Consider the following 57,671-nt stretch of genomic DNA (forward strand, 5'->3'; position numbering starts at 1 on the left):
CGGCCGTTCCCGCGGCGGACGATCCGCCGGTGATCGCCGACCTGGCCGCCTTGGCCAGCGCCAGGCCACCGCCCAGCAGCGCCGCCGCGCCGGACTTCGCCGCCACGCCGCCGGTGGGCGCGCTCGGCTGCGGCAACAGCGTCGTGGCCGCCTCACTCAGCGGGAGCACCTTCGTCGCCGTGGCGGGCAGGGCCGGAACCCGGCCCGCCGCCACGTCTTCGAGCGCCTTGCGCGCCTGGGCCATGGTCGGGCGCTGCTCGGCCGAGGCGGTCAGCAACCACATCAGCACCGGCCCGAGCGCACCCGCCTGCTTCGGTTCCGGCACCACTCCCCTGGCGACGGCGTGTAGTACCGCCAGCGGGTTGTCACCCTCGCCGAACGGCGGGGCGCCCTCGACGGCGGCGTAGAGGGTCGAGCCCAGCGCGAAGACGTCGGCGGCGGGTTTCGGGTCGTCGCCGCGGGCGATCTCGGGCGCCAGATAGGCGGGCGTGCCCGCCAGGAAACCCGTGGCGGTGACGGTGACATCGCCGGTGGCGTGCGAGATCCCGAAGTCGGTGAGCTTGACGGTGCCGTCGTCGCCGACGAGCAGGTTGGCCGGCTTCACATCGCGGTGCATGATCCCGGCGTCGTGCGCCGCCGACAGCGCGGCGGCGGCCTGGGCGCCGATCCCGGCCACCTCGAGCGGCGGCAGCGTCGCCCCGCCCGCCAGCTTCGCCGCGAGGCTGGGCGCGTTCATGTACTCCATGACCAGCCACGGCTGGCCGTCTTCCTCGGCGACGTCGAAGACGGTGATGGCGTTCGGATGGTGCAGGCGGGCGGCGATGCGACCCTCGCGCATGGCGCGCAGCTTCGCTTCCAGCGCTTGCGAACCGGTGAGCCCCGGCGCGAGCAGCAGTTGCTTCACCGCGACGGTGCGACGCAGCCGGACATCGGTGGCGCGCCACACGACTCCCATCGCGCCGGTGCCGATCGGGTCGGTGAGTCGATAACGCCCCGCGATCAACCGATCCGATGTCATAACGTGTGCCCCTCCTGCAATACCGCCGAGTCGTCCAGCCCTCCGCGCCACAGCGGGATGAAACTTCCGAAAATCCTACGTGCTGAACTGCTTTGCCCTCGTCCTCGCGGGCCCTGGTCCATGGACTCCCGGCCGCTTCGTGATCAGACTCACAACCGGCACAACAGCATCGGACCGGCCCCGCGGGGACCGGTCCGATCTGCCGTCGCCTGCCAGTGTCTCAGGCGTTGAAGTATTTCGCCTCCGGATGCAGCAGCACGAACGCGTCGGTCGACTGTTCCGGGTGCAGCTGCAGTTCCTCCGACAGCGTCACCCCGACCCGGCCCGCGTCGAGCAGATCGACCAGCTTGGCCCGGTCCTCGAGCTCCGGGCAGGCGCCGTAGCCGAAGGAGTACCGCGCACCGCGGTAGCCGAGCTTGAAGTAGTCCTGGATGTCGGCGGGATCGTCGTCGGCGACCGACTGGCCCTCCAGCGTCAGTTCCTCGCGCACCCGGCGATGCCAGTACTCGGCCAGCGCCTCGGTGAGCTGCACGCCGATTCCGTGCACCTCGAGGTAGTCGCGGTAGTTGTCGGCCGCGAACAGCGCGTTGGCGAAGTCGGCGATCGGCTGGCCCATGGTGACCAGCTGGAACGGCAGCACGTCGACCTGGCCGGTCTCGCGCGCCCGCTCCCGCGAGCGGATGAAGTCGGCGATGCACAGGAACCGGTCGCGCTGCTGGCGCGGGAAGGTGAACCGGTACCGCTCGGGCGCGTCGGCGTCGGGCTCGGTGAGCACGATGACGTCGTCACCCTCCGACACCGCCGGGAAGTAGCCGTAGACCACCGCGGCGTGCTGCAGCACACCCTCGGTCGCGAGGCGGTCGAGCCAGGCCCGCAGCCGCGGGCGGCCCTCGCTCTCCACCAGCTCCTCGTAGGACGGACCGTCACCGCTGCGCTGACCGCGCAGACCCCACTGCCCCAGGAACAGCGCCCGCTCGTCGAGCAGGCCCGAATACTCCTGCAGCGGCAGCCCCTTCACCACGCGTGTGCCCCAGAACGGCGGGGTCGGCACGGGCAGATCGGCGGCCACGTCGGAGCGCTCGGGCACCTCGATCGGCACCTCGGCGGCCTTGCGCTCGGCGGCGATCCGCTTGGACCGCTCGTGGCGGGCCTTGCGCTCGGCGGCCTTCTCCTTGGCGGCGATCGCCTCGGGGCTGTCGGGATCGAGGCCACCACCGCGCTTGACGGTCATGATCTCGTCCATCAGGCGCAGGCCCTCGAACGCGTCGCGGGCGTAGTGCACGTCGCCCTCGTAGACGGCGGTGAGGTCGTTCTCCACGTAGGCGCGAGTCAGCGCGGCGCCGCCGAGCAGCACCGGGAACTGTTCGGCGACACCCTTGGCGTTGAGTTCCTCGAGGTTCTCCTTCATCACCACGGTCGACTTCACCAGCAGCCCGGACATGCCGATCACGTCGGCCTTCTTGTCCTGCGCGGCGTCGAGGATGGTGGCGATCGGCTGCTTGATGCCGAGGTTGACCACCTCGTAGCCGTTGTTGGACAGGATGATGTCGACCAGGTTCTTGCCGATGTCGTGCACGTCGCCCTTCACGGTGGCGAGCACGATCCGGCCCTTGCCGGAGTCGTCGGTGGCCTCCATGTGCGGTTCCAGGTGCGCCACCGCGGTCTTCATCACCTCGGCCGACTGGAGCACGAACGGCAGCTGCATCTGGCCGGAGCCGAACAGCTCGCCGACCGTCTTCATGCCCGAGAGCAGGGTCTCGTTGATGATCTGCAGCGGCGGCACGGTCTGCATCGCCTCGTCGAGGTCGACGTCGAGACCGTTGCGCTCGCCGTCGACGATGCGCCGCTCGAGCCGGTCGAACAGCGGCAGCGCGGCCAGTTCCTCGGCCCGGGAGGCCTTCGACGACGCGGTCGAGACGCCCTCGAACAGTGCCATCAGCTTCTGCAGCGGGTCGTAGTCCTCGCCGCGGCGGTCGTAGATCAGGTCGAGGGCGGTCTGGCGCTGCTCGTCCGGGATCCGGCTCATCGGCAGGATCTTGGAGGCGTGCACGATCGCCGAATCCAGTCCGGCTTCGACACATTCGTGCATGAACACCGAGTTCAGCACCTGCCGGGCGGCCGGGTTCAGGCCGAAGGAGATATTGGACAGGCCGAGGGTGGTCTGCACCTGGGGGTGCCTGCGCTTGAGCTCACGGATCGCCTCGATGGTCTCGAGGCCGTCCTTGCGCGACTCCTCCTGGCCGGTGCCGAGGGTGAAGGTCAGGGTGTCGACGATGATGTCGGACTCCAGCAGACCCCAGTTGGTCGTGATGTCGGAGATCAACCGCTCGGCGATCGCCACCTTGGTCTCGGCGGTGCGGGCCTGGCCCTCCTCGTCGATGGTCAGCGCGACCACGGCGGCACCGTGCTCGGAGACCAGCCGCATGATCTGCTGGAAGCGCGAATCCGGGCCGGCGCCGTCCTCGTAGTTCACCGAGTTCACCGCGCAGCGGCCACCCAGGTGCTCGAGACCGGCCTGCAGCACCGGCGGTTCGGTGGAGTCGAGCATGATCGGCAGGGTCGAGGACGTGGCCAGGCGCGAAGCGAGCTCGTTCATGTCCTTGGTGCCGTCGCGGCCGACGTAGTCGACGCACAGGTCGAGCATGTGCGCGCCGTCGCGGGTCTGGTCCTTGGCGATCTCGAGGCAGCGCTGCCAATCCTCGGCCAGCATCGCGTCCCGGAAGGCCTTGGAGCCGTTGGCATTCGTGCGCTCACCGATCATCAGGATCGAGGCGTCCTGCTCGAACGGGACCGCGGTGTACATGCTCGACACGGCAGGCTCGTGGGCGGGCGTGCGGCGCGCCTCGATCGGCGGCAGCGTGGTCTCGACCGCGCGCACCGCCTCGGCGACCTGGCGGATGTGCTCGGGGGTGGTGCCACAGCAGCCACCCACCAGCGAGAGCCCGAACTCGGAGACGAAGCCGCTCATCGCGACCGCCAGCTCCTCCGGGGTCAGCGGGTACTCCGCGCCGTTCGCGCCGAGCACCGGCAGACCCGCGTTCGGCATCACCGAGACGGGTATCTGCGCGTGTCGCGACAGGTGGCGCAGGTGCTCGCTCATCTCGTCGGGGCCGGTCGCGCAGTTCAGGCCGATCATGTCGATGCCGAGCGGTTCGAGCGCGGTCAGCGCGGCGCCGATCTCGCTGCCGACCAGCATGGTGCCGGTGGTCTCCACGGTGACGTGGGTGATGATCGGGATCCGGCGGCCCGCGGCCGCCATGGCCCGCCTGCTGCCGGTGATCGCGGCCTTGACCTGCAGCAGGTCCTGGCAGGTCTCGATGAGGATGGCGTCGGCGCCGCCGTCGAGCATACCCAGGGCGGCCTCGGTGTAGGCGTCGCGCAGCGAGACGAACGGCGCGTGCCCCAGCGTCGGCAGCTTGGTGCCCGGTCCCATCGAGCCCAGCACATAGCGCGGGGTGCCGTCGGCGGACGGGCCCATCTCGTCGGCGACCTCACGGGCCAGCCGGGTGCCGCGCTCGGACAGATCGCGGATCCGGTCGGCGATGTCGTAGTCGGCCAGGTTGGGCAGGTTGCAGCCGAAGGTGTTGGTCTCCACCGCATCCGCGCCGGCTTCGAAGTACGCGCGGTGGATCGCGCGCAGCACGTCGGGGCGGGTGTCGTTGAGGATCTCGTTGCATCCTTCGAGGCCACGGAAATCGTCGAGCGACAGATCCGCGGCCTGCAACATCGTGCCCATCGCACCGTCGCCGATGACGACACGCCGTCGGAGCGTATCGAGGAGCGTGGTATCGAACCCGGTGGGCAAGGACGCAGACATGATTCAAGACTAATGGGCGGCCCCGACGCATAAGACCACTGCGGGTGATTCGAGTGGCGCCGGACACAGCCCGCACGGGAAACACGCAACAGCGCCGGTCACCGCAAAACAATTCGCCGAAGACACTAGGCTGACCGGGTGGATGCCAGTGAAACCCCCGAGACGGAACTGCCGACGTTGCGCAATCCCGTGCTGGTCGCGGCCTTCGAGGGCTGGAACGACGCCGGTGACGCCGCCAGTGGCGCGGTCGAACATCTGGAGTTGATCTGGGACGCCGAGCCGCTCGCCGAACTCGATTCCGAGGACTACTACGACTACCAGGTGAACCGCCCGACGGTGCGCCAGGTGGACGGGGTGACCAGGGAGATCCAGTGGCCCTCGACCATGTTGTCGGTGTGCTCGCCCCCCGGGAGCGATCGCGATGTCGTCCTGCTGCGCGGGATCGAACCCAACATGCGCTGGCGCAGCTTCTGCAACGACCTGCTCGAGTTCATCGAGCAGCTCGGTGTGGAGACGGTCGTCATCCTCGGCGCGTTGCTCGCCGACACGCCGCACACACGTCCGGTGCCGGTGACCGGCTCGGCCTACAGCCCCGAGGCCGCCGAGCGGTTCGCCCTGGAGCAGACCCGCTACGAGGGCCCGACCGGGATCACCGGGGTGCTGCAGGACATGTGTGTCAAGGCCGGGGTGCCTGCGGTGTCGTTCTGGGCGGCGGTGCCGCACTACGTGTCGCAGCCGCCGAACCCGAAGGCCACCATCGCGCTGCTGCACCGGGTCGAGGACGTCCTCGACATCGAGGTTCCGCTCGGTGAGCTGCCCACACAGGCCGAGGAGTGGGAGGCCGCGGTCAACGAGATGACCGTCGGCGACGAGGAGATCAACGAGTACGTGCGCTCGCTCGAGGAGCGTGGCGACGCGGCGCTCGACCTCAACGAGACGATGGCCAAGATCGACGGTGACGCCATCGCCGCGGAGTTCGAGAAGTACCTGCGCAGGCGCGGTCCGGGCAGTTTCGGGCTCTGACCCGCGTTCACCGGGAATTCGCCACGCGACCACCTCCCGGATATCGACGGCACGCCCCCTAGACTTTTTCGCGTGCCGAACCACCCGATCGTCGCTCATCTCCGGGGATTCGACGACCGGATCGCGGTGCTGCACCGGCACCCGACCGTGCCCGCCGACACCCTGTGCCGCGTCACCTATGCCCAGCTCGCCGACCGCGTCGCGGAGTTCTCGGCACGGCTGGGCCCGGCGCGCCGACTCGTCGCGCTGACCGCGGCCAACGACATCGACTCCCTCGTCGCCTACCTGGGCGCGCTCGACGCGGGCTGCGTGGTGCTGCTGACCGGCGAGCTCTCCGGTGAACTCGCCGCAACCTACGATCCCGACGTCGTCGTCGAGGGCGGACGGATCGTCGCCGAGCGCGCGGACCCGGCGCACGAGCTGCACCCGGAGCTCGCCCTGCTGTTGAGCACGTCCGGCTCGACCGGCTCGCCGAAGCTGGTCCGGCTCTCGGCCGCGAACCTGCTCGCCAACGCCGACTCGATCGCCCGCTATCTCGAGATCGGGCCGCACGATCGCGCGGCGACCACGCTGCCACTGTTCTACTGCTACGGCCTGTCGGTGGTGCACAGCCATCTGCTGCGCGGGGCGAGCCTGCTGCTCACCGACCGGTCGGTGAGCGATCCCGAGTTCTGGGACGAGTTCCGCGCGCACCGGGCGACGTCGTTCGCCGCGGTCCCCTACACCGTGGACCTGCTGGACCGGGTCGGCTTCGCCGAGATGTCACTGCCCGATCTGCGGTACGTGACGCAGGCGGGTGGCCGGCTCGAGCCCGCGCGGGTGCGGGCCTACGCGCGGCTCGGCGCGGCGGCGGGCTGGCGATTCTTCGTGATGTACGGCCAGACCGAGGCGACGGCCCGGATGGCGTATCTGCCACCGGAACTCGCGACCGAGCACCCGGACTGCATCGGGATACCCGTACCCGGTGGACATTTCACGCTCGAACCGGTCGACGACGGCGCCGCCGAGGAACTGGTGTACCACGGTGCCAACGTGATGCTCGGCTACGCGACCCGCCCCGCCGATCTCGCGCTGGGCCGCACCGTCGCGGCGCTGCGCACCGGTGACCTCGCCCGGCGCACCGCCGACGGCCTGTACCAGGTGATCGGCAGGCGCAGCCGCTTCGCGAAGCTGTTCGGGCTGCGCATCGATCTGGGCCGGATCGAATCCGAGCTCGCCGCCGCCGGTTTCGGCGCGGCCTGCACCGACGACGGCGCCCGGCTGATCGCCGCGGTGACCGGGACGGGCCGGGGTGATCCCGCCGCGCTGATCGCGCGGGCGTCGGGTCTGCCCGCGGCGGCGGTGACCGTGACGATCGTCGACGAGCTGCCCCGGCTGGCCACCGGCAAGATCGACTACCCGGCGATCCGCGCGCAGGCGCCCGCCGAGCCCGAGACCGGCGCCGATGTGCGCGCCATCTACGCCGACGCGCTGGCCCTGCCGGTCGAGAAGATCTCGCGTGCACACAGCTTCGTGGAGCTGGGCGGTGATTCGCTCAGTTACGTCACCACCGCGGCCCGGCTGGAACGGGTCATCGGCAAGCTGCCCGCCGACTGGCCGCAGCTCTCGATCGACCGGTTGGAGCGAGCACCGCGCGGCCGGGGCGGTGTCGGGCGAGCCCTGGACACCGCGACGGCGCTGCGCGCCATCGGCATCGTGCTCGTGCTCGGCTCGCACATCCAGCTGTTCGAGATCTGGGGTGCGGCGCACGTGCTGCTGGCGGTGGCCGGATACAACTTCGCGCGGTTCGCGGTGAGTGCGGCTCCCCCGGCCCAGCGTCTCCGGCAGACCGCGCGGTCGGTGGCGATGATCGCGGTGCCGACGGCGCTGTGGGTGTTGATCACGATGGTGTTGCAGCCCGGCTATTACAGCTGGCAGAATGTGGTGCTGCTCAACAAGATCCTCGGCCCGCGCAACGACACGGCGGGGCATCTGTGGTTCCTGGAGGTGCTGGTCTACTGCACGGTCGTCGCCGCGCTGCTGCTGCGGATCCCGTGGCTGGACCGCTGGGAGCGGCGGGGGCCGTTCTGGTTCGCCCTGGCTCTGCTCGGGCTCGCCCTGGTGGTGCGCTGGCATGCGTTCGGGCTCTATCCCGAGCGCGATATCCCGTTGTCACCGCTGGCCTGTTGGTACTTCGTTCTCGGCTGGGCCGGAGCGAAGGCGACGGCAGTCTGGCAGCGGCTGATCGTCAGCGCCGTGCTGCTGGCAAGTGTGCCGGGGTATTTCGGCGTCACCGATCGGGAACGCCTGGTGATGGCGGGCATCCTGCTGCTGGTCTGGCTGCCCGCGCTGCGCGTGCCCGCCGTCCTCGCCGTGGTGGCGGTGGCGGTGGCCGACAGCTCGTTGTTCGCGTACCTGCTGCACTGGCAGGTGTACCCGGCGTTCGGCGACCATCGACTGCTCGCATTGTTCGCCTCGCTCGCGGCCGGTGCGGCCGCTACCAGGATGGTGGTTCTGTGCCGGCGGAACTGGCCACGGCTAGCGCTCCAGGGTCAGTACCTGGGCGGCCGCCTCGTGCGCCAGCTTCGCGATCAGCAGGTCACGCGGGATCGTCTGGCCGGCAAGGTGATCGAGTGACGGCACCACCACGTGGTGGGCGTCGGCCCGCTTCAATTCCTGAGTGAGTTCGGCGAACGCCGCACCGTCACCCGCGGTCGATTCATGGAACGTCGCGGCGAAGCACATCCCCGCGGTGCGCGCGAGGCTGCGTAGCGCATCCTCCAATTGGTCGCTCCGGCCTTCGGCCAGGTCGTCCCGCAAGTATCCATAGATCAACGCTTCCACCCGAACCTCCGTTGGATTGGGATCGCTGTTCTGTTGTCGGATCCCCCCGCGCCACGCCGTGCGCCGCGCGGGGGTACTGCGTTGCCCTGCAAGCTCTCCTGCAAAGCGGGTGTCCGCCGGGGTCGGCGACGAGCACCTACTTACAGCATGCGTATTCGCGGCCCCGCGCAGCAGATGTCAAGCCGATGACATCTACATGCCCTATTCGGGACGCCGAACGTTAACTGGTGGGATACTACCGCCGTGACCGCAACTGATGATCGACCCGTCTGGGCTGTTCGGATGCGTTCGGAACGTGACGCGAGGGGATGGTCGCAAGCCGATGCCGTCCGCGCGATGCGTGCCAAGTCCTCCCACAACCTGCCGACGGACAGTACCCTGCTGCGCAACTGGCGGCGCTGGGAGTCCGGGGAATCGCGCCCCGACGAGTTCTACGCGCCGATCATCGCGGCCGCGTTCGACACCGTCCCCGCCGCGTTCTTCCCCAAGTCCCGGCCCAACCGCGATGACGAGCTGTTATCGGCGACCGGTATGGACACGCTCGAGTTCATCGGCAGACTCCGGATGTCCGACGTCAACAGCGCCACCCTGGACGCGGTGCGGATCACCGCCGAACGGCTGTGCTGCGAGTACGCCTACGCCGACCCGCACGAGCTGCACGCCGAGGGCACCGCGTGGCTGCGCCGGATCACCTCGCTGCTCGACGGCAGGCTCACCCTGAGCCAGCATCGGGAGATCCTCGTGCTGGCGGGCTGGGTGGCGTTGCTGGTCGGTTGCGTCGATTACGACCTCGGACACCGGGCCGGCGCCGAGGCCACCCGGCGGGCCGCGGATTCGCTGGGCCGCGAGGCGGGCAACGTCGAGATCTCGGCGTGGGCCGCCGAGATGTCGGCCTGGTTCGCGCTCACCCAGGGCAATTTCCGGGGCGCGATCGACGTCTCGGAGAAGGCCATGCCGGGCACCGCCTCGATGGGTGTCGGGGTGCAGCTGGCCGCCCAACGGGCCAAGGGCTGGGCCCGCCTCGGTGATCGCCGGGCGGTGCAGACCGCGCTCGACGAGGGCAGGGCGATCCTGTCGCGGATGGGTCATCCGGCCGATCTGCACAACCACTTCGTCGTCGACGCGACCAAGTTCGACTTCTACGCGATGGACTGCTGCCGGGTCGCGGGCCAGGACCGGCTGGCCGAACGCTACGCCCAGCAGGTGATCAGCGATTCGACCAGGCCCGACGGTTCGGTCCGCAACCCGATGCGGGTCTCGGAGGCCCGGCTGACGCTGGCCGTGGTCGCCGTGCGCGACCGCGATCTCGAGCGCGCGGTCGAGGAGGGCGTCGCGGCGTTCACGGCGGGTCGCCGCTCGCTGCCGTCGCTGGCCTGGATCGCCGGCGAGGCGGCCAGGGAGATCATCGAACGCTATCCGGGAGATCCGCGCACCCGGTCGTTCCTCGAGCAGCTGCGCTCGCTCAACGTCGGGTGAGCGGGGCTTACCAGACGGCGGGGGCACGCCGATCCGGGGCGGGTCCCCCGGGGCGCGCGGCGGCCACCACTAATCTGTCTACGGTGACCGACCTCGCCGACGGCCTGCCCAGCGCCGTACCCGCCCTGTGGGACGAGCGGCTGCGGTTGTTCTCGTTCGCGACCGCGGAGAAGCGCGCCGACTACCTGCGGGTGCTGCGCGCCTTCGACAGTGCCCGCGCCGCCTACGTGGTGCTGCTGCACGCCGACGACGTCGCCGAGTGGATCGCCAGAGCCGAGACCGGCGGGCAGGCCGGGCCCGCGGGCGTGCCGCTGCCCGCGGTCGAGATCGGTCCGCTGCTCGAGCAGCTGCACCGCTGGGGCGTGCTGGAGCGCAGCTACGACGGCACCCGCGCGGCCACTCTGGCCGAGTACCGCAACCGGCACTACGTCTACCAGTTCGCGCAGGCGGGCTTCCAGGCGTACCGGGCGGTGGCCGGCGTGCTGACGGCCCGGATGGACGACGCGTCGCTGTCACGCCTGGTGCTGCCCGAACTGCTCACCGACCTGCGTACCCTGGCCGCGGCCAATCGCGACGGCGACGCCGAGCGGGTCTACACCACGCTGCGCAGGCTCGACGCCGCGCTCACCGACATGGCCGCGCGCGCGGCGCACTTCTACCTGTCGCTGGGCGATCTGGTGCGCACGACCGAGATCACCCCGGAATCCTTTCTCGCGCACAAGGACGCGCTGCTGGCGCACATGCGCGAGTTCAGCATGGACCTGGCCCGGTTCGCCCCCCGGCTGGCGGCCGCGATCGGCGAGGTGGAGGCCACCGGCGTCGAGCAGCTGATCGGCCGCGCGGCGAGCTGCGACGAGCGGGTGCTGCTGAGCCCGGCCGAACGCGAGGCCGACTGGCGCTCGCGCTGGGACGGCCTGCGCACCTGGTTCGTGGCGGCGGGCGGCGGCGAGGCGAACGAGTCGTGTGAGGCCGACCGGCTGCGCGAGGCGACGATGAGCGCGATCGCCGCGGTGCTGTCGCTGCTGCGCCGGGTCACCGAGACCCGCCGCGGCGGGGTCAGCCGGGAATCGGCGCTGCGGCATCTGGCCGCCTGGTTCGTCGACACCCCCACCACGGGCAGCGCGCACGCGCTCTACGACGCGGTGTTCGGCCTGGGCAGGCCCCGGCACCTGGCGCTCGAGCATCCCGACGCCGAGGTGATCCCGCCGGGCCGGTCCTGGTGGGAGGCACCGCCGTTGGAGATCTCACGGACCCTCGCCGAGACCGGTCGCGCGCCGACCGCGGGCGCGCCGGCCCGGATCGCGCGCAACGACGCGGGCATCCGCAGGTTGCGCGAGGCCCAGCTGGCGGCCCAGCGCGAGCGGGCCGCGGCCGCGGCCTCCCTGGCCACCGGCGCCGTGCACGAACGGGTCCTGGACCAGCGCGAGACCGAGGTGTTGCTGCGCCTGCTCGACGCCGCGTCGACAGCGTGGGTGCCGGTCAGCGGAAAGGTCGACGGCACAACGGGTTCCGACAACGGCGTGACACTGACGGTGCGGCCGTGCGACGGGTCGACCGTCATCCGCACCGCGGCGGGCCTGCTGCACCTGAACAACCGCCGCCTCGAGGTCACCGCGACCACGCGACGGGGGACGCCACGATGAGACCGCACCGCCGCATCGACGCCCTCGCCCTGGACAGCTACCAGCGCGCCGCCCGCGTCATGCTCGCCAACCACCTGGTCACCCGGGTCTATCCCGACCGGATCGCGCTGCCGCTGATCCGGCGCTGGGCCACCGAACTGCGCGAGGACCTCGCCGAACTGTTCGGCTACCGCCTCGAGGTCACCGAGACCACGGCTCGGCTGTATCCGGTGCACGACCGGCTCGACGACACCCTGCCCGCGCGCAGCGTCAACGACCGCGTCTTCGACCGCCGCCGCTACGCCTATCTCTCCTTGGCCCTGGCCGCGCTCGGCCGCGCGGGCGACCAGATCACGCTGTCGGAATTGGCCGAACACGTGGCCGATTACGCGAGCCGGATCGACGGCCTCGAGCTGTCCACCGAGCGGGCCGCCGATCGGGACGCGTTCGTCGACGCGGTCGGCTGGCTCGGCGCCAGGGGCGCGCTCACCCTGGCCGACGGTGACGCGGGCGGCTGGGCCAGCGACCCGGAGGCGGGCGAGGCCCTCTACGACATCGACCGGCCGGTGGTGTTCGCGCTGTTCCGGCCGCCGCGCGCGCTGCAGCATCTGCACAGCGTGCGGGGTCTGCTGGCCGAGGACACCGAGCACGCGCCCGCCGAACAGGCCCGCCGGGTGCGCCGCGCGCTGGTGGAACGTCCGGTCGTATACCTCGAAGACCTCTCCCCCGCCGAGCGCGCCCTGCTCGGCCAGGACCGCGTGGTCGACGAGGTCGAGTACTGCACCGGCCTGCGCGCCGAGCGGCGCGCCGAAGGGGTCGCGCTCATCGACACCTCGGGCAGGCTCTCCGACACCCGCTTCCCCGGCACCGGCACGCTCGCGCAGGTGGCGCTGCTGCTCATCGGCGAGATCGCCGACATCGTCCTCGACATCGACGACCCGGTCGCGCGCCATCCCGCGCCGACCACCGAGGACGCGCTGCTCGACCAGCTCGACGCGGCCATCCCCGCGGCGGGCGTGTTCGCCCCGCTCGCCGAGGATCCCGAAACACCGGACCCGCCTGCGGATTCCGTCGACGACGAACTCGCCGACACCGAGCCGCTCACCTATCCGTTCCTCGACGACGTCTGGGTGCGCGGCACGGTCACCGCGCTGACCGACCGCTACGGCGCCACCTTCGCCGCGCAGTGGCAGGCCGATGTCGGCGGGCTCACCGCCGAGGTCGTCGCGCTGCTCACCAAGCTTCGGCTGGTGCGGCCGGTCGAGGGCGGGCTGCTGATCCTGCCCGCGCTGGCCAGGTATCGGGGCGCGGTGGTCACCGTGCGGGTCCGCCAGGCCGAGGAATTGTTCGTCACCGCCGCCGACACCGACGGCAGCAGCACCGGAACGGGAGGGAACTGAGCAGATGTCGCTCATTCACGGCGGAGTGCGTTTCGTCCCGACCCGCGCGGGCATCGTCAACCTCTGGGACTACCGCGACCAGGAGTTCTGTTTCGCCGACGGCAGGCTCGTGCTGCGCGGTCCGAACGGATCGGGCAAGACCAAGGCCCTGGAGGTGCTGTTCCCGTTCGTGCTCGACGGACGGATCGAGCCGCGCAGGCTCAATCCGTTCGCCGGCGAAGAGCGCACCATGAAGTCGAATCTGCTCTATCGCAAGCAGGAATCGGCCTACTCGTATGTCTGGATGGAGTTCGCGCGCGGCAGCTGGGAGGACCCGGAGGTCGTCACGGTCGGCATCGGCATGCGCGCCACCCGGTCCTCGGACAAGGTCACCCGCTGGTATTTCGTCGCCGACGGGCGCGCGGGCGTCGACTTCTCCTTGATCGGCCCCGACGACCGGCCGCTGACCCGCAAGCAGCTCGCCGAGCAGATCGGCAGTGACGCCATCGTCGACCGGCCGGTGGAGTACCGGGCCGCCATCGACGCCCGCATGTTCGGGCTCGGAGTGCAGCGCTACGACCAGCTGATCAATCTGATCCTCACGCTGCGCCGACCGCAGCTGGCCAAGAACCTCGACCCCCGCGGCCTGTCGCAGGCACTCACCGACGGCCTGCGCCCGCTCGACGAGCAGCTGATCCTGGACGCGGCCCGGTCCTTCAGCGATATGGAGGAGGTCGGGCGCACCCTGGACGGGCTCGTCCAAGCCGACACCGCGACGCGCCGCTTCGTCGACGTGTACCGCAAATACCTCGCCGTGCAGGCCAAGACCGATGTCGACCAGGTGCGTGCCCGCCTCGACGCGGTCACCAACGCCTCGACCGCCCTGTTCGCGGCCACTGCCCTGCGCACCCGGCGCGAGGCCGACCGCACCGCCGCCGAGGCCAGGGCCGAGGAGGCCGACCGCGCCTACGAACAGGCCATCGCCGACCGCGAGAACCTGCAGCGCTCGAGCGCCTACGAGGGCAAACAGCAGCTCGACGACCTCGCCGACGCTGTCCGCAGGCTCGAGACCTCCGCCGCCGTGCACCGCGACAAGGCCGCCGAGGCCGGCCAGACCCTGCAGCGCCGCGCCGAGGAAGCCGAGCGCGCCGCCGAGGCCGTGCGCACCGCCGCCGCCGCGCTGGTCCGCGGCGAGGACGCCCTGCGTGCCGCGGCCGAGGAGGCCGGCATCGAGTGGACCACGCCAGGTGCCGACGGCCGCGGTGATCAGATCACCGCCGCCGTGCGCGGCCACGCCGAGGAACGCGACGCCGACGTCCGCGCGGTGCGCAAGGCGTTGAGCCGCTGGGAAGCCCTGGCCGCCGATCGCACCCGCGCCCAGCGCCTGGCCGAACGCGCCGTGGAACTGCGCGACGCCGCGGCCGCCGAGGTGGCCCACGCCGAAGCCGCCGTCACGCTGGCCAGGACCGAATCGGCTGCCGCCCTGCGCACCTGGTGGCAGACCAACGCGGCGGTGCTGGCGCCGATCGCCGCGGGCACGCTGCCGACCGGTCACGACACCGACCTCGGTTCCGGCGGCATTCCGCGCAGCGCCGATGCGGAGCGCCCTGGGCTTTTCGATGCCTTGACCTCGGCCCTCGCCGCGGCGGGCACGGAGGACGCCCCGTCCGTGCACGAGGTGCTGGCCGAGTATTGCGAGCCCTTGCAGGACCAGATCCGCACCCGACGGCAGGAAGCCAAGGCGCGGGCGGCGGCCGCGGCCGCACGCCGGGAAACGCTGGTCGCCGAGCGCGACAAGGTGGCCGCCGAACGCGACGACGCGCCGCCGCCGCACCCGACCGACCCCCGCGAGCCGACAGACCTTCCCGGCGTGCCCTTCTGGCGCTCGGTCCGGTTCGCGGACGCGGTGGCCCCGGCCGAAGCCGCGGGTATCGAGGCCGCTCTCCAGGCGACCGGGCTCCTCGACGCCTGGATCTGTGACCCGGCCCGCGTCCCCGATGTCGACGGGGTCCGCTATCTGCTCCCGCTGCCCGCCGCCGATCGCCCGGCCGGTCGCACCCTCGCCGACGTCCTTGTCGTCGAGGACGGCTCCGACGATCTGGCGATCCCGACGAGCATCGTCGCCGAGGTGCTGGCCTCGATCGCACTCGACGAAGCACCCGCCGCCGACGCGGCGGGCACCGAACCGAGGGTGGCCGGAACGACTGCCGCTGGAGTGCTCCGCCTCCCGGCGGGCGCGGGCGATCCCGTCGTCGTCGGCACTGCCGGCATCTTCCGGCACGGCCTGCACGTCGGACGCCACACCAAGCCCGACGCCGAGTTCCTCGGCGCGACCGCGCGCGCCCGCCGCCGGGAACTGCGCCAGGCCGAACTCGACGCGGCGATCGAGGCCGCTGCCGCCGAAGCCGAGGCGGCGAAGGCCGACGAGGCCACGGCCACCGCCGAATTGGCGACCCTCAGCGCCGCGACGAAGTCCCTGCCCCGCCCGTCCGCGATCACCGCCGCGCTGCGCGCGGTCGCGGAGACGGCCGGTCTCATGCGGTCGCGATCGGAGGCCGTCACCCAGACCGAACGCGATCTGGACCAGGCGGTCGGCGAGGCCACCGCGATGGACAAGAAGCTGCGAGCCACCGCGCAGGCGCATCGCACGCCGACCGAGGCCCGCGAACTCGACGCGCTCGCCGCCGCGATCCGGCACTTCGAGAACACCGGCACCGGGCTGCTGCGGCTGCGCGCCGAACACGAGCGCGAACGTGAACGCGAACGCGAGGGCGCCGACCGGCACGACGAGGCGCGAGCGCTGGCCGAGGCCTTCGCCGAGGAGGCCGAGGCCGCCCGGCTCGGGTTCACCGAACAGCAGCGCAAGCTCGAGACCCTGCGGGAAGCGCTGGGCGCCGGCGCCGCCGACATCGACCGCGACCTCGAGGCCGCCCGCGCCGCGATCGAGGCGGCCAAGGCCGAGCAGCGAGCCGCGCGCAAGGCCGCCAATGCCGCGATCGAGGCGGTCGGCGACGCCGAGGCCGCCTACCGCACCGCCAACGAGGCACTGGCCACCGCGCTCACCGAGGTGCTGGCGGAGGTGCGGTCGCTGGCGCCCTACGCCCGGCCTGACCTGCTCAGTCTGCTCGGTGCCTCGGTCGAGCACCGCTGGCCGAGCACCGATGCCGCGTGGTCGACCCCGGAGCAGTTGCAGTACCGGATCCTCGCCGCCGGACCGGAGACCGACCCGGTCGTGCTGCCCGAGGAGGTGGCCGCCCTGTTCGCCGACCTCGACACCGCCACCACCCAGGTGCGAGCCACCGAAGCCGGGCGCAAGTCCACCCGGTCGGCGGTGACCAGCGCGCTGCAGGAGTTCGATGCCGCGCTCACCGCGTCGGGCCGCGACTATCGACTGCACTGGGATGCCGCCGACGGCCTGACCGTGGTCGCCGTGCACGACGAGAACGGTCAGGCCGCGCTCGCCGATTTCGCGGCTCGGATCGACGCCGCGCGCCGCGATCAGGAACTGCTGCTCACCGACGCCGAGCGCCGCATCCTGGAGGACGCGCTGCTGACCGGCCTGGCCCAGCAGATCCACGAACGCACCAGCGACGCCCGCGAACTCATCACCCGCATGGGCGCGGAGATGAAGCAGCGCCGGATGTCGTCGGGCAACACCATCGGCGTGCACTGGATCCTGGCCGACGGCCTGTCCGAGGCCGCCCGCGCCATGTGCAAACTGCTCGACCGGGACACCGCGGCGCTGAGCCCGGAGGATCTGGGCGCCGTGCGCGCCCATTTCGCCGCGGAGATCCGCGCGGCCCGCACCGCCCACCCGGAGCGGTCCTACCCCGAGATCCTCGGCGCCACCCTCGATTACCGCACCTGGCGGGTGTTCTCGTTCACCCTGATCAACGGCGACGGCAGCGAGGACAAGCTGACCGTGGCCCGGCACAGCGCGCTCTCCGGTGGCGAGCAGTCGGTCTCGCTGCACCTGCCGCTGTTCGCGGCCGCGCACGTGATGCTCGACTCCGCCGATCCGCAGGCTCCCCGTCTGCTGGCGCTGGACGAGGCGTTCGCGGGCGTCGACGACAACGGCCGTAGCGAATTGCTCGGCCTGAGTGTGCAATTCGACCTCGATCTGTTCATGACCGGCTACGACCTGTGGATCACCTACGGCCACGTCCCCGGCTGCGCACACTACGACCTGGCGCACTCGACCGCCGAGAACACCGTCAGCGCCACGCTGCTGGTCTGGGACAGCGGCGAACTGCTGGCCGAACACGACGGCGGCGACCTGACCACGGCGCTGGGCTCCCCCAACCGCCGCCGCGTCCCCAACACCATCGAGGGCGGCCTCACTCTGGAGGGCATGCCGGGCGAACCGGCCCCGGTGGGCTGAATGCTCAGGAGCGCCAACCGGTCTTGACGCCACCGCGCCGCCCCGGCGGCGTGGTGGCCAGGCAATTGCCGGAAGTCTTAGACCGACCAGTTTTCTTACTCGGAATTAACCGAATCGAATTTCACGGAATCGGTTGCTCGAAATCCTCAGTGCTGCCAGGATTTTGCTCGTGACGGGACCGGCCTTGGCCGGGCCGGCACGATCACGGTGCGGTCGCCACCGCACGCCGTCAGCAAGTCTTCAGGGGATCGTCGTGCGATATCGACACAATCAACACCGCCCACCCGGGTCGGACCGGCGGTTTTCCGGCGCTGCCGCGGGTCGGGATGCCGTGTGCGGCGGTCGGTCACGACCGCCGCGTCCGACGATGCGCTGAGTTCGCCGGAACTCGGCCGACCCAGCCCGATGAAGGTGCCGGACATATTCGCCGGAAATGGTTTGCGGCCGTTGCTGGCTCGCCTGCGCCGGGATCGCCGTTGCACCGATCCGGCGCCGACCTTTCCTTGCCCACCGCGGGATGTGACCACCATGCAGCTCCCCGTCCCCCTGCGGGACACCACCCGTCCACTCGCGGCCGCGCTCACCGACGCCGACGCGCGCCGGTTCACCGGCATCCTGCGCGTCACCGGCGAACCGGGCGGTGACATCCGCTGCGTCGACGGCCGGATCGTGGCCGTGAGTACCGGTGGCGCACCGGATTTCGACGCCCTCGACCCGCACGACGACGCACAGCCGCTCGGCGCGGCCCGCACCCGGCTGCTGCGGATGACGGCCACCGTCGACGGCACCTTCGCCATCGCGGCGGGCTGGATCGATCGCTGTCACTGGATCGATGCCCACCCGGATGTCGTCGCCGCCGACGATTCCGGCTACGACGCCGAGTGGCTGCTCGGCGAGGCCGAGCGCAGGCTGGCCGCGCTCGCGCACGCCGGCTTCTCGCCGTACCGGAACCTGCTGGCGCTCACCGACTTCGGCCGCTCGGTACGCGAGCAGGGCGCCGAGCTCCTGCGCCTGGTCGACGGCACCAGGAGCTGCCGCGACCTGGCCTTCCTGCTCGGCCGTCCGCTCTACCCGGTGACCGTCGAGGTCGCGCGCCTGCTCGGCGCCGGTCAGCTGACGGTGCCCGCCCGGCACGCCGCCGACCACCCGCCCGTCCCCGCCGGGGCGGGCATGGTCGACCCGGCGCTGCCCCGGCGCCGCCGCGGCGCCAGCGGCATCAACGACACCCTCCGGCCGCGTCCACCGCAGGCCGCTCCCCCGTCCACGACCGCCGTGGACGTACCCGACTCTTCGCCACGGCGGAGAACCGAGAGGATCTCATGAACACCAACGGCACCCCCGCCAGCATGAACGAACGGCTCACCGGGATGGTCAAGTCGCTGCGCGCCGAAGTTCCCGACTGCGTCGCCGCGGGCGTCATCGACATGTCGACCGGCATGCTGTTGTCGGTGGAGACCGTCGACAACCATCCGCCGGAGGTGCTGGATTTGCTCGCGGCCGCCACCCTCGACCTGTTCCAGGGCCGCAATGTGGTGATGATCGAGGACATCTGGAAGGAACGGCGCGGCATCCGCAGCGACGACCACTACTTCCAGGAGATCCTGGTCAATTCCAACAACCTCACCCACCTGTTCCTGCGCGCGGAGAGCCGCGACGATCTGGTGGTCGTGGTGGTGTGCCGCAAGACGGTCAATGTGGGCATGCTGTTCGCCCAGTCACGCCGGGTGCTCAAGGACACCGGCAGGCTCTGAGGTCATTCGGCGAGCGCATCCGCGAGCCGGGACCCGCAGGCGCGCAGGTGTGCTCGCAGCTCCGGGGAGCCGTGCACCCGGAACGGGAAGCCGAGGGCGACGAGTTGCGCGGCGAGCCATCGCGGGTCGTCGTCGCGGGTTTCGGTGAGCCGGCACCTGGCATCGCCGTCGGCCACGATGCTGTCCGGCGCCGCACCGAGCCTGCCCGCCACCCGGTGCGCCGGCGCCTCGAACGTCACGTCCACCGTGTATCGCGGTGTGGCCCAGTCGGTTCGGCGCCCCGCGACGTACTCCGCGGCATCGGCGGCGGGGAGTTCCCTGACGACGATGCGGGCGCCGGTCGGTCGCGGCTGCTCGACGCGGTCGGCGCGGAAGCTGCGCCAGGCGTCGCGCTCGAGGTCGTAGGCGACCAGATACCACCGACGGCCCGCCGCCGCGATGCCGATCGGCTCGACGTGTCGCCGCGACTCGGCGCCCGCGGCGTCCCGATAGCGCAGGCGCACCCGTTCCCGGTTGCTCACCGCGGCGGCGAGGACGGTGAGAACCTCCGGATCGACCGTGGGGCCCGCGCCCGCGGAGACCGTCACCGCCGCGCCGACCACCCGCACCCGCCTGCGGAGCCTGGTGGGCAATACCTGTTCGAGTTTGGTGAGCGCGCGCACCGCCGCGTCCTCGATCCCGGCGACGGCCTGCCCGGCCGCGACCCGCAGGCCGACCGCGACGGCCACCGCCTCGTCCTCGTCGAGCACCAGCGGCGGCAGCGCCGAACCGGCGGTGAGGCGGTAGCCGCCGGTCGCCCCGAGCGCCGCCACGACGGGATAGCCCAGCTCGCGCAGCCGGTCGACATCACGGCGGACCGTGCGGTCGGTGACACCGAGCCGGTCGGCGAGTTCGCTGCCCGGCCACTCGCGTGGCATCTGCAGCAGGGAGAGCAAACGGAGCAGCCGGGCGGCGGTATCGGTCATGGCCGATATTCTGCCGCGCATCTAGGACCGAAATTGTCCTAGATGACTCCTAGCGTGGTGTGCACACCGACCGAGGAGTGCAGATGACGACCATTCGTCCCTTCCGTATCGACATCCCGCAGACCGATCTCGACGACCTGCGCGAGCGCCTGCGCCGGGCACGCTGGGCCGCGCCGCTGCCGGGAGCGGGCTGGGACCGCGGCGCGCCGACCGACTACCTGCGCGACCTGGCGCGGTACTGGGCCGAGGATTTCGATTGGCGCGCACAGGAATCCGCGCTCAACGAGTTCCCGCAGTTCGTCACCGAGATCGACGGCCTCGACGTGCACTTCCTGCACGTGCGCTCCCCCGAGCCGGACGCGGTGCCGCTGGTACTCACCCACGGCTGGCCGAACTCGTTCGTCGAGTTCACCCGCACCATCGGCCCGCTGACCGATCCGCGGGCCCACGGGCTCGACCCGGCCCCGGCCTTCCACGTCGTGGTGCCGTCGATCCCCGGCTTCGCGTTCTCGGCGGCGCCGCGTGAGACGGGCATGAGCGCGGCCCGGGTGGCCCGGATGTGGACCACGCTGATGGACCGGCTGGGCTACGACCGCTACGGCACCCAGGGTGGTGACCTCGGCGCCTACATCGCCCCGGAGATGGCGCTCGCCGCGCCCGAGCACGTCATCGGCGTGCATCTCGACGGCGGGATCGGGATGCCGACCGCGGCCGACGTGCCGACGATGTCGGACGAGGACCTGCGGCAGTGGGAGGAGATGCAGCAGTGGATGACCGGCGGCGTCGACCACCACACCCTGCTGCGGGCCGCGCCGCAGACCTTCGCGCTCGGCTGGAACGACTCCCCGGTGGCGATGCTGGCCTGGCTGATGCAGAAGTTCCAGGAGTTCACCCCGATGGCCGACCTCGCCGAGGACGTCATCGACCGCGACCATCTGCTCACCAACGCCGCGATCTACTGGTTCACCCAGACCACCGGCACCTCCTCGTGGCCGATGTACGACGGTCTGCGCGACGGTGGCTTCGGTTGGCCCCCCGGCCAGAATCTGGTCCCGACCGGTGTCTACGGCGGCGGTTCACCGCTGATGCGCAAGCTCGCCGACCGCGACCACAAGATCACCCACTGGCCCTCGGGCAACCCGGGCAACCACTTCGTCGCCATGGAAGAACCCCGGGCCCACGCCAGCGACATCCGCACCTTCTTCGCCGACCTGCGCTGAATCCGGCCGGTGACAGCACACCGGGCAGGGTGCGCGGCACCCTGCCCGGTGGTTCGTTCGTGGCGTTCGGCTATCGCATGCCGGCATCGGGCACGCGGGGCGGGCACGGGGTGCCCGGAGCGGTGACCAGCTCGAAGTGCCACCACTCGTTGTCGAAGGTCCGGCACAGGCCCCAGCGGTTGCCATTGGTTTCCAGCCATTGGGCGCCGACCTGGGGGCCGACGTCGACGGCGTGGCCGGAGACATGGGTGGACTCCGCCGGGGGCAGCACCCAGCGGCGGGCCTCGTCAGGGGTGCCGTAGGTGGCGAGGCCGTCCTGCCACAGCATTTCCTGCTGCTCGGGGGTGCGGTAGCCCGAGGTGATCGACAGCGGGACGCCCTCGGCGTGCGCCTGCTGCTCGGCGAGGGTGTAGGCCAGGGCCAGCGGCGGGTCGAGGCCCTCGGTGCCCGCGGCGGACTGGAACTGTTCGCGCTGGTCGGTGGCGCCCGGCTGGGCCTCGGCGATGCCGATGCCGACGACGGTCACGGCCGCGGCGGCCGTGACCGTCACCAGCATCCGGTCGGCCAGGCGGCCGAGCACAGTAGTCATGCCGGAAGTCTATCGACCCGGTCCGTGCCCGAGCTGACCGCCGTGGGTGGGCTCGGGCACGGTGCGCGGGGTCGTTCCGGCAGGTCGGGCGACCGATTCAGGGTGTGCGGGTCAGCTCGCCCGAGGTCGCCCGGTCCGGCCGGATCGGCCAGCGGCCCGGCGCGGCGGTGTAGGCGGGCAGCGCGTCGAGTTGCCGGTGCCGACCGGGTACCGGGCGGATCGCGCGCTGGACCGCGACCGCGGTCAGCAGGCCGATCAGCGTCAGACCCACCCACACCAACCGGTCGGCGCCGGCCGCGCGCGCGACGTCGAGGACCGCGCCGGTCCCCAGGTTGCCCGCGAGGATGGCCACCCCGACGATCGTGTTGTAGAACCCGTAGTGGGTCGCCACCAGCTTGCCCTCGCTCAGCGAGACGACGGTGTCCATCTCGAACGGGAAGACCGCCGCCGTCCCGACCGCCAGCACCGCGGCGGACAGCAGCAGCGCCGCGGCCGCGGCCACCGTCCCGAACGACTCCGCGCCGGGGATCAGCGCGAGCGGGACGAACGCCGCGGCCAGCACGCCGACACCGAGGACCAGACCACGCCCGATCCCCCACCGCGCTCGCAACCACGCGGTGATCCGCACCTGGCCGGCGACGGCGACCACGCCGGACACCACGAACACCAGCGCGGTCAGTTCCTGCCCGCCCGCGCCCGAAATGGTGCCCGCGTGCAGCGGCAGCGCCAGATACACCTGGAACGACAGCACATACGTGCCGCCCATGGCCACCGCGAACGCCACGAACCGCCGGTGACCGGCGATCGCGCGCCAGTCGGTCCACACCGACGTCGCGGTGGTCGCGCCGCTGCGCTGCGGCAGCGCGCACAGCTGTGCCACCGAGAGCACCGCGAACACGGCGGCCGCCGCCGCGGCGGTCCACCGGAAGTCCACCCCGAGCAGGGCGATCCCGACGAGGGGACCCGCCAGGATGCCTGCCTGATAGAACACGTTGAACACCGCGAACGCCTCGACCCGCCGCTCGCCTGCCTCGGCGGCCAGATAGGCGCGCACCGCCGGATTGAACAGCGCACCCGCGAATCCCGTCGCGGCGGAGGCGATCAGCAGCATCGGCAGCGAGGTGGCGAAGATCAACGCGGCGAATCCCGCGGTGCGCAAGACACATCCGGCGACGATGAGCGGTTTGTAGCCGAGACGGTCGGCCAGGGTGCCGCCGATCAGGAACATGCCCTGCTGGGAGAAGTTCCGGACGCCGAGCACGAGTCCGACCGCCCACGCGGCCAGGCCGAGCGGGCCGGACAGGTACCCGGCCAGGTACGGCATCAGCATGTAGAAGCCGAGGTTGATGCCGAACTGGTTGATCATGAGCAGCCGGGCGGGGGTATCGAACCCGGCGAAGATCCGCAGGGTCCTCATGCGCGCACCGGGCCCGTCTCGGCGAGCGCGCCGGGATCGAGCACCGTCGTGCAGCGCGTCCAGGATTCGACCACGCGCTCGGCCGGGTGATCGATCGTGTCGGGGTCGGTGGCGGGCGGACCCGCGAGCAAGCCGTGCGTACGGCAGTAGCCGTCGTTGTAGATCGTGTCGAAGTAGCGGTGCGGGCCGTCGGGGAAGACGGCGACGATCCTGGTCTCCGCGTCGGCCGTCCGGGCCGCCCAGCCCGCGACCAGGGCGACCGCGCCGACGCTCCACCCGCCGGTGGCGTAGTGCGTCGCGGCCAGTGTCCGGCAGGCCCAGACCGCTTCCGCCGGTGCGACCCAATGGATTTCGTCGAAGGCGCGATAGTCGACATTGGCCGGGTGGATGTTGGAGCCGAGTCCGCGCATCAACCGTGGCCCCGCGGGCTGGCCGAAGATCGCGGAGGCCACCGTGTCGACGCCGATCAGGCGCAGATCAGGGAACCGGCGGCGCAGTTCCCTGGCGACACCGGCGGAATGGCCGCCCGTGCCGACCGCGCAGACCAGCACGTCGACGCGCCCGACCTGGTCGATCAGCTCGTGCGCGAGCCCGGCGTAGCCGTCGGCGGCGTCGGGATTGCCGTACTGGTCCGGGCACCACGCGGTCGGCTCGGCGGCGACCAGTTCGGCGACCCGGTCCCGGCGCGCCTGCTGCCAGCCGCCGGTGGGATGGGCTCGCTCGACCAGGTCGACCCGGGCACCGAAGGCGGCGAGCATCCGCGCGACGATCGGTTCCAGTCCGGGATCGGTGACCACGGTGACCGGATGAGCGTGCACCAGTCCGGCCAGGGCGAGCCCGAGTCCGAGGGTGCCGCTGCTGGATTCGACGATCCGCGCGCCGGGGGCGAGGTCGCCGCGGTGTTCGGCCCTGCGCACCATGTGCAGAGCGGGGCGGTCCTTCATCCCGCCGGGGTTGAATCCTTCCAGCTTGGCCCAGAACCCGCGGTCGGCGGTGGCCAGCGGCGCTCCCACCCACATCACCGGGGTATTGCCGACGAGTCCCTGGGGACGCTCGGCGATCGCGGCGGCGGTCCGGTCGAGCACGTATTCCTGCATGTCTGTCGCTTCCTGTGTCGGCCGCCGGGCACGGCGGCGCGGACGAGAACGGGCACGCGAACACCGGCCCGCCATGGGTGACGGGCCTGGCGCTGACCGATCAGCGTCGACAGATGCAGAACTGGGTGAGGATGTCGCGGCCCTGGCGGTACCGCAGTGATGAGCGAGGCGGGGCGCGCGGGGCCGCGGCCGGATGCCCGAGGCTCGCGAGGAGCACGATCACCAGCGCCCCGAGCAGGCCGAGCAGGGGCAGCACGAGCCCGGTATCGGGCGCCACGGTACCGACGAGGCAGTGGTCGGGCAGTGGATGATCGGGAACGGCGAGCCCGGCCCCGTCGGCGACGGCCGCGACCACGCCGAGCGCCGCCTCCGGGGCGTGGTGGTTGTCGTGGTGCACCGTGGTGCAGTCGATCACGAGCGCGCACACGGCGGCCACGACAATGACGAACGCGCACAGCGCGCCAGTCCGGCGCGACGAGGGACGGCCAGTCCGATGACCCACCGTGCCTCCTTCGCCGCTCGTCGCCGGTGCCTACGCCGACCAAGCTACTACGTCATTGCGTAGGCACAGGTCAGCGTCATGGGGACGGGCGATCCGGGCGCGGTGGCGGCTGATTTCCCCTCTGCCACCGGACGATCGCGCGGCCGGTCTCGGTGGCCGGCGGCTCACCGTAGAGCCATTCGCGGGCCAGCCGATGCCAGTTGGCGCTGACCCGCAACTGGCCGAGGGTGGCGAAGGTGAACAGGTCGGCACGCCGCGAGAAGACGTGCTCGGGCGGGAGCAGTTGCCTGCGCATGCCTTGGAACTCGACCGAACGCGGGTCGACGGCGAGCAGCACGGCGCTGGTGGCCAATTCGGGAGTGATGGTGACCTCTTCGTCGAGCAGATGCCACCCGCAGGCCGCCCACACGTACGCCAGGCACTCCTCGACGGTGACGCCGGCGTCCGGGTCGATGATGCCGCGCCCGACCCAGGCCGCGTACAGGTCCTCGGGCCGGTCCTCGGCGGCGGCCCGCAGGCAGGAGCGCTCGAAATCGACGTGCTCGGGGTCCATCCGGTTGTAGAGCCCGAAGTCGACGAAGGCGAGTTTGCCGTCCTCGGCGAGCAACACATTGCCCGGATGCGGATCGCCGCAGAATTCGTTGTCGGCGAACAGGGTGCCGAGATAGAAGCGGTAGATCAGTTCGCCGTAATGGTCCCGGTCCGCATCGGGCAGCGTCTGCAGGTGCGAGAAGCCATGCCCCGTGACGTATTCGGTCACCAGCACATTGTGCGAGCAGTGTTCCTCGATCGCGTCGGGCACGGTGATGAAGGGATGTCCCCGGTAGCGCTGGGCGACCCGGTGCTGGGTCCGCGCCTCCCGCAGATAGTCCAGCTCGCTGCGCAGGTTGGCGGCGATCTCTTCCAGCACCCCGGTGTCGGCCATGCTCGGGAGCACGGATCTGGCCATCTTGCTGAGGAATTCGAGGTTGCCGATATCGGCGTGCACGGCCCGTTCCACGCCGGGATATTTCACTTTCACCGCCACCGCGCGGCCGTCGCGCAGGGTCGCCCGGTGCACCTGACCGATCGAGGCCGCGGCGATGGCGGTCTCGTCGAAGTCGGCGAAGATGCGCGCCAGCGGGCCGAGGTCGTCCTCGATCACCCGGCGCATGGTAGGGAACGCGACGGCCGGCGCCCGATCCCGCAGCGCCGCGAGCTGACGGGTGAACTGCGCGCGGTGCGATTCGGGGACGAAATCGAGGTCGAGCACCGACAGCATCTGGCCCAGCTTCATCGCCGAGCCCTTCATGCTGCCGAGCACCGCGACGATCTGCTGCGCGGTCTTCATCGCCGACCGCTCGGCCAGCACCTGCCTGGCCTCCTCGGTGCGCCCGATCATCGACAGCCGCGTTCCGACCCCGCGCACGGTCTGTTCGGCCGCCAGCTGCCCCAGCTTCGCCCCGCGCGCGACGCGCCCCGAGGGCGGTATCCCGGTGGCCGCCATTTCCACCCCCGTCGAACCGGTCCAGCGTATGTCGCGGGTCACACTACACCGGCGGCCTGTGTGCCGGGAACGAACGAAAACCCCGGCTCGCACGGTGGCGAGGCCGGGGTCTTCGCGGTCGGTGGCCGAGCGGGACGGTTACACGCGTTCCTTGGAGCGGGTGCGCACGCGCAGGGCGATCGGCTTGGAGGTCTCGGCGAAGAAGTCGTTGCCCTTGTCGTCGACGACGATGAAGGCGGGGAAGTCCTCGACGTCGATCTTCCAGACCGCTTCCATACCCAGCTCGGGGTACTCGAGCACCTCGACGTTCTTGATGCAGTCCAGTGCCAGCCGGGCGGCGGGGCCGCCGATGGAGCCCAGGTAGAAGCCACCGTGCTCGTTGCAGGCCTTGGTCACCTGGGCCGAACGGTTGCCCTTGGCCAGCATGACCATGGAGCCGCCCGCGGCCTGGAACTGGTCGACGTAGGAGTCCATACGACCCGCGGTGGTGGGGCCGAAGGAGCCGGAGGCGTAGCCCTCGGGGGTCTTGGCCGGGCCCGCGTAGTAGACGGCCATGTCGCGCAGGTACTCCGGCATCGGCTCGCCCGCGTCGAGCCGCTCCTTGATCTTGGCGTGGGCGATGTCGCGGGCGACGACCAGCGGGCCGGTCAGCGAAAGCCGGGTCTTCACCGGGTATTTCGACAGCTCGGCGCGGATCTCGTCCATCGGCCGGTTGAGGTCGATCTTCACCACGTCGCCGCCGAGGATCTCCTCGGTCTGCTCCGGGAGGTACTGGGCCGGTTCGGTTTCCAGCTGCTCCAGGAAGATGCCGTCCTTGGTGATCTTGGCCAGCGCCTGGCGGTCGGCCGAGCAGGACACCGCGATGGCGACCGGGCAGGAGGCGCCGTGCCGGGGCAGGCGGACCACGCGCACGTCGTGGCAGAAGTACTTGCCGCCGAACTGCGCGCCGATGCCGAACTCGCGGGTGAGCTGGAAGACCTCTTCCTCGAGCTCGAGATCGCGGAACGCGTGGCCGGTGATCGAGCCCTCGGTGGGCAGGTTGTCCAGGTAGTGCGCGGAGGCGTACTTGGCCGTCTTCAGGGCGAATTCGGCGCTGGTGCCGCCGATGACCACGGCGAGGTGGTAGGGCGGGCAGGCCGCGGTGCCGAGCGAGCGGATCTTCTCGTCGAGGAACTCGAGCATGCGCTCGGGATTCAGGACAGCCTTGGTCTCCTGGTACAGGAACGACTTGTTGGCCGACCCGCCGCCCTTGGCCATGAACAGGAACTTGTAGACCGGGTTGTCGGCGTCGCCCTCGGTCGAGTACAGCTCGATCTGCGCGGGCAGGTTGGAGCCGGTGTTCTTCTCGTCCCACATGGTGATCGGAGCCAGCTGGGAGTAGCGCAAGTTCAGCGTGGAGTAGGCGTCGAACACGCCGCGGCTGATCCATTCGGCGTCGTCGACACCGGTCAGCACGCCCTCGCTCTTCTTGCCCATCACGATCGCGGTGCCGGTGTCCTGACACATCGGCAGCACGCCGCCCGCGGAGATGTTGAGGTTCTTGAGCAGGTCCAGCGCGACGAAGCGGTCGTTGCCCGAGGACTCCGGATCGTCGATGATCTTGCGCAGCTGGCGCAGGTGCGCGGGCCGCAGGTAGTGGCTGATGTCGTGGATCGCCGTCTCGGTGAGCAGCCGCAGCGCTTCGGGCTCGACCTGCAGGAAGGTGCGACCGTTGTGCTCGAAGGTGCTGACCCCCTCGGTGGTGAGCAAGCGGTACGGCGTGTCGTCGGCGCCGATCGGCAGCAGATCGGAATAGCGGAACTCCGGCGCGGTCACGAATCGCACTCCTCGGGTGGCTGGTCACAAAGCACTCGGAAGCCTATCGACCACCCGCGTCCACCTGCTGGTTAGGCAACCCTATGTGACGTAAGGCAAATGCCTGAACCAAGATCGAGGTTGCACGTTCAACCCAAACGGTGCTACCCATTCACCCGGACGGTGGCGGGGCGTGCACCGTTCCAATCCGAAGCTTGCACCGGAGAATCTGGAGCTCGATCGTGACCGATCCACAGTGGCTCGATGATGTCGAAATGCGCGCCTGGCTGGGCTATGTCCGGACCCGCGACCTGATCGCCGCGGCGATCGGGCGTGACGCGGGCCGGGCGGCCGACCTCAGCTGGGTCGAGTACTCGGTGCTCGTATACCTGGCCGACGCGCCGGGTCAGCGCCTCACCTTCGCCGATCTGGCGGGCGCGCTGGAATGGTCGCAGAGCAGGCTCTCGCACCAGATCACCCGCATGCAGAAACGCGGGCTGGTGATCAGGGAGACGATGCCACACGACCAGCGCCGCACCGTCGCCCGCCTGACGAGCGCGGGCGGCCAGCTGCTCACCACGGCCGCGCCCGCGCACGTGCGCAGCGTGCGACGGCACATGATCGACGTCCTCGACCGCGGCCAGCTGGCCGCCCTGGCCGAGATCTACGACGTGTTGATCAACCATCACCGCAGCGCGGCAGGCGGATTCGATCCCACCGGACGGGGCAGCGCGACCCCGCACGCGGAAGAACCGGCCCCGGATCCGGCCTGATCGTCAGGACCCGGTGCTGCCCCCGGAGTCGGGACGGCTGGTGCCGAGCCCGCCCCGCTGGACCGTGCCGCCGGAGTCCGGTACGCCGCGGTCGTAGACGCCGGCGCCTGCGGGCCGGATGAAGCTGCCCGCGGCCAGCGCGACGGCGGCGCCGATCGCCGGGTACACCAGCGTATCGGTGTGCTGGTACCAGAAATCGGCGTAGCGGCCCTCGGCGGTGTCGCACAGTCCGTCGGCCACCCGGGTCGAGGAGGTGGTGTCCACGCAGATGCCGACGGCGGTCGGCTGCGCGGGCGGGCTGGTGGTGGGCCGGGCCGAGGTCGTGGTGGTGGGTCGCGCGGTCGTGGTCGGCCGGGCCGTGCTCGTCACCGGCGGTTTCGCCGAGGTGGTGGCCGCGCGATGCGCCGGCGCCCCGGTCCCGCACCCCGCCGCCACCAGCGCCATCGCCACCACGGCGGGCAGCGTGCAGGACACACTGCGCGACTTCATGATTCGGACGCGCCGCTGCTCGTCCGGTACTCCCCCACACACGAATTCCCCCTCGATGCCGACGACCCGGCCGATCCTAGCGACGACCCGGCTCGCCCGTCCGGGGAACGACACCGGCGACGGACCTCGCCGAAGCGGAGTCCGTCGCCGGTGGTGGGATAGCTACCGCTGGACGAGATCCGCTGTGGTGAGCGGTCGTTCGAGGTCGGCGGGCACGCCCAGGGCCCGTTCGAACCCGGCGGGCACGATGATGTCGCCCCGGTCGAGATCGGCGATCGAGGTCTTGCGCAGGCCGAGCAGCGCCGAATCGATGCCGCCGCGCAGGATGTCGAGCACATTCTCCACGCCCGCCTGGCCGTTGGCGGCCAGGCCCCACAGGTACGCGCGTCCGATCAGCACCGCGCGGGCGCCCAAGGCCACGGCCTTCACGACATCGCTGCCGCGCCGGATTCCACCGTCGAGGACGACCTCGATCTGGTCGCCGACTGCGTCGGCCAGCACCGGCAGCGCCCGGATGGCGGCGGGGGTGCCGTCGAGGTTGTTGCCGCCGTGGTTGGACACCGAGATGCCGGCCACGCCCGCGTCGACCGCGCGCAGCGCGTCGTCGACCCGCATGACGCCCTTGAGCAGCACCGGACCGTCCCACTGGGCGCAGATCCAGGCGACGTCGTCCCAGTCGGGCGCGGGGGTCTGCATCCACTCGCCGTAGGCGCCGAAGAAGCCCGGCGCCGCGCCGCCGCCGACGGCCATGTTGGGGGCGGTCAGGTCGGGGATCGAGCCCGAGCGCAGGTAGGTGGCGAGCCAGCGCGGGCGTGCCAGGGTCTGCGGGGCGAACTTCATCATGGTGCGCAGGTTCAGCGACTCCGGGATCACCGGGCTGCCCCAGTCGCGACCGTGCGAGAACGACCAGTCCAGGGTCAGGATGAGCCCGACCGCGCCCGCCGCCTTCGCCCTGGCCATCCGCTCGAGGATCTGGTCCTTGTTGCCGCACCAGTACAGCTGGAACAGCGTGGCCGGGTTGGCCGCGATCACCTCTTCGATCGGCTTGCTCGCGAACGAGCTCAGGCCCATGGCGATCCCCCGCGCGGCCGCCGCCCTGGCCACGGCGACCTCGCCGTCGGGGTGTACCGCCTGCACGCCGGTGGGCGAGATCAGCACCGGCATCGAGAGCTGCTGGCCGAGCACCGTGGTCGACTGGTCGCGCTCGCCGATCGGGCCCGCGCAGTGCGGGGCGAAGCCGAGTTCGGTGAACGCGGTCTGGTTGTCCTCGATGGTCTGGCCGCGTTCGGAGCCCGCGATCAGCGCGCCGTACACCGATTTCGGCAGGCGCTTGCGGGCGCGGCGCTGCGCCTCGGCGACGGTCTCGAACCAGGGATTCATCGACGTGATCCTTCCTCAGGAACCTGGGGCCACCAGCGGCCCAGGTCTGCCAGCAGTGCGGTGGTTGCCGCGTTCAGCAGCGCGGCGCCTTCGCCTGCGCTCGACCCGGTGGGGTCACCGAGAATTCCGTTGGGGCTCACGGCCCGGACACCGCCGGCCCGCAGCAGCGGCAGCAGTTCGGCCAGCGGGCGCCGGTCCCCCGGTTCGGCCAGGTCGGCGCGCACCAGATCCGGCGTCAGCGCGAGCTGGATCGAGGTCTCGGCGCGGCCCGCGTGCGGGTCACCGCCGTACCCGGGCGAGAACAGGCGCACGTCCCGCGATTCCGAGCGCAGCAGGGCGACCGCGCGGCGCACCGCCTCGACATTGCCGCCGTGCCCGTTCACCAGCACGATGCGATCGAAGGTGTCGGTGGCCGACCGGCACAGCTCGACGACCAGCAGCTCCAGCGCGGCCTGCCCGATCGACAGGGTGCCCGCGAAGCCGGCGTGCTCGCCGCTGGCGCCGTAGGGCACCGCCGGGGCGACCAGCACGTCGGCACGCTCGGCGGCGACCCGCGCGCAGACCGCGGCGGCGATGTCGGTATCGGTGGACAGGGGCAGGTGGGGGCCGTGTTGCTCGGTGGCGCCGAGCGGGATGACCAGGATCACTCCCGCGGCGGCACATGTGCCCGCCTCGGGCCATGTGAGGTGGGCCACGAACATGGTCCCGAGATTAACGACAGTCACTGACATAATCAAGGGGCCGGGATTCCCTACTCTGTATCCATGTCAGCCCTGTCCCCGCGCGCGCATCGCGGCCGCCCGCCGCGCACCACGCGCCGCGAACTCGAAGTCATCGCGATGCGGTTGTTCGCCGAGCACGGCTTCGACGACGTCACCGTCGAGCGCATCGCGGCCGAGGCCGGGGTCAGCGAACGCACCTTCTTCCGGTATTTCCCCAGCAAGGCCGAGGTGCTCTGGCACCAGTTCGACGACGAGGTCGCCGACCTGCGCGACGCGTTCGCCGCGGTCCCCGACGACGAGCCGATGATGGCGGCGGTGCGCCGAATCGTGGTGGCGGCCAACAGATATCGCGCCGAGGACATCCCGGAGCTGCGCACCAGGATGCGCCTGGTCTCCGGGGTCCCCGCGCTCTCGGCGGGCGCAGGCGCGCACTACGACGCGTGGGAACGCGCGGTCGGCGAGTTCGCGGCCCGGCGCCTCGGCACCACCGCCGGCGACCTGGTCCCCCTGGCCGTCGGCCGCACCACGCTGGCGGCCGCGCGAGCGGCGTTCGACGCCTGGCTCGAACGCGGTGACACCGATCTGACGAGCTATCTGGACCGCGCGCTGCGAGCGCTGGAGCGAGGCTTCGCCCCGGAGCGGTCAGCGGACGCGGAGCAACCCGCACGTTTGGACGGCATCCCGGATGGGGTATGAGTAGGCTCGAGCCAAGCGCGCGCTGCGCACCGGAGAAAGCCCGTCGAAAGGGGCAGGAGTTTCCATGTCCGAGGTGTCCATGAGTCTTTCGGCGGATTCGCTGCCGGCGCGCCCGGTAGACAACTTGCTGCCGCAACTGGTCGAGCACCTCCGGCAGAACCGCACCGGACTGCGCGAGGAGTGGGCGCGGCGCATCACCGAGGCCGAGCTGCTCACGGCCATGACCCCGGAGGAGATCTTCTCCGAGGCCACGTCGATGTACGACAACTACGTCGAGGTGCTCGTCACCGGTAGCGTCGAGGCGCTGCAGGCCTACGCCCGCGACCTGTCCGAGCGCATCATTCCGCGAGGCGTCGAGACCGACGAGGTCCTCGGAATCGTGCTGCTCCTGCGCGACGTGCTGGCTCGCTCGCTGTTCGAGAAGTACCAGGCCGATTTCGATCTGCTCAACCAGGTCCTCGACGCCTACGAACCCGCCGCCAACCGCATCGCCAGCACCGTGGCCATCTCGTTCGTGCAGGAGCGCGAGCGCGTCATCCGCCAGCAGCAGGAAGCCATCCGCGAGCTGTCCACCCCGGTGCTTCAGGTGCGCGAACAGCTGCTCATCCTGCCGATCATCGGTGTGCTCGACTCCCAGCGCGCCCGCCAGCTCACCGAGCAGCTGCTGCGCGCCATCCGCGCCAACCGCGCCAAGGTCGTCGTCATCGACATCACCGGTGTGCCCGCGATCGACTCGGTGGTGGCCAACCACCTCGTGCAGACCGTCGACGCCTCGGGCCTGATGGGTGCCAACGTCATCATCACCGGTCTGTCCTCGGAGATCGCGCTCACGCTGGTGACCATCGGCCTGGATCTGTCGAAGATGAACGCGGTCGGCGACCTGCAGGGCGGTATCGAAGAGGCCGAGCGTCTGCTCGGGTACGAGGTCTCCCGGGTGACCGAGCGCCTGAGCGAACGAGACGGACGCTGAGCTAGCCACCATGCCGGTTCCCATTCTCAAACAGGGCACGTTCCTGATCGCTTCGGTGCAGTCGGCCCTGACCGACAGCGATACCGAGCGTCTCCAGGACGACCTCATGAAGCAGGTCAGCCGCTATCGGGCTACCGGCATCGTCGTCGACGTCACCGCAATCGACGTGATGGACTCCTTCGCCGCGCGCTCGCTGCGCACCATCGCGCACATGACCCAGCTGCGCGGCGCCGAGACCGTCATCGTGGGATTGCAGCCGGAGGTGGCATTCGCGATGGTGCAGCTCGGCCTGACCTTCGAGGACATGCACACCGCGCTTGATCTGGAGGAGGGCCTCGCGTGGCTCAACCGCCTCCCCAGCAGGCGACGAGACGGTCGTGACAGTGGCCGCTGAGCAGGTGGCCATCGCGGTCAAAGTCTCCGAGGACATCGTCACCGCACGTCAGGCGGGACATGAACTGGCCGCAGCCCTGGGTTTCACTCTCACCGACCGCACCATGATCTCCACCGCGATCTCGGAAATCGCGCGCAACATCACCAGCTACGCGGGCAGCGGCGAGATCCGGCTGCTCGTCGACCTGCGCGACGGCCGGCGCTCCCTCGTCGTCCAGGCCGAAGACCAGGGACCGGGCATCCGCGACATCACGCGCGCCCTGGACGACGGCTACTCCACCGGCCGCGGACTCGGGCTGGGGCTGCCCGGCGCGCGCAGGCTGATGGACGGCCTCACCATCGATTCCGCCCCCGGCCGCGGGACGTTGATCGAGATGTGGAAGTGGGTACCCGACGGTGCATGAAGACGGGATCATCGGCCGCACGGAATGGTCGACGGCCGGTCGGGCACTGCCCGGGCAGGACGTCTCGGGCGATCGTGCGGTCATCCTCGACACCGGTGACGGTGGCGCGCTGTTCGGCGTGCTCGACGGGCTCGGGCACGGCGCGGCCGCGGCCGACGCGGCCGACCGCGCGATGGTCATCCTGGCCGAGAACCGCGGCGAACCGCTGGACGTGCTGATGGTGCTGTGCCATCGCGCGATGGTCGAAACCCGCGGCGCCGCGGTCTCGTTGGCCCTGATGGGACCGGGCGAGACGCTGCAGTGGCTCGGCGTCGGCAATGTCGAGTCGCGGCTGCTGACGCTGGGTCCGGCCGGTCCGGAACTGCGGGCGACCATGCTGCTCACCGGCGGCATCGTCGGCTATCGGCTGCCCTCGCACCTGCAACCGCAGACCCTGCCGATCCGTCCCGGTGACCTGCTGCTGATGGCCACCGACGGCATCGTCTCGGTCGGCCCGGAGTCGATCGATCTGGCGCGTCCGGCCAGCCAGATCGCCGGCGACCTGCTCGCCCGCGATGCCAAGGACACCGACGACGCCCTGGTTCTCGCGGCGCGATTCCGCGGAGCTTGTCCATGAGAGGTTGCCGATGAGCGCTGTCCTGGCCGCATTTCTCGACGACTACTCGGCTGCTCTGCGCCGTCACGTCGCCGCGCCCGGCCAGGCCGGCCTCACCGAGGGTTACGACCTCGGCAGGCGCGCCCTCGTCGAGGGCATCAGTCTGCTCGACCTCACCGAGAACCACTTCCGGGCGGTGGCGGCGTACATCGAGGAAACGGCGGATGCCCGCAGCGCCGAGGTGGCGCTGGAGTTCCTGCTGCAGACGATGGCCGCGCTCGACATCGCCACCCGCGGCTATCTCGACGGCACCCGTCGCTACGAGCAGCAGCGTTCGCGCGCCGAGGATCTCGCGGGCCGTGACGCGTTCCGCACCGCACTGGTCGAGTCCCTGCAGGACGGCTTCTTCGTCGCCGACAATCGCGGCACGATCGTCGAGGTGAACTCCGCCTTCGGGGTGCTCACCGGCTACGGCGCGGATGCGGTCCCCTACCCGGTACCGCATCCGTGGGCGTTGCCGGATCGGGCCGGCTACCCCCAGATCGGTACGGAGGCATCACGTTTCGTGATGCCGGTGCGTCATCGTGACGGCCGTGAACGCTGGCTGGCGGTGAGCGCCAGCTCGCTGGTGAAGCAGGAGAACAACGAGGAGATCTTCGTCGGCACCGTGCGCGACGTGACCGCCGAACACGATGCGCAGGCGCGCGATCAGGCCGCCTCGCGGCTGGCGACCGCGGTGGGCGCGGCCACCAGCATGGTGGAGGTGCTCGAGGTCGGGCTCGACGAGTTGCGCCGGACGATGGGGGCACGGACCGCACTGGTCGCGGTGTGGCCGAGCCGGACCGGGCAGCCGGACGTGTACTCCTGCGGCGAGCCACCGGCCGGGGCGCCCGAGGTGGCCGGACGTGCCGAGGGCACACCGCAGTTCGTCGCCGCACCGGTCGCGGAGCCGGCGGGGCGGGTCGTCCTCGACGAGGAGGTCCGCGCCCTGGTCGACCGGGCACGCAGGCAACCCGCCCGCGGCCTGTCCGCCATCACCGGCGAGGACGGTGGGGTGGACGCCGTGGTCGCGCCCCTCGGCGAGACCGGCGACGCGGCCCTGTGGGTGCGTTTCGGCGCGCCTCGCGCGATCAGCGCCGCGGACTGGGCGCTGTACTCGCTGCTGGTCGGCCACCTCAGCGTCGCCCTGCAGCGCGCCCGCAACTTCGACCAGGCGCGCGCCACCTCGCTCACCCTGCAGCGCGCCATGCTCGGCCCGATCGAGCTGCCGCCGCGCTTCTCGGTGCACTACGAGCCCGCGCTGCCGCCGCTCGAGATCGGCGGTGACTGGTACGACGTGGTGCCGTTGCGTGACGGCACCATCGGCGTCGTGGTCGGCGACTGTGTCGGCCGTGGCCTCTCGGCCGCCGTCGTGATGGGCCAATTGCGCACGGCCGCAAGAGCATTGCTGCTGCGCGGCGCCGGACCGGCGCAGCTGCTCGCCGAGCTCGACGCCGTCGCCGCCCGGATTCCCGGCGCCATGTGCACCACGGTATGCGCGGCGGTGCTCGATCCCGAGCGCGGGATGGTCCGCTATTCCAACGCCGGTCACATGCCCCCGATCCTGGCCCCACCCGGGGGCATGGGCCGGGTACTCGAGGGCGGACGCGCGGTGCCGCTGGCCACCTTCGACACCCCGCGCAGGCCCGAGGCGACCACGGCGCTGCCGCCCGGCGCGACGCTGGTGCTGTTCACCGACGGCCTGGTCGAGCAGCGCGGCTACGACATCGAAGAGGGCTTCGTCAAGATCGCCGGCGTGCTCAGCGAGACCGGTGCCGCGCTGCCCCGCGATGTCGCCGACGCCGTGCTCTCGCGGCTGTGTCCGCCCGCGGGCTACGACGACGACGTCGCCATGGTCGTCTACCGTCAGCCGCCCGAACCCCTGCACCTCGACATCCCCGCCGCCGCGGCGGAGCTGACCGGCCTGCGGCGCAATCTCTACCGCTGGTTCGCCACCGCCGCGGTTCCGCACGATCTCGCCGCCGACCTCGTCGCGGCGGCCAACGAGGCGTGCAGCAACAGTGTCGAGCACGCCTACCGCGACTCCGAGCCCGGCCGGGTCACTCTCACCGCCACCTGCGAGGGCGATCGGGTGATCATCGAGGTCGTCGACACGGGCCGCTGGATTCCCACCCCGACCGACCCCGGTTATCGCGGGCGCGGCGTGGAGATGATGCGGGTGCTCACCGAGGATCTGGAATTCAGCCACGACGAGAACGGCACCCGAGTGCGCATGTGGGTGACACTGCCGTCGATCACCTTCCCGACCGCGAACCCCTTGCGCGGATCGGTGCGCCCCGCTGCTCAGGCCGTCAACAATACGTTCCGATAACGTCCGGCGGACGCGCCGCAAGAATAGCCGTCCGGATCACCCCCGCAGGCACGGTGTGCGCGGGGCGCGCCATTCCTGCGGATAACGTCGAGCACACCCCGAATACCCGCCGTGACCTGCGTTTTCGAAAATTCGATAACGAATCTTTAGCCGACCTTCACATCCTTGTATACGCAAAACCCGGTTTGCTACGGTGTGGATGCATTTCCACACCGAGTCTGGTGTGATCCCGGATATTCCAGCGATCTTCCCGCACTCCGGTTTACGGGCCCGGGGCCCATTCCTGCACCACAGCGATGAAGCCGCGTTCCGCGCCGCTTTCCGTACTCCTGCGGGCCGATCATCCGACTGAAGGGAGAGCTCATGTTTTCCGCGATTCTCGGTGACCTCGTCGATGTACTCGCCACACTGCTCGAATCGCTGTCGGGCTGACTCAGCGATGATCCCGGGACGCCCCCAACCTCGTCCCGGGATCAGCTGTGCCCGCGCGCCCTACGTCCGTGCGGTCGTGTCGTAGGCGTCCACGTCGAACGTCCGCAGCATCCGTTCGAACCGGAAGCTGAAGTCGGGCCAGAGCCGGGAGTGCTGTCCGCGCTCGTCGACGAACCAGCTGGTGCAGTCGCCCGCGTTCCAGACGGTACCGGCGAACTTCGTCTGCAGGTCCCGGTTGTAGTCGAGCTGCGCCTGCGCACGCACCTCCACCGTCCGCAGCCCGCGCGCGTCCATCGTCGTGATCGCGTCGACGATGTAGTTGATCTGCGATTCGATGGTGAACAACGCCGAGGTGTAGCTCAGCGCCGCGTTCGGGCCGATCATCAGGAACAGGTTCGGGAAGTTCGCGATGGTGGTGCCCTTGTACACGCTGAGCCCGTGCTCGCCGAACACTTCCGCCAGGGTGCGCCCGTCGCGGCCGGTGATCAGGTCGTAGGTCGGCGAGTCCGAGATCTTGAACCCGGTCGCCAGCACGATCGCGTCGACCTCGCGTTCGGTGCCGTCCTCGGCGACGATCGAGTGTTCCCTGATCTCCCGGATCCCGTCGGTGACGACATCGACGTTCTCGCGCGCCAGCGCCGGGTAGTACTCGTTGGAGATGAGCATCCGCTTGCAGCCCAGCCGGTAGTCCGGAGTCACCTTGCGCCGCAACGCCGCGTCCCGGATCACCCACCAGAGCTTCAGGCGGGCACCGGCGGCGAAGAAGTCGGCCAGCGGCGGATACTTCGACTGCCAGAGCACGAACGACTCGCGCACCCAGTACACCCCCGCGCGGGCCAGTCGCTGGGAACCGGGAACGTGGCGATACCACAGGCGTTCGAGCCGCGTGTAGCGATGACCCAGGCGCGGCAGCACCCAGGGCGCGCTGCGCTGATACACCGCGAGCCGGCCCACCGTACCCGCGATCGACGGCACGATCTGGATGGCCGAGGCGCCGGTGCCGACGACCGCGACCCGCTTGCCGGTCAGGTCGACCTCGTGATCCCAGCGCGCGGAGTGGAACAGCGCACCCCGAAAGGTGCTGATGCCCTTGATCTCCGGCAGTCTCGGCGCGCTGAGCGGGCCCGCCGCCGAGACCGTGATGTCGGCGGTGAACGCGCCCAGGGAGGTCTGGATGTCCCAGCGCGCGGTGGCGGCGTTCCAGCGCGCGTCGCTCACCTCGCAGTCGAGCAGGATCGCCTCGCGCACCCCTTCCCGGTCGACGGTGTCCTGCACGTACCGCTGGATCTGCGGTTGCGTCGAGAACGAGTGTGTCCAGTCCGGATTCGGCGCGAACGAATACGAATACAGCTGCGACGGCACGTCACAGCCCGCGCCCGGATAGGTGTTGTCCCGCCAGGTACCGCCGATATCGCTCGCGCGCTCGAAGACGACGAAGTCGGTGATCCCGAGCCGGCGCAGCCGCATCGCCACGCCGAGCCCGGCGAACCCGGCCCCGATGATCGCCACGCGGACATGGCGCCGAGGCGTGTCGGTCACCGCGTCGTCGCCGTGGTGTCGTAGGCCTCGATGTCGAAGTTGCGCACCAGCTTCCGGTACCGGAAGCTGAAGTCGGGCCACAGCGCGGAGTTGTTGCCGTGCTTGTCGAGGAACCAGCTGGTGCAGCCGCCGTTGACCCATACGGTGCGGGCCATCTTCGGCTCGAGCGCCCTGTTGTACGCGCGCTGGGCGTCGACCTTCACCTCGAACGACCGCAGACCGCGGGCCCGCATGGTGGTGATCGCGTCGACGATGTAGTTGATCTGCGACTCGATGATGTAGATCAGCGAGGTGTAGTTCAGCCCGGAGTTGGCGCCGAGCATGAAGAACATGTTCGGGAAATTGGCGACCGTGGTGCCCTTGTACATCTGGTAGCCCTCGGCGTCGGCCGCCTCCGACACCGTCCGGCCGTCGCGGCCGGTGTAGAGGTTGAACGTCGGCGAATCGGCCACATGGAAGCCGGTGGCCAGCACGATGGCGTCGACGTCGCGTTCGGTGCCGTCCTCGGTGACGATCGAGTGCGCGCGGACTTCGGCGATGCCGTCGGTGACGAGATCGACGTTGTCACGATCGAGCGCGCCGTAGAACTTGTTGGAGACCAGCATGCGCTTGCAGCCGATGCGGTGCTCGGGCAGCACCTTGCGCCGCTTGTCCGGGTCGCGGATCTCGAGCCGCATCTTCACCCGCCCGACCGCTTCGAGCAGCAGGCCGGTCCACGGGTACTTCACCTGGGTGATCACGAACAGTTCGCGCGTGGTGTAGATCAGCGCGCGAATCAGCCGTTGCAGACCGGGCACGTGCTTGAAGGCGAAGCGTTCCGGCGCCAAATACGGCCGGTTGAGCTGGGGCATCACCCAGGTCGCGGTGCGCTGGTACACATCGAGCCGCTCGACCTCGGGCGCGATCGACGGGACGATCTGCACGGCGGAGGAACCGGTGCCGATCACGGCGACCTTCTTGCCCGCCAGGCTCGCGTCGTGGTTCCAGCGCGCCGAGTGGAAGATCTCGCCCTCGAAGCTCGAGATCCCCTTGATATCGGGCAGATTCGGCTCGGCGAGGACGCCCGCCGCCGAGACGACGAAGTCGGCGGTGAAGCCACCGTCGCTGGTGTCGATCTCCCAGCGGCCGTCGGCGTCGACCCAGCGCGCCGCGGTCATCGCGCAGTCGAATTTGTGCTTGTCGCGCACCCCGTACCGGTCGGCCACCTCGCGCAGGTACCGCTCGATCTCGGCCTGCGGCGAGAACGAGCGCGACCAGTTCGGGTTCAGCGCGAACGAGTACGAGTACAGGTGCGAGGGCACATCGCAGCCGGCGCCCGGATAGGTGTTGTCGCGCCAGGTGCCGCCCACATCGGGGCCGCGTTCGATGACGAGATAGTCGGTCACACCGTGCTGGCTGAGCCGGATCGCCGTGCCGAGACCGGACAGGCCGCTGCCGACGATCAGGACCTGCACGTGCCGCCGGGTGGTGTCGCCGGCGGACCGGTCGTCCACGGACGTGGAAGTGTCGTTACTGCTCATGGGGCGACCTCAGCGGGATTCGTAGATGCGTTTGTGGCCGGAGACGGCGGCCAGCCGATACGGACGGCGGGTCTGCTCCGCCATGGCGTGGTACGCGCCGTCGCTGGGCGAGGTGGCCTCGTGCAGTTCCCGGTAGTGTTCGTAGCCGATCAGTTCGCGTGAGTCGATCGCGGCGAGGTTCGCCTCGGTCCGCAGGTGCTCGCGGTAGCCGGGTCGCACGGTGCCGCTGAAGAATTCGGCGACACTGCCCGAGCCGTAGCTGATCATGGCCAGGGCCCGATCGGTCAGGTCGTCGGCGTGGTCGAGCAGCGCGGCCAGGCCCAGGTACAGCGAGGCGGTGTAGCTGTTGCCGACCGTGCGGTTGTAGCGGGTGGTGTCGCCGATGGCGGCCTCGATCTCGGCGGCGTCGGCGGTGTGGCCCTGGCTCTCGAGCAGGTGCCGGTGCGCCTTGTAGGCCATCTTGGTGAAGGGCTGGTGGTAGCAGAAGGCGGCGAACTCGGCGAGGTCGCGGCCACCCTGGCGGCGGTAGTCGGTCCAGGCCTCCTGGGCGGCCTTCTGGTAGGCGTTGACCGAGGTCTTGCCGTCGACGATGGCGGCGCTGCGGTAGTTCGGGCGCCAGAAGTCCATGATGTCGGCGCTGTAGAGCCCGGAGTACGGATCCAGCTGCAGGATGGCCGGATTCGCGGTGATCAGCATCGCCACCGCGGCGGCGCCCTGGGTCGGCTCACCCGGGGAGTCCAGCTCGTACTTGGCGATGTCGGCGGCGATGACCAGGACCCGCTGCGCCGGATCGCGGGCGATCAGGCCCGCGGCGAACTGCAGTCCGGCGGTGCCGCCGTAGCAGGCCTGCTTGAGCTCCACCACGCGCGCGGCGTTGGGCAGCCCGATCAGCGAATGCAGGTACAGCGCGGCGGCTTTGGACTGGTCGACACCGGTCTCGGTGGCCAGCAGCACGGTGCGGATGTTGTCGGTGCCGTGGCGTTCGAGGATGGGCTTGGCCGCGGCCGCGGCGATGGTGACGATGTCCTCGTCGGCCGCGGCGACGCTCATCTTCTCCTGGCCGATGCCCAGGTAGAACTTGTCGCGGTCGACGCCGAGCCGCTCGGCGAGCACGGCGTGGTCGAGGGCGTAGTGGGTGGTCGCGAAGGACAGGTCGTGGATGCCGACCGAGGATGTGTTCATCGTTGTGTTCCGTTGCTCGTGGTGGACCGCTCGAATTGGGTGTGGGCGCGCATCAATTCACCGCGATTGGTCTGCGCGGCCATCAGCGACAGCTCGCCGCAGAGCACGGTCGCCGCGGCGATGACGGCGAGCCTGCGGGCGTTCTCGCCGGGCTCCCGGTCCTCGCGGCAGCCCAGACGTTCGAGGTTGTCGTCCACGAAGCTGGCGTGCTTGCCGTTGCCGACGGTCCCGACGATGAGGTTGGGCAGCGTGCACGAGAAATACAGATCACCGTCACGGTCCTCGGCGTGGGTGACGCCCTGGGAGCCCTCGACGATGTTCGCGGCGTCCTGTCCGGTGGCCAGGTAGAACGCGAGCAGCATGTTGGCGTAATGCGCGTTGGCGGAACGGATCCCACCCGCCAGCAGGGTGCCGATCAGGTTCTTGCGGATATTGAGCTCCACCACCTGCCTTGCGGTGGTGTGCAGGCGCTGGGCCACCACCTCGCGGGGAATCAGCAGCTCGGTCACCACGTTCTTGCCCCGGCCGAGGATGCCGTTGACCGCGGTGGCCTTCTTGTCGGTGCAGAAGTTGCCGGAGATGGAGCCGTAGCGCACGCCCGAGACCGTGGTCAGGATGTGGTCCATCAGGTGGTCGCTGGCCAGGGTGGCCATGTTGTGGCCCGAGGCGTCGCCGGTGCTGAACTCGAACCGCAGGAACAGCAGATTGCCGTTGATCTGGTGGTGCAGGTCGATCAGGCGGGCGAAGCGGCTGCTGCCGGTGACGACCTCCTGCAACTCGGCGAAGCGGTCCTTCAGCTGCCGCACCGCGGTGAGCGCGGTGTAGGCGTCGTCGGCCTCGAGCAGGATCGAGCGGGTCATCCGCTCGTCGATGAGCGTGGAGACGATGCCGCGCTCGGTGAGGGTGGAGATCCGCGCGCCGCGACCGACCGAGGGCCACAGGGGCGTTTCGTAGGTGGCCAGGGGAACGTCGACGGCATCGTCGACGACATTGCCCGTGATGCGCAAGGGCCCCACCCACTGCAGCGGGACCGCTGCGTACGACATGTCATTCATCGATGACTCCTCCTCGGTCTTTCGATTCGCGCCACCAGGGACTCCGGTGGGCAAGAGACGCCGTGTCGATGCCGCGCAGTGCGCAGAAGCTCGCCACGTCCCCGGTGATCAGCAGGTCGCAGCCGGCCAGGTCGGCCGGGGTGCGCGCGCCGAGCACGGTCAGGATCTGGCGCAGCTGATCGAGCCAGGTGCGGATCTGCTCGACGAGCGCGTCGGTGTCGCGGCGCACGACGGTGTCCAGGAAGGCACCGGCGACTCCGGTCGCGGCGGCGCCCAGCGCCAGCGCCCTGGCGATGTCGAGCGGTGACCGGATGCCGCCGGAGGCGGCGATGTCGATGCCGTCGATTCCGGCGCAGTCGAGCAGGCAGGTGGCGGTGGACTGCCCCCAGCTCTCGATGAAGGCGAAGTCGGCGGCCGGACGTCGTTCGTTCTCGATGCGGGCGAAGTTGGTGCCGCCCCGGCCGCCGACGTCGGCCACCGAGACACCGGCATCGCGCAACCAGGCGACGGTCTGCCTGCTGAGGCCGAACCCGACCTCCTTCACGATCACCGGCACCGCGACATTGGCGGTGAGGTGCTCGATCTGGCGGGGCCACGAGCCGAAGGAACGGTCGCCCTCGGGCATCACGACTTCCTGGACCGCGTTGAGGTGGATCTGCAGCGCGTCGGCCTCGAGCAGGTCGATCGCGCGGCGCACCTGATCCAGCGAGGCGGTCGCGTTGACATTGGCCATCACGAACCCGTGCGGATTTTCCTCGCGCAGCACGCGATAGGTGCCCGCGACCTCGGGGTCGCGGAAGAAGGCGCTCATCGACCCGGTGGCGATGGGCAGCCCGGTCTCGCGGGCGGCGATGGCCAGCTTGCGGTTGATCTCGCCGGTGTTGACGCTGCCGCCGGTCATCGCGTTGACGTAGAGCGGTGTGTCCCACTGTTTTCCGGCGACGTCGACGGCCAGCGACACGTCCCGGCTGTCGATCCCCGCCAGCGCGTGGTGGACGAAGGTGATCGAGTCGAAGTCGTTGGCGCCGGTGTCGACGCTGCGCTGGTTCACCGCGTGGCGAACGTGGTCGTCCTTGCGGTCGGCGATCATGCGGTGTCCCCTTCGAACGGGTGGGTCCGCAACGGCAGCGGCCGGATACCGGCGGCGACCCAACGGTCGGTCAGTTCGGTGCTCGCGTCGGGACGCGCGCGGTCGACGAGCGCGATCCCGCAGTCGCCGCCGCCCGCGCCGGACGGCTTGGCCGGGGCACCGACGGCGGCTCCGGCCGCGCACAGTGCGTGCAGTCGCGGCGTCATGATGCCCAGGCCCGCGGTGGCGTCCAGGTCGAGGAGAAGGCCACGGGCGTAGTCGATCTCGGTGCCGACACCGGTGGCGTCGTCGGCTTCGACGGCGGTGAGCAGGCGGCGCACGCAGTCGTTGCTGCGGGCGTTGAACACGGTCCGGTCGCCCCGCGCCCAGGTCGCGGCGCCGACCAGCGCCGGGGTGGAGGCGGGGTCGCCGGTCCAGCCGACCCGCAGGTCCAGGCCGGTCGGGGTCGGCAGCGGGCGGACCGACAGGCCCGGCCACGGCGCACGCAGCGCGGCATCGATCCCGTCGGCGGCGGCCGTCGCGGCCACCACCGCGCGGTCGGGGGAACCGTAGGCGAGCCAGCCGCCCCAGGTGCTCACGGCGACGTCGCCGCCGGACGCCCGGGGGTTGACCTCGATCGTGGCCAGCATCGCCAACCGGTACCGGTCCATCGCGGACAGTCCCAGCGCGAGGAACCGGCCGACGGCGGCGACCGTCGCGACCGTCACCGCCGCGCTCGACCCCAGCCCGAACTTGCGGCCGTCGGCGTCGCCGAGGTCGGCCGACACCGCCAAACGATAAGGACGAGCGTCGATTCCACGCTCGCCGCGGAGCCGGTCGAGCACCGACACGGCCGCGAACACGTAGGCGAAGGCGGCAGGCACCGCGCCCTCGGGCGTCGCCGGGACCAAGCGGTCGCCGTCGCGGCCGAGGGTGAGCGAGACACCGCCGTGCAGATCCGAACGCAGCGTCGTGGCCGCCCCGGCGGACACCTCGGTCACCGTGGCGCTCGCGTAACGGTCGACGGCCGTGAGCACCGCGAGATGTCCCGGCTCGACGACGGCGTACTCCCCCGCGATGAAGAGTTTGCCCGGAGCGCGACAACTGATCACCGGTCGTCGCCCCCGATCAGCCGGGCGCCGGGACCGATGTGCGCGGTCCGGGTGGTGACGAAGTCGCCGAGCTCCTCGAGGGTGGCCGCGACGACGGGGGCGTCGGCACGGGTGCACAGCACCTTCACGTTCGGGCCCGCGTCGATCGTCGCATACGCGGCGATGCCGTCGGCGCGCAGCGCGAGCACCGCGTCCAGGATCGCGATCGAGTGCGGCGACAGGTAGCGGATCCCCGGTCGCGCCGTGAGCATGGTGGCGTGCATGCCGAGGGCGTTGCGCTCGGCGATCTCCCCGATCGCCGCGATGTCCCGGCGCGCGACGGCCTCACGCATCTGCGCGAGGTCGAGCACCGAGGAGTCCGCCCACGGGCGATAGAACGGCGAGGTCTCGGTGGTCCGGCGCATGGCCACCCGGCTCGACACCGCTTTCGCGCCCGCCTCGACGACACCGACGACCAGGGCCGGGTCGAGATCGTCGCCGCCGATCGGCTCGGCGTAGGAGCTCAGGTCGCCCTTCTCGCCGTCGCCCTCGCCCGCATGCCACACGACGAAGCCGCCGAAGATCGAGCGCGACGCCGACCCGGAGCCACGACGGGCCAGGCGCGAGAGCGCGCGCCCGTCGAGGTCGAGTCCGTAGGCGGCGGCCGCGGCGGTGGCCAGCGCGGCGAACCCACTCGCCGAGGAGGCCAGGCCGGCACCGGTGGGGCCCGCGTTGCTGGTGACCACGGTGGCGCGCTCGTCGCGTCCGGCCAGCGCGCGGACCAGGTCGAGGAACCGCTCGACGCGCGTCAGAGCGGTGCCGGTGGCCGCGGCCTCGTTGAGCTCCACGGTGTCGGTGGGCCCGTCGACGAGCCGCACCGAGGTGGTCGTCGGGAAGATGTCCAGCGTCATCGACAGGCTCCCCGTGACGGGGAGGAACAGGGTTTCGTCGCGCTTGCCCCAGTACTTGACCAGGGCGATGTTCGGGTACGCGACCGCGACGGCCGCGCCCTCGCGGACGTGCTCGCCCGGCCGGGCGGCAGTGACGGGTACTGCGGAAGTGGGTGTCATCGGTGGGTTTCGCGTTCCGGTCTCGAGGCGGATGGGGACAGGGCGTCCGAGCGCAGGCTCGCGGTGGGGACCGTCCAGGTCTGGGTCGCGCCCGCGCGGCGCAGCGCGGTGCCGACCGCGGGCGCGGTGTCGATCGCGGTGAGGGCGAGGACACAGCCACCCAGGCCGGCGCCGGTGAGTTTGGCGCCGTAGGCGCCCGCCTCCAGCGCGGCGCTCACCAGGGTGTCGATGTGCGGTGTGCTCACGCCGAGTTCGCCGAGCAGGCCCTGGAATTCGAGCATCGTCGCGCCCAGGGCGGCGGCGTGTCCGGCCGACAGATCGGTCGCGGCCGCGGCGATCAGGTCCGCGGCCCTGGCCAGCAGCCGATCGGCGGCCTGCCGGTCCCGGTCCAGGACCCGGCGCACGCCGGCCACCGCGTGCTGGGTGGACCCCGGCACCCCGGTGTCGGCGATCACCAGCGCGGCGTCGAGGCCCACGGCGATCGGCCGGGATACGCCCTCGTGGAACCAGATCGGCCCGCCGGCCAGCACCGCACTGGCGTCGATGCCGCTGGCCCGCCCGTGCGCGACCTGTTCGCCGCACTGCACCAGCTCGTAGAGCGTGCCGGGATCGATCGCGCGACCGTACAGGTCGGCGACCGCGCGGACCGCCGCGCCCGCGCACGCGGCGCTCGAGCCGAGGCCGCGCGCGAGCGGAATGTCGCACTCGACGACCACATCGACGATGTCGTCGTCGAAACCCCAGCGCCGCAACGCTTCCTCCACCGCGACGCGTGGACCGGACGCGGTGCCCGCGGCACCGGCGCGGAACCGGAAGTGACCCGGGGCGAGCACCGCGGATTCGGTCCCGGCGGACGCGGGCCGGGCGACGGCGCGCACCGGCAGCGCGGGCAGCGGGAAGGCGATGGCGGCCGTGCCGTGGACGACGGTGTGCTCGCCCAGCAGGATCGCCTTGGCGTAGGAGTGGCCGACACCGGCGACGGGGCCCGGGTCGGTGGAGTTGTGTCTGATGCGCTCTCGAACAGGATGACCGTTCACGTCGATTCCTCTCCCGAACTCGGGCCGGGCCCGCCCGGCGCGTCACCCCTCGGGGAAAAGCGCCGGGCGGCCTGCCGTTACGGCTGCCGAGTCGATCGGCCGAAGATGCGGAGCACGGACGGGAAGAACGCGGGGACCTGCGCGGCGTAGGCGCGATAGGACGCACCGAAACGCGCGATCAGATCGCGTTCCTCCAGATAGGTGCCCAGCAGGATGTAACCGGTCAGCCCGAGGGCCCACACCAGGTGCCCGACCGTGAACGTCGAGGCGAACCAGAACGAGATCAGCAGGCCGGTCATCAGCGGATGCCGGACGAGCTTGTAGACCCCGTTCACCTGCAACCGGTCGACGGTCGCGTCCGGCACCTGGATGACGTACTCCCGGTAGGCCTGGCTGATGCCGAGCAGGTGGAAGTGGTTCAGCAGCAACGTCGCCGCGTAGACGAGCACGAAACCGAGCCAGAACCCGGCGTCGAGCACCAGGCCCACGGTGCCCTCGGCCGACCAGAGCACGGCCGGAATCGGCTGCCACGCCAGCATGATCACCCACATGACCAGGCACACCATGACGATGTAGACCGACCGCTCGAGCGCGTCGGGCACCCAGCGGGTGATGAACGCCTTGAACGAGGGCCGGGCCATGCCCGAGTGCTGCAGGCCGAACAGCGCCAGCAGCACCACATCGATCAGCAATGCCGGGACGGTCGACAGGTGCGGGCCCTTGTCGATCGTCTTCGGCAGGAACCAGCCGCCCGCGAAGAGCAGCATCAGCGGCACGGTGATGCCGGCGACGCCGTAGACGGCGAAGGAGAACAGGAACGGGACGAGCCGCGAACGGCTCGTCAGCACGTCCCTGGCCTGGGTGGGCGTGGGGGTGATCAGATCCATGCGAACCACGGCAGGTACCGGTTGCGCACGGTCCCCTCCTCGATGCGCTTCTCCAGCTTGGCCTTCCACTTGGTGCCGTAGCCCTCGTTGAGGAAGCCGCCGGGCCAGAACAGCCGCCACCCCGACTGCGCGACCATCCAGTAGGGGACGATGACGCCGGGATTGACATCGCGCATGTAGTCGAGCTTGTCCGGGATCTGGCTCCAGTGGATGCCGGGGTAGCGGTGGTGCACGCTGTGGTAGCCCTGGTTGAAGATCAGGAAGTTGAGGATGTTGCCCGCGTTGTTCAGCGAGGTGCTCGGCTCGTCGTCGAACCCGCGTGCCGGCGCGTGGCTCAGCCAGGCGAAGTAACCCGCGTTGACCTGGGTGATGAAGAACGGCACCCAGTAGAACAGGACGAACTTCTCCATCCCGGCGACGTACCAGACGCTGCCGATCACGACCGCGTACACGGCGAGATCGAAGAGGAACTGGTGGCGGGTGCGGCGGCGGCGCGGCGCCGGGTCGGCGGCGAAGACCATCCGCATCGTGTGGAGCTTGACGATCATGCCGTAGCGGACCCAGTACCAGATGGCGCCGAGGCCCTTCTCCATGCCGGTGGTCGCGGTGACGTCACCGGGGCCGTCGTTGAACCGGTGATGGTTGAGGACGTGCACCTCGCGCATCTCGGCGGCGGTCAGGTTGCCCGGCAGACAGCACAGGATGTCGACGACGCGGTTCGGGAACTTCGACACGAACAGCGGCCGGTGGGTGTGCATGTGCATGACGCCGATGGTCAGCGACAGGTTCAGCAGCGACAGCACGATGATCAGCGGCACCGCCACGTACCAGTTCGACGCGAACGGCACGAACAGGCCGAAGGCGGTCATGCCGATCCACAGCGCGATGTGCACGAGCGGACCGACATTGGAGGCGTGCTCGAGCTTGAGCACGCGTTTGCTGAACGGCGTCTGTTCGGGTGCGATGGGCGTTCCGGTGCTCATAGTCGAGCTCCTTCGCTAGTGGTGTCCAGGTCGGTGAGCGCGGGTCTGGTGACGATGCTCATGGGCGGCTCCCTTGGGTGCTGGTGTCGAGGGCAGCGAGTTGGAGTCTCGTGGCGAGCGCCTGCAGCGCTTCGGGTTCGTGCGGTGGCACCCGTTCCATCGCGCCGAAGGCGAGATGGTCGGCGATCATCATGGTGCGCACCTCGGCGTCGGGCAGCTCGCCGGTCAGCGGGGCTTCCGGCAGGGTCTGCACCAGCGCGAAGGTGGTGTCGACGATCAGCGGGACCAGCGAAGTCGCCATGGTGGCCGGGTCGCCCGCGCCGAGCACCTCGCGCGTGCGGCTGGCGCCGTCGGCGAAATCCGGTGAGGCGTCGAGCATCCGATGGATCGCCAGATCGGCGGTCCGGCGGACGCGGTCGATCATCCTGGTCCAGTACCGCGACGAGGAGGCGGCCAGCAGCGCGGCGCCGACCTTGCGCCGATACGGCGACGGCGCGTCGACGACCGAGCACAGGAACGCGGAGGTGGTGATGGTCATGTACGCCATCGCCGCGCGCGCACCGCGACTGGGCGTGCCGGGGCCGAGCCGGGCCAGCAGGGCGAACCCGCCCAGGGCCGGCGCCAGCAGCTGCAGCATCACCATCCGCTTCAGTTCCTCGCGGTCGGCGACGCCGTAGATCTCGAACTCGTTGTCGCGCAGGTCGTTCGCCGACTGGGCGATCACCGCGACGCAGCCGGTCAGCTCGCGTAGGTCCGCTTCCGAGAGCACGTTCTCGGCGACCAGGGCGCACGCGTAGTGCGTCACCCGGCCGAGCACGCCCTCGCTGTAGGCCACCCGCGACAGCGGTCCGTCGATGTTGCGGGCCATCACCCCGGCCACATCGGTGATCACCTCGCCGACCCGCTTCTGTCCCTCCGCCGACAACGCCGACAGCAGCGCTCTGATGTCACCGATGCGCTCGGCCAGCAGCCGGTCGACGGCTTCGCTGTCGCGGGCCTCGGCGGTCACGGTCGGCAGTGCCGGTGGGGGCGTGTCGGAGGTGCTGTTGAGGTAGTCGGCCGCGGCCAGCACGGCGCTGCTCGCGACCGCCCGATCGCTGAGATCCTCGAAGGCGTCGAGCACGCGACAGGCCAGCAGCGCGGCGGTCGCCTCCGCGCGCAGATGCGCGGGCAGGAAACTCACCGAGATGCCGAGGTTGCGGCCCGCGGGGATCAAGGCCAGGCGGGCCAGCTCCGCAGGCGAGGACGCGGCGCGCAGCGCGGCCATGTCGGGCGCGCGCCGCAGATGCCGGAGCCCGTAGGCCAGGGAGCCGATTCTGGTCTGTCTCATCGGTTGATCACCTGCTGCAAGAGTTCGCGGAGGTCGTCGCGGGCAGGCGACGACGGGAAGATGTCCAAGGCCGCGCTCGCGGTCTCGGTGGCCTGCAGCGCGACGGCGCGCGCGGCCTGGGTGGCGCCGCTGTCGACCAGGTCGGATTGCAGTGTCTCGCTGGAGGTCTCCGGCGACAGCCACATCTCCCTGGCGCCCGGGCGCACCGCCAGCCACTCGATCACCGGCCAGGTCGGCACCCGCCGGTCCAGGTCGCCGCAGGCGTCCTTGCCCAGTTCGGGGCCGCCTTCGATGTCACGGACGTCGTCCATGATCTGGAAAGCGAGCGCCAGCTGGTCGGCGTACTGCATCAGGGCCTGCAGGCGATCGTGATCGGCGCCGCCTGCCGTGCCGCCGTAGGAGCACGAGAGCCGGAACAGCGTCCCGGTCTTCGCCCCGGCCACGAGCTCGTAGTGGCGGCGCAGGGCGGTCGCGTCCACCGCGGGCGGCAGGGTCTCGATGAGCTGGCCGAAGGACAGGTCGGAGAGCCGGTCGGCGTAGGTCACCCCCGGCGCCTCGCCGATGCCGCCGAACACGTTCTGGTTCTCGGACAGGACCTGGGCGACCACCTGCATCGCGGCGCCGGCCATATGGAATCCGGCTCTGGCGGCGATGCGCACCCCGAACGCGGCGGGCACCGAGGGGGCACCACGGCGCAGTAGGGATCCGTCACAGATGTCGTCGTGTAGCAGCGAGGATTCGTGCAGCATCTCCATGGCGCAGGCCAGGTCGACGGCGGCGGTGCGCGGAGCCGCCGCGCCGTCGGGCAGCAGGCCCGCGCACGCGAGCACGAGACGAGCCCGCACACGTTTGCCGGGAGCGGCCAGGACATGCCGGTAGATGTCGTCGAAATCACCACCGGTGAGAAGGATTTCGCGCAACCGGGCGGTGACCAGCGGAAGCAGCTCGACCGGCCCGACGGTCCGGTCGTCGTCGACGACGGACGCGATGACCGACGGTCTGGGCAGTACCGCCACCTGATCGCCCGAGTGCTCCGGGTGCACTGCCGGATGAGCATCCTGACGGTGCGCTGAGGGTAGCGCGGGATTGTCCATAGCGCTGAACTCCTTTGGTGTGGTCACGGTGGCGGTGAGGTTCACCCCGACTGGTGCACAGGGGTTTACGGGGGTTCAGGCGGTGGCATCGTCGGCGGTGACTTGTCACAACTACCGGGCCCGAGCTTCCCGATCGTCGGCTACCGACGGGTAGTTTTGTAGAGACCCTGTCGAATTGTCAAGCACTACAACAGGTTCCAGTTTTGGATGACGTAATCGATAGTGCCGCAAAGTAACTCGCGCGCCACCGCGCACGGAGGGCGGCGGACATTCACCGCGCGCCCGATCGGACTTGCGTCGTAAGCCTCAGTGCCCCAACAGATTTCGTGACCCTAGCCCACGCACGCGTGGGAGTGTGTTGCGCGAAGGTAAAAACCGTGGGCTGGCGCGACGCTGCGACAGAGATGATTCGGACGTGACAACCCCCTTGTAGGGTCACGCCGACTACGAGGCCGGTCCTCCGGGATGCCGGAGACGGCCCGACCGGACCGTTCGCCGAGGACATCATCGTCCGGCGAGCGGCCACCGAGGGAGCGTGCGAACACTCTCGTTCGACGACTCTACGACCACGCCGCCGATGCCGCGAATCGGACCGACCCGTTGGTGAGATCTCGCCGACTCCGGAACCGAACTTTTGGGGCTTTTCCCAAACCGACCAGACTGCCGCTCGAGATACACAGTCGCCCTTGACAATTCATCACTCCATGTCAAAACGGAACATGGGTCGTTTTCAGATGGAAGCGTGCCACCGCACCCGGGGGTGACCGAAAGCCCGTGGGAGCCGGACCTTCTCCGGACGGCGGCGGACGTGCCTGCACAGGGCCGAGCGGACAGCGCCCGAGCACGCCCCGAGCGACCGGCACGAGCCCTTGCGTGCCGCGATCACGGCCGCACCGGCCGACATCCTCGTCGAGCGCTGATCAGCGTGCGGCGGTGCCGCTTCCGAGGACGAGCAACTCCGGCAGCGGGTGGTCGACGAGAGGGGCGGGCGGACGGATCGACGGGCCGCGCCGCAGGACCGTGCAGCGACGGGCCAGGACAGCACCACAGGATCGGAGGGTGGTGGTGATCAGGTCCTCCGCGAGCGGTAAGTCGTCATCGCGCTGGGCGAAGACCGAAAAGCGCACGGCGCGTGGCTCGGTGCGCGGGTCGGACTGCAGCACCACTTCGGCCGGGCAGCTCGCCAGGAGCATGATCGCGGCGGCGAAGTCGGCGTACGGGTCCCCCGCGGCGATCTCCGCCCCGGCGGCGACGGCGGCGAACAACGCGGGCAGGCTGGGCCGTTCGGGGATCTCCTGGAGGTCCTGGATGCGCGACCAGCGGCGCACCGCGGGCTGATCGGCGATATCGGTGCGGGTGCGCCAGCGCCGGCGGCCGCACTCGAGCAGCCGCGTCGCCGCCGCCCGCCAGAGGGCAGCGTCGTCGATGCGGGCGACGACGCGCAGGCGGCGGCACTCCTGCGCGACCTCCGGGGTGTCGATCGGCTCGATCGCGGGGACCACCGCGCCCGCGGCGGGTCGGTACGTCTGCATAGCGATCTCCTACCGCGCGAAGGAACCCAGCGAAGGCCGACCGGCCGGACCACGTCGCCACGCCTGCCGGAACGCCCAGCCCGCGGTGAGCACCGCGATCGCGACGACGGCGGTGATCACCGCCAGTACCACCGCGCCCGACGGCCCGACCCCGGCGTACCGGGCGATCATCGCCGACGCGAGAATCGGGCCCGCGGTGGCGAGAACCGGGATCAACAAGATCAGTCCGACGGTCACCAGCGCCGACGGCGACAGCGTCGATTTCACTGCGGAAAAGCTCTGCCGGGCACCCACCCTGTGCGGCCCCGACTGCCGCGCGACTGTAGCCATTTCCGCCCTCTCCGTTACCCGAATGGGACCCAGCGAGCCATGGGCCACTAAACGTACAGCCCGAATCCGGCATGTCGCGTAGTTCGTCACGAAACAGTGATAACCCGAAATCGCGCTTCACTCGCCTACGACAAATATAGCGAGGTCAAGCACGTGTTTACGATTAGCTGAACGTTTGCCGAAGCTGCATATTATTCAGATCGCATAACAATTCCGAGGACCACCGGAGGGTGAGTCGCGCCTGCCACGGGACAGTGCTCACACTGCGCGGAATGGCGCGGCGAGTTGTTCGGCGGTCCCGAGACCTTTTATTCGGCGCCATTCGCCGCGGAGCCGAAGCTGCCCTCCAGCCGATTCCGCGATCCGGGATGGATCAACCGGGCCGCGCTGACCAGCCCGCCCGAGGACCAGGTGCGCCGCCGAATCAGCAGACACGGCTCGTCGCGATCGATGTCGAGCAGCGCACACTCCTCCCGGCTGGCGCGCACCGCCTCGACGACGTGCTCGCCGCGGATCAGCGGGGCCACCTCGCTGAGATAGGTATTCGGCGTGATGCTGGTGAAATCCTGCGCCAGATAGTCCGGCGCCTGCGCCGGGTTCACGTAGCGGTCCTCCACCTGGATCGGGACGTCGTCCTCGATATGCACCAGCAGCGAGTGGAACACCCTGCCGCTCATGGCGTTCCCGAGCACCGGGTGCCGGTCGCCCGCCTCCTCCGCGCGGACGAACACCACCTCGGTCCGGTGCCGGTGGCCGCGCCGGGAGATCTCGTCGGCGATATTCCTGACCTCGAACAGCGGGGAGGCGGCCTTGGTCGCGGCGACGAAGGTGCCCACACCCATCACCCGGTTGAGCGCGCCGTCGGCGGTGAGGTCGCGCAGGGCGCGGTTGATCGTCATCCGGGACAGGCCCAGCGCGTTGACCAGCTGGTTCTCCGACGGGATCTGCTCACCCTCGGTCCATCGACCGGCCTTGATCTGCGCCATGATCAGCTGCTTGACGCGTTCGTACGCCGCGAACTCGGTCCCCAGTTCGCCGTACAGCGCGGCCAGGTCCGCATCGACCACTTCGATCGCCACCACGGTATCCGTTCCCTCAGTTTGCCCAGAGAATACGTTGCGCCCGAACGACACAGCACGCTTGACAGCTACTTGTATATACAGGACTATACCACTAGTCTGGATTCCAGTGACCCAGGACACAGCCGTCATTTCCGAGGAGTGAACCGATGACCGACGCCGCCACCCAGCCCGAATCCGGCCCCCGGCCCGTGTCCGCGCCGCGCGGACCGCAGCTGCGCACGCGGGGCTGGCAGCAGGAGGGTGCTCTGCGGATGCTGATGAACAACCTCGATCCCGAGGTCGCCGAGCGTCCCGACGACCTCGTCGTCTACGGCGGCACCGGCCGCGCGGTGCGCAGCTGGGCGGCCTTCGACGCGATCGTGCGGACCCTCGAGACCCTCGCCGACGACGAGACCCTGCTGGTGCAGTCCGGCAAGCCGGTCGGGGTGTTCCGCACCAACGAGTGGGCGCCGCGCGTGCTGCTCGCCAACTCCAACCTGGTCGGCGACTGGGCGAACTGGGAGGACTTCCGCAAGCTCGAACAGCTCGGCCTGATGATGTACGGCCAGATGACCGCGGGCTCGTGGATCTACATCGGCAGCCAGGGCATCCTCCAGGGCACCTACGAGACCTTCGGCGCGGTGGCGCGCAAGCGATTCGGCGGCACCCTGGCCGGCACCATCACCCTCACCGCCGGTGTCGGCGGCATGGGCGGCGCGCAGCCGCTGGCGGTGACGATGAACGAGGGCGTCGCGCTCTGCGTGGACTGCGATCCGGCCCGCATCGATCGGCGGATCGCGCACGGCTACCTCGACACCAAGGCCGACACTCTGCCGGAGGCGCTCGCGCTCGCGATCGCGGCCCGTGACGAGCGGCGCGCGCTGTCGATCGGCCTGGTCGGCAACGCGGCCGAGGTGTTCCCGCGGCTGCTGGCCATGGACGCCCCGATCGACATCGTGACCGACCAGACCTCGGCCCACGATCCGCTGTCCTACCTGCCGCTCGGGGTCGCGCTCGAGGACTGGCACACCCTGGCCGAGAAGGACCCGGCGTGGTTCACCACCGAGGCGCAGGCGTCGATGGCCAAGCACGTCGAGGCCATGGTCGGGTTCCTGGACAAGGGCGCCGAGGTCTTCGACTACGGCAACTCGATCCGTGACGAGGCCCGCAAGGGCGGCTACGACCGGGCATTCGCGTTCCCCGGCTTCGTGCCCGCCTACATCCGGCCACTGTTCGAGGAGGGCCTGGGCCCGTTCCGCTGGGCCGCGCTGTCGGGTGATCCGAAGGACATCGCCGCCACCGATCGGGCCATCATGGAGTTGTTCCCCGAGAACGAGCACCTGAAGCGATGGATCACCATGGCCGGGGAGAAGGTGCAGTTCGAGGGACTGCCCGCGCGCATCTGCTGGCTCGGCTACGGCGAGCGCCACCGCGCGGGCCTGAAGTTCAACGAGATGGTCGCCTCCGGCGAGCTCTCCGCGCCGCTGGCCATCGGCCGCGACCACCTCGACTCCGGCTCGGTGGCCTCCCCCTACCGCGAGACCGAGGCGATGGCCGACGGTTCCGACGCCGTCGCCGACTGGCCCCTGCTCAACGCCCTGCTCAACACCGCCTCCGGCGCCTCCTGGGTGTCGATCCATCACGGCGGCGGCGTCGGCATGGGCCGGTCCATCCACGCCGGTCAGGTGTGCATCGCCGACGGCACCGCGCTGGCCGCCCAGAAGCTCGAGCGGGTCCTCACCAACGACCCGGGCATGGGCGTCATCCGCCACGTCGACGCGGGTTACGAACACGCCGCCGACATCGCCCGCGAGCGCGGGGTACGTATTCCGATGCAGGAGAACTGATCCCCCGCACTGCCGCCCGCACCGTGCGCCGGTGCGGGCGGCAGTGTCGGCTCACTCCTCCTGTGCCGCCCGGAACCTCGCCTCCATCTCCGCGGCGAGGTGAGGCTGCGCGGCCTCCATCCGCTGCACATAGGCGACCGCGTCGCCGACCGTCTGCAGACTCGCCAGGTCCTCGTCGGGGATCTCGACGGCGTACTTGTCCTCGAGCTGGACGGCGATCTCGACCAGCGACAGCGAGTCGATCTCCAGTTCCTCGACGAAGGACTTCTCCGGCGTCACCTCGTGGCGAAGGCGCGGCGCCAGAGTTCGGGGCCGACCTCGAGGTCGGTGAGGCCGGTTTCCTCCGGATCGGGCGCGACGAACGCGTCGATGTCCCGGATCGACCGCAGCCCGTCGACGTAGTGGATGTGCCGGTGGCCGACGAATTCGTCGTAGGTGCACGACCAGGGCCGCACGGCGGCCACCGATTCCGTGGGAGGGCGCGGGAATTCGCCACGGCGGACGAAGCATCTGGTGACGTCGTCGAGACGGCGGAGCGGCGCCCGCCGAAGCCGCCGCTCCGCCGGCGCGGTCTCCGCGCGGGTCACCCCGAGCGTGCCGAGCAACTCGGCCGCCTCGATGGGCGCGCTGTCGCACATCCCGTTCAGCATCGCCACTGATAGTCGTACAGCGACAACACGGCCGACGACGTCGCCCCTTCCGACAGAGCCGGGCTCATGTCCGTGGCTGCCCGGTACTGCCGTCGCAGCACGGATCCCACACGTACGTGTCGGGGGCTGGTTCGACCCCCTGGAGCAGGCTCCAGTCGAAATATGCCCAGTATGTGCGGATCTCGTGGGAGTGCGGGTCGCTGACGGCGAAGGCCGAGACGTCGCCGATCCCGCCGAATCCATCGACGTGGTCGATCGGACCGAGTCCGCCCGCCGAGAATTCGGCGGCGGTACACGACCACGGGGTGAGGTCGTCCAGCGAGCGCGGAACCATGGGTGGGAGGTGTGGTCGGCGAACGAAGTGCCGGAAGACGGATCGTTCGTGGGGGCTGCTCAGTTCGATGTGCAGGTCCGGCCAGAAGGACAGGTTCCACCGCGCGGTCCGCATGTCCATGTTCCGGTTGAAGGCCGCGACGGTCAGCGATTCGGGTGCACCCCAGGCCGCCAGGTAGTCGTCGAATGCGCGCCGCGGCGCCGATCGGTAGCGTTGCGCGGCGTCGGCGGTCTCGGCACGGGTAACCCCCAGCGTCCGAAGCAGTTCCGCCGCCTGGACCGGGGCCGAATCGCACATCGGGTTCAGCATTGCCAGTTGATAGTCGTACAGCGACAACATGGTCGATACCCCCGCGAATCGGCAAGTCCGATACGAACGTACCAGTCTTGGCGTTCGACGATGTGGATCGACGGTGAGCACCGGATCGTGCCGAAAACGATCTGGGCCCCGGTGAATTCGCCGGGGCCCAGGGTCG

At 70.4% G+C, this 57,671-nt stretch carries 47 protein-coding genes and 1 pseudogene; 17 read left to right on the forward strand and 31 right to left on the reverse strand.

All coding sequences use genetic code 11. The features are described from left to right. The coding region (locus ATM97_RS20720) for a serine/threonine-protein kinase (protein ID WP_255588138.1) at nt 1–1,018 on the reverse strand (1,018 nt) is incomplete at its 3' end. Nucleotides 1,019–1,238: 220 nt separating this feature from the next. Further along, complete coding sequence (gene metH / locus ATM97_RS20725) at nt 1,239–4,835, reverse strand: methionine synthase (RefSeq protein ID WP_218719696.1); 3,597 nt, start codon at nt 4,833–4,835, stop codon at nt 1,239–1,241. A 138-nt stretch (nt 4,836–4,973) separates the two neighbouring features. On the opposite strand from metH, the gene ATM97_RS20730 reads away from it, so the two are divergent. Together ATM97_RS20730 and ATM97_RS20735 are read left to right on the forward strand one after the other, a co-directional pair. Continuing rightward, complete coding sequence (locus ATM97_RS20730) at nt 4,974–5,858, forward strand: PAC2 family protein (protein ID WP_218719697.1); 885 nt, start codon at nt 4,974–4,976, stop codon at nt 5,856–5,858. A 72-nt stretch (nt 5,859–5,930) separates the two neighbouring features. After that, nucleotides 5,931–8,474 carry an AMP-binding protein gene (locus ATM97_RS20735; RefSeq protein ID WP_218719698.1) on the forward strand — a complete coding sequence of 848 codons (2,544 nt, stop codon included), beginning with the start codon at nt 5,931–5,933 and terminating at the stop codon, nt 8,472–8,474. Here the strand turns inward: ATM97_RS20735 and ATM97_RS20740 are convergent. Further along, the gene (locus ATM97_RS20740) at nt 8,376–8,681 is read right to left on the reverse strand and encodes a hypothetical protein (RefSeq protein ID WP_218719699.1); all 306 of its coding nucleotides are present in this window, start codon (nt 8,679–8,681) and stop codon (nt 8,376–8,378) included. The genes ATM97_RS20735 and ATM97_RS20740 overlap by 99 nt on opposite strands. Before the next feature lie 336 nt (nt 8,682–9,017). On the opposite strand from ATM97_RS20740, the gene ATM97_RS20745 reads away from it, so the two are divergent. The 6 genes from ATM97_RS20745 (at nt 9,018) to ATM97_RS20770 (ending at nt 19,290) form a co-directional block, all read left to right on the forward strand. After that, nucleotides 9,018–10,157 carry an XRE family transcriptional regulator gene (locus ATM97_RS20745; protein ID WP_218719700.1) on the forward strand — a complete coding sequence of 380 codons (1,140 nt, stop codon included), beginning with the start codon at nt 9,018–9,020 and terminating at the stop codon, nt 10,155–10,157. Nucleotides 10,158–10,240: 83 nt separating this feature from the next. Next, complete coding sequence (locus ATM97_RS20750) at nt 10,241–11,800, forward strand: TIGR02677 family protein (protein ID WP_374104886.1); 1,560 nt, start codon at nt 10,241–10,243, stop codon at nt 11,798–11,800. Then, nucleotides 11,797–13,179, forward strand: a complete 1,383-nt coding sequence (locus ATM97_RS20755; protein ID WP_218719701.1) for a TIGR02678 family protein — start codon at nt 11,797–11,799, stop codon at nt 13,177–13,179. Before ATM97_RS20750 ends, ATM97_RS20755 begins: the two co-directional genes overlap by 4 nt. A 4-nt stretch (nt 13,180–13,183) precedes the next feature. Beyond that, entirely contained in the window at nt 13,184–17,539 is a 4,356-nt protein-coding gene (locus ATM97_RS20760) for a TIGR02680 family protein (RefSeq protein WP_218719702.1), read from the forward strand. A 528-nt stretch (nt 17,540–18,067) separates the two neighbouring features. Continuing rightward, the gene (locus ATM97_RS20765; RefSeq protein ID WP_218719703.1) at nt 18,068–18,862 is read left to right on the forward strand and encodes a DUF4388 domain-containing protein; all 795 of its coding nucleotides are present in this window, start codon (nt 18,068–18,070) and stop codon (nt 18,860–18,862) included. Beyond that, nucleotides 18,859–19,290, forward strand: coding sequence for a hypothetical protein (locus ATM97_RS20770; RefSeq protein ID WP_218719704.1), 432 nt, complete (start codon nt 18,859–18,861; stop codon nt 19,288–19,290). Before ATM97_RS20765 ends, ATM97_RS20770 begins: the two co-directional genes overlap by 4 nt. A 2-nt stretch (nt 19,291–19,292) precedes the next feature. Here the strand turns inward: ATM97_RS20770 and ATM97_RS20775 are convergent, their stop codons facing one another. Next, nucleotides 19,293–20,255 carry a YafY family protein gene (locus tag ATM97_RS20775; RefSeq protein ID WP_218719705.1) on the reverse strand — a complete coding sequence of 321 codons (963 nt, stop codon included), beginning with the start codon at nt 20,253–20,255 and terminating at the stop codon, nt 19,293–19,295. 83 nt (nt 20,256–20,338) lie between these two features. On the opposite strand from ATM97_RS20775, the gene ATM97_RS20780 reads away from it, so the two are divergent. Then, a complete protein-coding gene (locus tag ATM97_RS20780) occupies nt 20,339–21,475 on the forward strand; it encodes an epoxide hydrolase family protein (RefSeq protein ID WP_218719706.1) in 1,137 nt (378 codons plus the stop codon). A 70-nt stretch (nt 21,476–21,545) separates the two neighbouring features. On the opposite strand, the gene ATM97_RS20785 is transcribed toward ATM97_RS20780, so the two are convergent. The 6 genes from ATM97_RS20785 to ATM97_RS20810 form a co-directional block, all read right to left on the reverse strand. Then, nucleotides 21,546–22,064 (reverse strand): M15 family metallopeptidase, encoded by a 519-nt coding sequence (locus ATM97_RS20785; protein WP_255588139.1) that lies wholly within the window; start codon nt 22,062–22,064, stop codon nt 21,546–21,548. 97 nt (nt 22,065–22,161) lie between these two features. After that, nucleotides 22,162–23,481 (reverse strand): MFS transporter, encoded by a 1,320-nt coding sequence (locus ATM97_RS20790; RefSeq protein ID WP_218719707.1) that lies wholly within the window; start codon nt 23,479–23,481, stop codon nt 22,162–22,164. Beyond that, nucleotides 23,478–24,578 (reverse strand): PLP-dependent cysteine synthase family protein, encoded by a 1,101-nt coding sequence (locus tag ATM97_RS20795; protein ID WP_218719708.1) that lies wholly within the window; start codon nt 24,576–24,578, stop codon nt 23,478–23,480. Before ATM97_RS20795 ends, ATM97_RS20790 begins: the two co-directional genes overlap by 4 nt. 100 nt (nt 24,579–24,678) lie before the next feature. Beyond that, a complete protein-coding gene (locus ATM97_RS20800; RefSeq protein ID WP_218719709.1) occupies nt 24,679–25,080 on the reverse strand; it encodes a hypothetical protein in 402 nt (133 codons plus the stop codon). A gap of 76 nt (nt 25,081–25,156) precedes the next feature. Beyond that, a complete protein-coding gene (locus tag ATM97_RS20805; protein WP_218719814.1) occupies nt 25,157–26,566 on the reverse strand; it encodes an AarF/ABC1/UbiB kinase family protein in 1,410 nt (469 codons plus the stop codon). A gap of 138 nt (nt 26,567–26,704) precedes the next feature. Beyond that, a complete protein-coding gene (locus ATM97_RS20810) occupies nt 26,705–28,381 on the reverse strand; it encodes a fumarate hydratase (RefSeq protein ID WP_218719710.1) in 1,677 nt (558 codons plus the stop codon). A 221-nt stretch (nt 28,382–28,602) separates the two neighbouring features. On the opposite strand from ATM97_RS20810, the gene ATM97_RS20815 reads away from it, so the two are divergent. Continuing rightward, nucleotides 28,603–29,133 carry a MarR family winged helix-turn-helix transcriptional regulator gene (locus ATM97_RS20815; protein ID WP_308248562.1) on the forward strand — a complete coding sequence of 177 codons (531 nt, stop codon included), beginning with the start codon at nt 28,603–28,605 and terminating at the stop codon, nt 29,131–29,133. Between the two features lie 3 nt (nt 29,134–29,136). Here the strand turns inward: ATM97_RS20815 and ATM97_RS20820 are convergent, their stop codons facing one another. From ATM97_RS20820 to mftE, 3 genes are all read right to left on the reverse strand, one after another. Further along, nucleotides 29,137–29,622: a hypothetical protein gene (locus ATM97_RS20820; RefSeq protein ID WP_218719711.1), complete on the reverse strand. Its 486-nt coding sequence runs from the start codon at nt 29,620–29,622 to the stop codon at nt 29,137–29,139. Nucleotides 29,623–29,784: 162 nt separating this feature from the next. Beyond that, the gene (gene mftD, locus ATM97_RS20825; RefSeq protein WP_218719712.1) at nt 29,785–31,002 is read right to left on the reverse strand and encodes a pre-mycofactocin synthase MftD; all 1,218 of its coding nucleotides are present in this window, start codon (nt 31,000–31,002) and stop codon (nt 29,785–29,787) included. Further along, on the reverse strand, nt 30,999–31,703 hold the full coding sequence (gene mftE, locus ATM97_RS20830) for a mycofactocin biosynthesis peptidyl-dipeptidase MftE (RefSeq protein WP_218719713.1): 705 nt from the start codon (nt 31,701–31,703) through the stop codon (nt 30,999–31,001). Before mftE ends, mftD begins: the two co-directional genes overlap by 4 nt. A gap of 63 nt (nt 31,704–31,766) precedes the next feature. Between mftE and mftR the strand changes: the two genes are divergently transcribed. From mftR to ATM97_RS20860, 6 genes are all read left to right on the forward strand, one after another. Continuing rightward, a complete protein-coding gene (gene mftR, locus ATM97_RS20835) occupies nt 31,767–32,420 on the forward strand; it encodes a mycofactocin system transcriptional regulator (protein ID WP_218719714.1) in 654 nt (217 codons plus the stop codon). A gap of 64 nt (nt 32,421–32,484) precedes the next feature. Further along, nucleotides 32,485–33,390, forward strand: coding sequence for an STAS domain-containing protein (locus ATM97_RS20840; RefSeq protein WP_218719715.1), 906 nt, complete (start codon nt 32,485–32,487; stop codon nt 33,388–33,390). 10 nt (nt 33,391–33,400) lie between these two features. Beyond that, the gene (locus tag ATM97_RS20845; RefSeq protein ID WP_218719716.1) at nt 33,401–33,784 is read left to right on the forward strand and encodes an STAS domain-containing protein; all 384 of its coding nucleotides are present in this window, start codon (nt 33,401–33,403) and stop codon (nt 33,782–33,784) included. Beyond that, nucleotides 33,774–34,187, forward strand: a complete 414-nt coding sequence (locus tag ATM97_RS20850; RefSeq protein WP_218719815.1) for an ATP-binding protein — start codon at nt 33,774–33,776, stop codon at nt 34,185–34,187. Before ATM97_RS20845 ends, ATM97_RS20850 begins: the two co-directional genes overlap by 11 nt. Then, nucleotides 34,180–34,803, forward strand: coding sequence for a SpoIIE family protein phosphatase (locus tag ATM97_RS20855; RefSeq protein ID WP_218719717.1), 624 nt, complete (start codon nt 34,180–34,182; stop codon nt 34,801–34,803). The genes ATM97_RS20850 and ATM97_RS20855 overlap by 8 nt, the downstream gene beginning before the upstream one ends. A gap of 10 nt (nt 34,804–34,813) precedes the next feature. After that, entirely contained in the window at nt 34,814–37,153 is a 2,340-nt protein-coding gene (locus ATM97_RS20860) for a SpoIIE family protein phosphatase (RefSeq protein WP_218719718.1), read from the forward strand. Nucleotides 37,154–37,645: 492 nt separating this feature from the next. Here ATM97_RS20860 and ATM97_RS20865 read toward each other — a convergent pair whose 3' ends face one another. From ATM97_RS20865 to hutC, 15 genes are all read right to left on the reverse strand, one after another. Continuing rightward, nucleotides 37,646–39,124: an NAD(P)/FAD-dependent oxidoreductase gene (locus tag ATM97_RS20865; protein ID WP_218719719.1), complete on the reverse strand. Its 1,479-nt coding sequence runs from the start codon at nt 39,122–39,124 to the stop codon at nt 37,646–37,648. After that, nucleotides 39,121–40,644: an NAD(P)/FAD-dependent oxidoreductase gene (locus ATM97_RS20870; RefSeq protein ID WP_218719720.1), complete on the reverse strand. Its 1,524-nt coding sequence runs from the start codon at nt 40,642–40,644 to the stop codon at nt 39,121–39,123. Before ATM97_RS20870 ends, ATM97_RS20865 begins: the two co-directional genes overlap by 4 nt. A gap of 9 nt (nt 40,645–40,653) precedes the next feature. Next, entirely contained in the window at nt 40,654–41,826 is a 1,173-nt protein-coding gene (locus tag ATM97_RS20875) for a hydroxymethylglutaryl-CoA synthase (protein ID WP_218719721.1), read from the reverse strand. Then, entirely contained in the window at nt 41,823–42,881 is a 1,059-nt protein-coding gene (locus ATM97_RS20880) for a hydroxymethylglutaryl-CoA reductase (protein WP_218719722.1), read from the reverse strand. Before ATM97_RS20880 ends, ATM97_RS20875 begins: the two co-directional genes overlap by 4 nt. Beyond that, on the reverse strand, nt 42,874–43,971 hold the full coding sequence (gene fni, locus ATM97_RS20885; protein WP_218719723.1) for a type 2 isopentenyl-diphosphate Delta-isomerase: 1,098 nt from the start codon (nt 43,969–43,971) through the stop codon (nt 42,874–42,876). The genes ATM97_RS20880 and fni overlap by 8 nt, the downstream gene beginning before the upstream one ends. Then, on the reverse strand, nt 43,968–45,062 hold the full coding sequence (locus ATM97_RS20890) for a phosphomevalonate kinase (RefSeq protein ID WP_218719724.1): 1,095 nt from the start codon (nt 45,060–45,062) through the stop codon (nt 43,968–43,970). The genes fni and ATM97_RS20890 overlap by 4 nt, the downstream gene beginning before the upstream one ends. Next, nucleotides 45,059–46,111, reverse strand: a complete 1,053-nt coding sequence (mvaD, locus tag ATM97_RS20895) for a diphosphomevalonate decarboxylase (protein ID WP_218719725.1) — start codon at nt 46,109–46,111, stop codon at nt 45,059–45,061. The genes ATM97_RS20890 and mvaD overlap by 4 nt, the downstream gene beginning before the upstream one ends. After that, nucleotides 46,108–47,148, reverse strand: coding sequence for a mevalonate kinase (mvk, locus tag ATM97_RS20900; protein WP_218719726.1), 1,041 nt, complete (start codon nt 47,146–47,148; stop codon nt 46,108–46,110). Before mvk ends, mvaD begins: the two co-directional genes overlap by 4 nt. Before the next feature lie 77 nt (nt 47,149–47,225). After that, on the reverse strand, nt 47,226–48,035 hold the full coding sequence (locus ATM97_RS20905) for an isoprenylcysteine carboxylmethyltransferase family protein (RefSeq protein ID WP_218719727.1): 810 nt from the start codon (nt 48,033–48,035) through the stop codon (nt 47,226–47,228). Next, nucleotides 48,026–49,018, reverse strand: coding sequence for a fatty acid desaturase (locus ATM97_RS20910; protein ID WP_218719728.1), 993 nt, complete (start codon nt 49,016–49,018; stop codon nt 48,026–48,028). Before ATM97_RS20910 ends, ATM97_RS20905 begins: the two co-directional genes overlap by 10 nt. Nucleotides 49,019–49,076: 58 nt before the next feature. After that, entirely contained in the window at nt 49,077–50,348 is a 1,272-nt protein-coding gene (locus tag ATM97_RS20915) for a hypothetical protein (RefSeq protein WP_218719729.1), read from the reverse strand. Further along, nucleotides 50,345–51,442, reverse strand: coding sequence for a polyprenyl synthetase family protein (locus ATM97_RS20920; RefSeq protein ID WP_255588141.1), 1,098 nt, complete (start codon nt 51,440–51,442; stop codon nt 50,345–50,347). Before ATM97_RS20920 ends, ATM97_RS20915 begins: the two co-directional genes overlap by 4 nt. Before the next feature lie 920 nt (nt 51,443–52,362). After that, nucleotides 52,363–52,974: a hypothetical protein gene (locus tag ATM97_RS20925; protein ID WP_218719731.1), complete on the reverse strand. Its 612-nt coding sequence runs from the start codon at nt 52,972–52,974 to the stop codon at nt 52,363–52,365. Between the two features lie 9 nt (nt 52,975–52,983). Next, nucleotides 52,984–53,241, reverse strand: coding sequence for a hypothetical protein (locus ATM97_RS20930; protein WP_218719732.1), 258 nt, complete (start codon nt 53,239–53,241; stop codon nt 52,984–52,986). Nucleotides 53,242–53,612: 371 nt separating this feature from the next. Continuing rightward, on the reverse strand, nt 53,613–54,386 hold the full coding sequence (gene hutC / locus ATM97_RS20935; protein WP_218719733.1) for a histidine utilization repressor: 774 nt from the start codon (nt 54,384–54,386) through the stop codon (nt 53,613–53,615). A gap of 146 nt (nt 54,387–54,532) precedes the next feature. Here hutC and hutU point away from each other — a divergent pair, with 146 nt between their 5' ends. Next, nucleotides 54,533–56,212 carry a urocanate hydratase gene (hutU, locus tag ATM97_RS20940; RefSeq protein WP_218719734.1) on the forward strand — a complete coding sequence of 560 codons (1,680 nt, stop codon included), beginning with the start codon at nt 54,533–54,535 and terminating at the stop codon, nt 56,210–56,212. A 51-nt stretch (nt 56,213–56,263) separates the two neighbouring features. Here the strand turns inward: hutU and ATM97_RS20945 are convergent. The 3 genes and pseudogenes from ATM97_RS20945 to ATM97_RS20955 form a co-directional block, all read right to left on the reverse strand. Further along, a pseudogene (locus tag ATM97_RS20945) lies at nt 56,264–56,494 on the reverse strand (acyl carrier protein); the annotation flags it as partial. Then, complete coding sequence (locus ATM97_RS20950) at nt 56,488–56,862, reverse strand: hypothetical protein (protein ID WP_218719826.1); 375 nt, start codon at nt 56,860–56,862, stop codon at nt 56,488–56,490. The gene ATM97_RS20950 and the pseudogene ATM97_RS20945, both read right to left, overlap by 7 nt. A gap of 64 nt (nt 56,863–56,926) precedes the next feature. After that, nucleotides 56,927–57,535 carry a hypothetical protein gene (locus tag ATM97_RS20955; RefSeq protein WP_218719735.1) on the reverse strand — a complete coding sequence of 203 codons (609 nt, stop codon included), beginning with the start codon at nt 57,533–57,535 and terminating at the stop codon, nt 56,927–56,929. Between the last annotated feature and the right edge of the window lie 136 nt (nt 57,536–57,671).

The sequence above is a fragment of the Nocardia sp. MH4 genome (assembly GCF_019266065.1).
GTDB lineage: Bacteria > Actinomycetota > Actinomycetes > Mycobacteriales > Mycobacteriaceae > Nocardia > Nocardia canadensis.

Bases quoted from the DNA above. Each gene is read 5' to 3' on its own strand.
- metH (WP_218719696.1), bottom strand. From the start codon at position 4,835: ATGTCTGCGTCCTTGCCCACCGGGTTCGATACCACGCTCCTCGATACG.
- ATM97_RS20745 (WP_218719700.1), top strand. From the start codon at position 9,018: ATGCGTGCCAAGTCCTCCCACAACCTGCCGACGGACAGTACCCTGCTG.
- ATM97_RS20755 (WP_218719701.1), top strand. From the start codon at position 11,797: ATGAGACCGCACCGCCGCATCGACGCCCTCGCCCTGGACAGCTACCAG.
- ATM97_RS20760 (WP_218719702.1), top strand. From the start codon at position 13,184: ATGTCGCTCATTCACGGCGGAGTGCGTTTCGTCCCGACCCGCGCGGGC.
- ATM97_RS20765 (WP_218719703.1), top strand. From the start codon at position 18,068: ATGCAGCTCCCCGTCCCCCTGCGGGACACCACCCGTCCACTCGCGGCC.
- ATM97_RS20770 (WP_218719704.1), top strand. From the start codon at position 18,859: ATGAACACCAACGGCACCCCCGCCAGCATGAACGAACGGCTCACCGGG.
- ATM97_RS20775 (WP_218719705.1), bottom strand. From the start codon at position 20,255: ATGACCGATACCGCCGCCCGGCTGCTCCGTTTGCTCTCCCTGCTGCAG.
- ATM97_RS20780 (WP_218719706.1), top strand. From the start codon at position 20,339: ATGACGACCATTCGTCCCTTCCGTATCGACATCCCGCAGACCGATCTC.
- ATM97_RS20785 (WP_255588139.1), bottom strand. From the start codon at position 22,064: ATGACTACTGTGCTCGGCCGCCTGGCCGACCGGATGCTGGTGACGGTC.
- ATM97_RS20790 (WP_218719707.1), bottom strand. From the start codon at position 23,481: ATGAGGACCCTGCGGATCTTCGCCGGGTTCGATACCCCCGCCCGGCTG.
- ATM97_RS20795 (WP_218719708.1), bottom strand. From the start codon at position 24,578: ATGCAGGAATACGTGCTCGACCGGACCGCCGCCGCGATCGCCGAGCGT.
- ATM97_RS20805 (WP_218719814.1), bottom strand. From the start codon at position 26,566: ATGGCGGCCACCGGGATACCGCCCTCGGGGCGCGTCGCGCGCGGGGCG.
- ATM97_RS20820 (WP_218719711.1), bottom strand. From the start codon at position 29,622: ATGAAGTCGCGCAGTGTGTCCTGCACGCTGCCCGCCGTGGTGGCGATG.
- mftD (WP_218719712.1), bottom strand. From the start codon at position 31,002: ATGAATCCCTGGTTCGAGACCGTCGCCGAGGCGCAGCGCCGCGCCCGC.
- mftE (WP_218719713.1), bottom strand. From the start codon at position 31,703: ATGTTCGTGGCCCACCTCACATGGCCCGAGGCGGGCACATGTGCCGCC.
- mftR (WP_218719714.1), top strand. From the start codon at position 31,767: ATGTCAGCCCTGTCCCCGCGCGCGCATCGCGGCCGCCCGCCGCGCACC.
- ATM97_RS20840 (WP_218719715.1), top strand. From the start codon at position 32,485: ATGTCCGAGGTGTCCATGAGTCTTTCGGCGGATTCGCTGCCGGCGCGC.
- ATM97_RS20845 (WP_218719716.1), top strand. From the start codon at position 33,401: ATGCCGGTTCCCATTCTCAAACAGGGCACGTTCCTGATCGCTTCGGTG.
- ATM97_RS20860 (WP_218719718.1), top strand. From the start codon at position 34,814: ATGAGCGCTGTCCTGGCCGCATTTCTCGACGACTACTCGGCTGCTCTG.
- ATM97_RS20870 (WP_218719720.1), bottom strand. From the start codon at position 40,644: ATGAGCAGTAACGACACTTCCACGTCCGTGGACGACCGGTCCGCCGGC.
- ATM97_RS20875 (WP_218719721.1), bottom strand. From the start codon at position 41,826: ATGAACACATCCTCGGTCGGCATCCACGACCTGTCCTTCGCGACCACC.
- ATM97_RS20880 (WP_218719722.1), bottom strand. From the start codon at position 42,881: ATGAATGACATGTCGTACGCAGCGGTCCCGCTGCAGTGGGTGGGGCCC.
- fni (WP_218719723.1), bottom strand. From the start codon at position 43,971: ATGATCGCCGACCGCAAGGACGACCACGTTCGCCACGCGGTGAACCAG.
- mvaD (WP_218719725.1), bottom strand. From the start codon at position 46,111: ATGACACCCACTTCCGCAGTACCCGTCACTGCCGCCCGGCCGGGCGAG.
- ATM97_RS20905 (WP_218719727.1), bottom strand. From the start codon at position 48,035: ATGGATCTGATCACCCCCACGCCCACCCAGGCCAGGGACGTGCTGACG.
- ATM97_RS20910 (WP_218719728.1), bottom strand. From the start codon at position 49,018: ATGAGCACCGGAACGCCCATCGCACCCGAACAGACGCCGTTCAGCAAA.
- ATM97_RS20915 (WP_218719729.1), bottom strand. From the start codon at position 50,348: ATGAGACAGACCAGAATCGGCTCCCTGGCCTACGGGCTCCGGCATCTG.
- ATM97_RS20920 (WP_255588141.1), bottom strand. From the start codon at position 51,442: ATGGACAATCCCGCGCTACCCTCAGCGCACCGTCAGGATGCTCATCCG.
- ATM97_RS20925 (WP_218719731.1), bottom strand. From the start codon at position 52,974: ATGCAGACGTACCGACCCGCCGCGGGCGCGGTGGTCCCCGCGATCGAG.
- hutU (WP_218719734.1), top strand. From the start codon at position 54,533: ATGACCGACGCCGCCACCCAGCCCGAATCCGGCCCCCGGCCCGTGTCC.
- ATM97_RS20950 (WP_218719826.1), bottom strand. From the start codon at position 56,862: ATGCTGAACGGGATGTGCGACAGCGCGCCCATCGAGGCGGCCGAGTTG.
- ATM97_RS20955 (WP_218719735.1), bottom strand. From the start codon at position 57,535: ATGTTGTCGCTGTACGACTATCAACTGGCAATGCTGAACCCGATGTGC.